Raw genomic sequence first — 57,671 nt, 5'->3', positions numbered from 1 at the left:
TACCTAAATATAATTTTATCCGATCTGCTTTTACCAATTTTGCACCGCATGCATGACCAAGCTCATGAATGAGCGTGCAAATTGGTGCAATAATCAAGACAAGGCATGCAAATAAATAAAGACTCATGAAAGCTGCCTAGAAAATAGTGTTCTAAACGTTATTCGCTTATTACTCGAACTTCTTTCATTACATCGCCATTTTGCATGGATTTGGCATGTTCGATTCCTGATGTTACTTGTCCAAAAACAGTATGTACCCCATTCAAATGTGGTTGTGGCTCATGAACAATAAAGAATTGGCTGCTTCCTGTATCTTTGCCTGCATGTGCCATCGATAGTGAACCTTCTACATGTGTATGTGGGTTTCCTTCTGTTTCACATTTAATTGTGTACCCAGCTGATCCAGTACCATTCCCTATTGGACATCCGCCTTGACTTACAAAGCCTGGAATGACACGGTGAAATGTTAAGCCATCATAGAAATTCTCATTTGCAAGTTTCTCAAAGTTAGCAACCGTGTTTGGCGCTTCATTTGGATAAAGTTCAAATTCGATTTTATTACCATTTTCTAATAGAAAATATCCTTTTTTAGACATATAATTACATCTCCTCATTAATTTAGTAAAATCCAAAACTATTTTATCATTAATTAGTTGGATTGGAAAGAATAGCTACCTGCCTATTCATAGGACAAGTCATTTTTGACAACATCTTGATATGTTTCCCGTTTTACGACTAATTTATCGATCCCTTCTTCAACAAACACAACTGCAGCATTCGGGAATCGATTGTAATGACTTGCCATTGAATAACTATAAGCACCTGTAGAAAAAACGGCTAGAATATCACCAGGTTCTACATCTGGAACTGGTAAATCCCAAATTAACATATCACCTGATTCACAGGCTTTACCAGCGATGGAAACTTCCTTAGTAGTTCTTTCCATTGGTTTATTAGCAATAATAGCTTCATATTTTGCTTGATATAATGCAGGTCTGATATTATCTGTCATTCCTCCATCTACGGAGACATATTCCCGTACTCCTGGAATATCTTTCATCGCTCCGATGCTATATAAAGTAATTCCAGCATTGCCAACAATGGATCTACCAGGTTCAATCCAAATTTCCGGCATTGGTATTTCTAGCTCTTCCGAATGTTTCTGTACAGCTTGTACTGTCGCTTTTACATATTCCTGATGTCCTAACGGCTGATCTGCTTTCGTGTAACGAATCCCAAAGCCTCCTCCTAGATTTAGAACCTCTGGTACATAGCCATATTCTGCTTTCCATTTAGCAAGTTCATTAAATAAGATATCTACAGCCACTTGGAATCCTTCTGTTTCAAAAATCTGTGAACCAATATGACAGTGTAGTCCTTTAAGTCGAATGGTTTTATGCTTATACAGTTGTTTAAAAGCCTGATCCGCATGACCATTCTGTAGGTTAAATCCAAATTTGGAATCCTCATTCCCCGTCATAATGTACTCATGAGTTTTCAGCTCTATCCCTGGTGTTACACGCATAAGTACGTCCATTGTCTTATTTTGTGCGCTGAGCTGTTCATCTAATAGCTTAATATCATGAAAGTTATCAATAACAATGCAGCCGATGTTGTGTTCAATTGCCATTGCAATTTCTTCAGCGCTTTTATTGTTCCCATGCATATGTATTCGTTCTGTTGGGAATCCCGCTTGTAACGCTGTATATAATTCTCCCTCAGAGATGACATCCAGACATAAATCTTCTTGCTTTGCTATTTGCAGCATTGCAATTGAGGAAAAGGCTTTACTAGCATACGCAACTTTTGCCTGTACATTTAATTCCTTAAATGTATTGACAAAGCTTCTTGCATTTTCACGAATCATGGAAACATCGTAAACATAAAGTGGTGTACCATATTTTTCAGCAAGTGTTATCGTATCTACTCCACCAATCTCAAGATGTCCGTTTTCGTTCGTTTGAAACGGATGATGATTAATTATCATAATATGTAGTCCCCCGCTTTTAATGTATGAAATAATAGGAATACTTTATCATATTGAAACATAAATGCGCAAGTAACAAAAAGAACTAAACTAATCGTTAGTTCTTTTTGCCACGTCTGTAATTATTCTTCGGATGAACAATACTTGGTCGCGTAAACATATCTGGAACAGGCTTTCTTAAAAGTATGTGAGACATTGCCTTTGCATTAAACGGCAATAATGGCCATAAATATGGTGTTCGGAGTGACTTGATATTTGCTAAAAATAGTATATTTGCTACAAGCCCTATCACAAATCCTGGCAGTGCGAAACAGCCAACAAGAAGAACGAGAAATAAATTCATTATTTTATTGGCAACACTTAGCTCATAGCTTGGCGTAACATAAGCACCAATTGCACTAACGGACACATAAAGAATCACTTCTGGAGTAAATAAACCAACATCAATTGCGATCTGACCGATTAATACAGCAGCAATTAACCCCATCGCAGTTGATAATGGTGTTGGTGTATGAATTGCCGCCATTCGGAGAAATTCGATCCCGATGTATGCGAGAATAATCTGTATCATTATTGGTATGTTTCCTTCCTCATTCGGACCAATAAATGATAATTCCTTTGGTAGTAGGCTCGGGTCAGTCACAAATAATAACCAAACCGGTAATAGGAACATAGAAGCAAACACAGCTAAGAAACGAATGAAACGTATGAATGTACCAATTGCAGGAGCTTGCCTATACTCTTCCGCATGTTGTAAATGATGGAAAAAAGTAGTAGGAAGGATAATCGCACTTGGAGACGTATCTACAAAAATTAGAATGTGTCCTTCGAGTAAATGACTCGCAGCTACATCAGGTCTTTCCGTGTATCGAACAAGTGGGAATACGTTCCAATTTTGACCAATAATAAACTCTTCAACTGTTTTTTCTGCCATCGTTATACCATCAATATCAATTGCGTCGATTTTCTCTTTTACTAAATCAATCAAATCATCATCCGCAATATCTTGTAAGTAAGTAATACATACATCTGTTTTAGAGCGCTCGCCAACTTTTAGCATTTCATTCCGAATTCTTTCATCACGCAATCTTCTTCGAGTAAGGGCAGTATTTTCAATAATATTCTCGGTAAATCCATCTCTCGAGCCTCGAATAACTTTCTCTGTATCAGGCTCCTCTGGACTTCTACCCGGATAGTTTCTAACATCAACAACAAACGCGAATTGTTCTCCATCGATAAAAACAGTAATTAAACCTGATAAGACTTGATCTGCAGCTTCATCCATTGTTTTTACAGGATCAACTTGCTGATGTACGATACGATTTCCAATAATTTCTGGTAATTTTTTGTAATTTGTTTCAACATCATTGATTTCGACGAGTTTTTTCAACATCTCTTGTATAACAGACGTATCACATAATCCAGTCACATAATAAATATGGATTTTACGCTTTAGGATAATTAATTCTCTAAATCCTACATCAAAAGAGCGCCCCATTCCTAGTCTATCTTCCATATAGGCTTTATTTTCTTCAATTTTTGGTGATATTTTTTTCATAGAAGTTTTATTTCCCAAATTACTCCACCTCTTATTTAACAAAATAGGTCCACTGGAATAAGGATCCAAAAATCTTTCCAAATACAATAGCCATCAATAGAAATAATAAATAATGGTCCAAACGAATTCTACGGGATAATATCGGAAAAACATTCAATACCTCCGTTAGTGCTGCTGCAAGCATCCCATTGAAAATACCATGAAGAAGTCCCCAGAATAAAAGCACCAAAACAGGCTGATGCAAATTAATATCTGCAAACGAAAAATAGGTTCCCATCATAAGCCCCAAGATGACACTTGCACTGTATACCTTTATTAGTTTTTCTGTTTTACTTAATTGAATAAGTCTTGGGATGATCCCAAGCACTGTTATAAATGCGACAAAGCCAGCCCCAACAGCAAGACCCCCACTAAAACCAATGAGTATTTGCAGGAAATTAACGAAAAGGTTCTGTATCATTTAGCTTGTTTTCATGATGATTTAAGTAATGATTAAGGTCCTGTTGATAATTATATATCTCTACTTCAAGCGGGCTAGGCTCTTCATTAAACCTCCGATTAAACCAATGATTAAAAAATAATAATGTTCCAATTCCTAAACCAAAGGAGTACGGAATTTGTATCCATAATGGAAATTCATTTTCTTCACCCGTCAGAAGGAAGTGAAGATGTTGTTGAACTTCCTGCATACTGACATCATAGTGGAAGTTCATAATAGTCATCGCTGTACCAATGAAAAGTAGGAGCCATACAAATGATGCGACCCATATGTTTAAGCGTTTTTTTTCTGTGTTAATACGTACAATTGTTTGTTCCGGTCCAGAGGTTTGAATTTCTAATCCTTCGTATTCATTTATTAAATGATCAATGATTAAGAAGCTATCGATAATAACAATGTTCTTATCTTTTTTTGTAACTCTATAAATAGGAGTATTTTCCAACTTATACTTATGGATATTCGCAGCAGATATAAAAGCGATATCCTTAAGTAGAAGCTGTCTAAGTGTAGTTAAATCAACTGTTTTTTTCATTCGAAGATAAATAACTTCTGCCAATGGAATAACTTCCTTTCCATTTAAGCTGTTTCACTTAGTATTGGTCAGTTGTAAGAAATTTATCATATAAATGTGCGAAAACCTTTTATCAATTTGATTTTGATTTGAATGTCTTGATTTAAATTCACCTTAATATCTAAGTTCGATTTTGAAAGAAACTGCGAACTACTGCAATTATGGATTAAGCGTGCGTATACCCCGCTACGGAAAGCATCCGCCCGAAGCGATCCCGGACGGCAATAGTTGCTCATACTAAGCAATTAGGTTAGTGCGAAGTTTATATAAAAATCGCACAAAAAAACACCACAAATTGTGATGTTTTAAAAAAAGATTCCTTAGGACGAATCCATATTTTTCTTCATATCCTCTAGAATCTTCTTCTCAAGCCTAGATACTTGAACTTGAGAAATTCCTAGCCTTTCCGCTACTTCTGTTTGTGTTTGGTCTTTATAATAGCGCAAGTAAACAATTAATCGTTCTCGTTCACTTAAATTCTGAATGGCTTCTTGTAATGTGAGTTTATCGAACCATTTGGTATCCTGGTCTGCAATTTGATCCAAAAGTGTAATCGGGTCACCATCATTTTCAAAAACGGTTTCATATATGGAATGTGGTGATTTCGCAGCTTCCTGTGCGTGTACAACTTCTTCTGATGAAATTTCCAGTGCGTCGGCAATTTCTTTCACTGTTGGTGATCTGCCTAATTGTTTCGTTAGTTCGTCCCGTTTTCGACGAATTTTATTACCTGTCTCCTTCAGTGAGCGACTTACCTTGACGCTCCCATCATCTCTAATGAACCGCTGTATTTCTCCAATTATCATTGGAACTGCATACGTAGAAAATCGGACATCATAGGATAAATCAAATTTATCGATTGCTTTAATCAGCCCAATGCTGCCAATCTGGAACAAATCATCTGGATCATAGCCTCTATTAATAAACCGTTGGACAACCGACCACACAAGACGAATATTTCTTTCTACAAGTAGATCTCGTGCCTCTTTATCGCCTTGTTGGCTCTTTAAGATATATTCTTTCACTTTTTCATCTGACAGCTGTTCCTTTTGGCGGGTGTTTTTAACATTTACATTCATGGCATCACCCTCAGTTATACACTGTTTTGGTCTTTGATAGCTGCTTTGTCATATATACTGCAGTTCCCTTTTCCGGGGTTGAAATGACCTCAACAGAATCCATAAAATTTTCCATGATTGTAAAACCCATTCCCGATCTTTCCATTTCTGGTTTAGATGTATATAGCGGCTCTAAGGCTTCCGTTACATTTGTAATTCCAATTCCGTGATCCTTAATCGTTAATTCAATTTCTTCGTCATTCAATGTACATGTAATATAAACTTTATGATGTGCTTCTCCATTATAGCCATGGATAATCGCATTCGTTACAGCTTCAGAAACGACAGTCTTAATTTCTGTCAATTCTTCCATTGTCGGGTCAAGCTGCGCTATAAAGGACGCTACGGTTACTCGAGCAAAAGATTCATTCTCACTGACACTTGAGAATTCCAAATTCATTACGTTTTTCATGAAGCCACCCCCAGTGTTGCTAATGCAAATTCTTCGTTCTCCTCAAGTCTGACAATTTTAAACAGCCCTGACATTTCAAATAATCGCTTCACCGGTGGAGATATGGAACATACAACCATTTCTCCACCTAATTGAATAACCTCTTTATATCGTCCAAGTACGACACCAAGCCCAGAACTATCCATAAACGTCACTTCTTCCAGGTTGAGTATGATATGCTTAACTGGATTTTCATATAACATATCTTTCCACTTATCACGTAACAATTCTGCTTCATGATGATCCAATTCACCGGATAGTCTCACAATTAAGACGTCACCCTTTACATCAAATATTGAATGAAGCCCCATATTTATTCCTCCTTATAAGAACTGTATAAGGTTGTTCAAAAAGTCCGGTAAAAATGACACATCGAATTTCTTCGTTGGCTTGCTTTTCTGTTCCTCGCGTATTAATTGCATACGTTCCGGTACTCAAAGCTTCACCGCCTCGAACTTCTCGGTCCTTTTTATCCTCCTTTTTTGAACATACACTGTATTAACCTATTTCTTTATTGGGAGGTCTAATTCCTGCTACCTGACAAAAGAAGTGTTTATACACTTAAATTAGTGTGATTTCACCATTTCTTGCACCGTTCGTTTCCATAATGAAAAATATGTTGTTTTTTCAATATCTTCCTCAACTGTTAAAGGTATTTCGTATAAAACTTGCTCTCCATCCTTCACGTATAATTTGCCTACCTCATCTCCCCTTTTTATTGGCAGGTTCCATGCTTCCTGAAGCTCCACCTCTGTACGGATATTCTTTTCAGCATCGCCTTTCTTATGAAGGGTACTGATGGATTGTTTTGTTACGATATCAACGTTCTTTTGCTTTGATTTCAATAAACGGACATCGGTAATTTTTTCGTCTTTATCGAATAGCTTATTCGTCTCAAATTGATTGAATGCATAGTCCAGGAGACCTGACACCATTGCATTCCTTTCCTTTGGAGATTCTGCACCCATTACAACAGCAATAACGCGCATATCGTCTCTCTTAGCAGTAGCAGTTAAACAGTATTTCGCTTCACCTGTATACCCTGTTTTTAATCCATCCACATCCGGATAGAAACGGACAAGCTTATTTGTGTTTACGAGCCAGAACTCATTGTCTTGCCCTTTTCTTAAATAGTCTTCATAGATAGACGTGTAATCCGTTATCGATTCATACTTTAATAGTTCATTCGCAATAATCGCCATATCATAGGATGTACTGTAGTGATCATCTGCAGGTAAGCCTGTGGTATTTTGAAAATTCGTGTTTTCAAGCTTTAATTCCTTTGCTCTTTCATTCATTTTTTTCACAAATGCTTCTTCGCTGCCAGCAATACGCTCTGCTAAAGCAACACTAGCATCATTACCTGACGCAATTGCTACCCCTTTTAGGAGATCGTCAACAGACATTTCCTCCCCTGCTTCAAGGAATATTTGTGATCCACCCATAGAAGCAGCTCGTTCACTTACACGTATCATTTCATCTTTTTGTAAATTTCCTTCATTCAACGCTTCCATAATTAGGAGTAACGTCATTATTTTGGTCATACTTGCTGGCGGTAACTTTTCATGAGCATTTTTATCGAAAAGTATTTCGCCGGTATCCTGTTCCAGTAAAATAGCTGATTTTGCATCTGGAGCAAGGTTTAATAGATTATTTTCTTCCTCCGAATTACTTTCTTCTGCAAGAGCAGAAACAGGTACTACTAACGCTATTACCATCATAATTGTAATAAGTCTCAAAACCTTTTTCATCGTCTTTTACCTCCAGCAATCAATATAAAAGCGTGTTCAAAAAAGAAGAACTAGATTGGCTAAAGTCTAGTTTTTCCTATCTGCCCATTGGAAAGAACGATACCTCATTTTCCCCAGAATTTTTGAACATCCTCTATAATGTAAGGATTGACGAATATTGGCATTTTCATACGCAAAAAAATAAAAAAGAAAAAGCACACAACCGTGCGCTTTTCCATGTTTTTATTCCGTTATTGTCTGATAAATTAATGTGGGAGCCTCCATATGATCGGTCGTTATCGTAATATTTTCATACAACTTTTCAATGACTTGGTCAACATTTTCCTGATTGGAGTGAATTGTCAATAAGGATTCACCTTCTGCAACAGCGTCACCTATCTTCTTATGGAGCACGATACCAACACTTAAGTCAATTTCAGATTCTTTCGTAGCTCTGCCAGCACCGAGCATCATTGCAGCAGTACCTAATTCATCAGCAACGATTGTTGCTACCCTACCAGCGGTTTTAGCAGGTAAGTCGATTTTAAATTTCGCTTGTGGTAGTAATTCTGGATTGTCTACCACATCTTTATTACCACCTTGCGATTCTATAAACTGCTTGAATTTCTCAAATGCTTTTCCATTTGTAATGGATTCCTGTAATAACTGTCGTGCCTCATCAATATCTTTTGCTTTGTCAGCAAGCACGACCATTTGACTTCCTAAGGCGAGGCAAAGCTCTGTCAGATCCTCAGGGCCTTTTCCTTGAAGCGTTTCAATTGCTTCTTTAACTTCAAGCGCATTCCCAATCGCATATCCTAGTGGTTGACTCATATCCGAAATAACAGCCATTGTATTCCTTGAAACTTTATTACCAATGGAAACCATCGCATGCGCTAGTTCTTCTGCATCTTCTAAATCTTTCATAAAAGCTCCGGCACCAGTCTTGACGTCTAGAACAATCCCGTCAGCTCCGGAAGCGATTTTTTTACTCATAATCGAACTAGCTATTAGTGGAATCGAATTTACAGTTGCTGTAACGTCCCTTAAACTATATAGTTTCTTATCAGCTGGTGTTAAATTACCTGATTGACCAATAACCGCCACTTTATTTTTATTAACGAGATCGATGAACGCATCATTTGATATTTCTACATGAAATCCTGGAATGGCTTCTAATTTATCAATTGTACCACCAGTATGACCTAGTCCTCTTCCGCTCATTTTTGCTAAAGGTACATCAAGCGAGGCAACTAATGGGGCAAGAATTAACGTTGTCGTGTCACCTACTCCACCAGTAGAATGTTTATCTACTTTAATTCCCTTAATCGCCGATAAATCGATCTGATCCCCTGATTCAACCATAGCCATCGTTAAGCTGGCACGTTCCTCTTCTGTCATATCCTGAAAATAAATTGCCATTAATAAAGCGCTAATTTGATAATCTGGAATTTCATCGTTTGTATAGCCATCAATAAAAAATGTAATTTCTTCCTTGGTTAATTCCCTGCCGTTTCGTTTTTTCTCAATGATGTCATACATTCTCATTTTTAATCACCTTTTTTATATATTTTAGTTTTGTAGAGGCCGTTCAAAAGGTCTGGAAAAAATAGCTATCGAACTTCTCGACTCTTTTTTTCCTCCTTTTGAACACACTTATACATACTTAAGCTGGTAATGTACTTACAATCTTTTTAACGAATTGTAGGAAGTTTGTTTTCACTTTTTCTGTTGTTTCAATTACTTCATCGTGCGTTAGTGGCTGATCTAATATACCTGCAGCCATATTTGAAATACAAGAAATTCCAAGAACTCGAATGCCAGCATGTCTGCTTACCATTACTTCTGGTACAGTAGACATTCCTACAGCATCCCCACCAAGTGTTCTCAGCAATCTAACCTCTGCAGGCGTTTCGTAAGCTGGTCCAGTGTTACCAACATACACACCTTTTTGAACGGAAATACCAAGTGAAGCTGCACAGCTTTCTGCATGCTTTATGAATTCTCGATCATAGCTCTGGGACATGTCAGGAAAACGAACACCTAAGTCTTCATCGTTTTTCCCGATTAATGGGCTATTCCCCATATTATTAATGTGGTCGGTAATGAGCATGAGGTCACCAGGAGTGAATTCCTCATTAATTCCTCCAGCGGCATTCGTTACGATAATGGACTCGATTCCTAAATCCTTCATAACACGAACCGGAAATGTTACTTGGGTCATGGAATAGCCTTCATAGTAGTGAAAACGTCCCTGCATCGCGATAACCTGCTTACCTTCTAACGTTCCGATTACAAGTTGTCCCTTATGTCCAGATACTGTTGATTCTGGAAAGTGTGGGATGTCCTTATAGGCAATGGTTAGCGGATTTTCAATCTCTTCACCAAGAACTCCTAAACCAGAACCAAGAATTAAGCCAATTTCTGGTGTCTCTTTTAGTTTGCTTTTCACATAATTGCTCGCTTCTTTAATTGCTGCATGATTCATTTTGCTGATTCCCCTCTATTTAATTTCATTTAAAAAGCTTTTTCCATGATTAGGCATAGGTATGTTAAAGTTATCAGCAATTGTAGCACCGATATCTGCAAATGTTTCTTTAATTGGTAATGCTCTTCCTTCTGAAATGGCTTTATGATGCACTAGCAATGGTACATATTCTCTCGTGTGGTCTGTACCATGATGCGTCGGATCATTCCCATGGTCTGCAGTAATAATTAACAGGTCATCCTCTTGTAATTTATCTAAAACCTCAGGCAATCTTGCATCAAATGCTTCCAATGCTTTTCCATAACCCTCCGGATCTCTTCGGTGACCATATTTTGCATCAAAATCAACTAAATTCAAAAAGCTAATACCTGTAAAGTCCTGATCCATTGATGCCACCAACTTTGTCATGCCATCATCATTATCAGTTGTTCGAACTGCTTGGGTTACTCCTTCGCCATCATAGATGTCGGAAATTTTCCCTAATGCAATCACATCCAGTTTATTATCTTTCAATTCATTCATTACCGTCCTGCCAAATGGCTTCAATGCATAATCATGTCGGTTTGATGTTCGCTCAAATGCACCAGGTTTACCAATAAACGGACGTGCAATAATCCGGCCAACCATATATTTTTCATCTAATGTTAGAGCACGCGCGATTTCACAAATGCGATACTGTTCTTCAATTGGAACGATTTCCTCATGTGCTGCGATTTGCAGTACTGAATCTGCCGACGTATAAACAATCAGAGCACCGGTTTTCATATGTTCTTCTCCAAGCTCATCCAATATTTCAGTACCTGATGCCGGTTTATTCCCAATAATTTTTCTTCCAGATTTTTCTTCCAGTTCATTTAATAACTCATCTGGAAATCCGTCAGGGAACGTTCGAAATGGCTTGCTTATGTGAAGACCCATAATTTCCCAATGTCCGGTCATCGTATCTTTCCCGTTGGAAGCTTCCTGCATTTTTGTATAATGTGCTTTTGGATGAACAGCCTTTTCAATTCCTTTTATTTCTTTAATATTACTTAATCCCAATTGGCCCGTATGTGGCATATTCAAACCATTCATATGTTCTGCAATATGTCCTAACGTATCAGCACCTACGTCGTTAAATTGCGCAGCATCTGGTGCCTCACCAATCCCTACAGAATCCAAAACAACTAAAAATACACGTTTAAATTGATTCATTTCTATCAAACCTCCTGTTACTATATTCCCGCATCACTAAGGATATATGTTTCAATTTTATGATGTAGGATGTCAGACCACTGTTTCGAAACCAACTTCATGCTCTAGGATGGTATGCCTTATACATATCTTTTAATCGTGCTTTTGTGACATGTGTATAAATCTGAGTTGTTGAAATATCAGCATGTCCGAGCATTTCCTGAACAGCACGTAGGTCTGCACCATTTTCTAGTAAATGCGTTGCAAAGGAATGTCTTAGCGTATGTGGGGTTAATGTTTTATTAATCCCTGCATCTCTAGCTATCCCTTTAAGAATTTTCCAAAAGCCTTGGCGTGATAAGGCTCTACCATGCTGATTAACAAACAATGCCGATTCAGTTTTATTCTTTACGAGCTTCCCTCTTGCAAGGTCTAAATATTGCTCCAATGCGTTTCTTGCTGCATCACCTAATGGAACAATCCTTTCTTTTGATCCTTTTCCAAAGCATTGAACGAACCCCATTGTTAGGTGCAAATCACTAATCTTCAATGAAATTAGCTCGGATACTCGAAGCCCTGTTGCGTATAGTAATTCAAGCATTGCTTTATTACGAATGGCAAGCGAAGAATTCGTTTGAATATCGAGTAATTTTTCTACATCTGCTTGAGACAGAATGTCAGGAAGCTTTCTTTCTTTTTTTGGTGTTTCAATATGTAAACTAGGGTCATGGGGCACAATCTGTTCGCGAATTAGAAATTGATGAAAGCTGCGAATTGATGAGACATGTCTTGTAATGGTTGCTGTCGACTTACCACTATCTTTTAGCACATATAAGAAGCTTATAATATCATTTCTAGTTACTTGATCCCATGATTGTTTCTTTGCTTCCTTTTCAATATGTTCGATATAATGTTTAAGGTCACGTCTATAGGAACCAAGTGTGTTATCGGACAGACCACGCTCGATTTGCAGAAAATGAATAAAATCCTCCAATGCGTATTTCAACATACATACTACTCCCCTGCCTTGAAAAATAATTGAAATCGTTCCAATAGCTTTGTTTGTGAATAAAACACTTTAACAGCTGGGCCTTCGGGAGGATCATAACGATGAATTTCTTCATACTCCCGATGCATAATTTGTAAGCCTACATAAAATAAAACGGTACACATTGTAAAAATCACAAACACTTTTATCGTATCTCGTATCATTCTGTTCACCTAGCACTACTCCCCAAAATAGTTGTTTATTTAAAGATATGCTAGGTTAGAATCACAATATACTATTCAAATGTAACCTTTTTCAAGCAATTTGTAAATTATAACAAAATAAAGTCCAGCTCAACATTTAAGCAAAAATCAGAAATAGGTAATAGCTAAATGGAGGAAGTGGAGATACTTTATACCAATGGCCTAGGATAACTTTCTTAGCGTTCAAGAGAAACGGCGGACTAATGTTATTTGCTAAGTCTGATCAAGAATCGTCGTCCGGGATCGTCCGGGCCGATGCTTTCCGCAGGCACGGCCTCAGCCCTTCTCGAGAAAACCACTCTGCAGGGTTTTCGGACACGTGCTGTTCCCGAAAGAGTCACCGCCGGACTGGTTAGAGCGACGATTTTGTTTTTGATAAACGTTGTTGTAATGGCCAATAAACCAGTACGAGCGAAGTGTATTTCCGAAGCGGCGCAAAAGCTCTATACCCCATTGCACATTAGTTCACAGTTTATTTCTTTTATGTCGATAAAAGACAACCTTCTTACTCAAACCTAAGTTTAATACGCAACAGCAAAAAATAAAAACCTTTCTCCATTTGGAAAAAGGTCTCTACTTATGTTGCTTTCACTGCTGCTTCTTGGCATTGCTTGCATATTCCATGAAAGGTTAACCGATGATCTTTTACTTGGAATCCCCAATCATTTAAAACAATTTTTTCAACATCTTCTAATAAATCATTTTCAATTTCTTCAACGGATCCACATTCAATACATACAAGATGGTGATGGGAGTGCTTGGCGCCCTCTTTTCGTAGGTCGTAACGTGACACACCATCGCCAAAATTAATTTTATCAACAATTTTCAATTCAGAGAGTAGCTCCAATGTCCGATACACTGTTGCCAGACCAATTTCAGGAGACTTTTCCTTTACTAACAGATATACATCCTCTGCACTAAGATGGTCTTCTTCTCGCTCCAATAAGACACGAACCGTTGCCTCTCTTTGTGGAGTCAGCTTGTAGCTCTGTGCATGCAGCTGCTTTTTTATTTGTTCTATTCGATGTTCCACGGCAGTTCGCCTCCTCATTTCCCACCTTTATTATATGCACCTTTTATTTCTATGTCAAAGTATATTCTCACCTTTTAATAATAATAATTATAATATAACATTGGTTATAGGTAAAGTGATTTAATTAACTCTTGCATTGCTTGATTGGATAAATACGCCTCAATTAGTGCTGCGGCAAACGATACAACTAGCAGGGTTACAAAAATAATACTATACCTTGCTAGCGGCTGCAGTAATAATTGATGATTTTTACGGGAAAATAATTTATTTAACAATGTTAATGAGAAAATCATCGAAATAGAGCCAGCAGTAATATAAATTGGAATAATTAAAATGTTTTGTGGTGCGATTGATAATGAAGCTAATAATAGACCTTGTAATCCAAGTTGATTCACAATAAACCCAACTGAAAAGCCCACGACCAGTCCTTTAACGAAAATAAGTACCCATACGATTGGTAGTCCTATTACTGATAATCCTAGTATACATAAAAGCAAAAGGTATTTGGCATGGTATGTAAAACTTTGCCAGAGAATATCACTTTTACTAATTGAAACACCTTCTGTTATTTGTCCAAAAAAACGTTCCAGATAAAAAAACAGATCCTGCTTTTGTATGAAACCCATACTGTTGACAATTACTGCTCCAAAAATAATTCCTGTTAAAAATAAAATAATCATAAATAGATAGATAGTGGCATGATTTTTTATATGTTCCCATACAAGAAAGCTGTTTTTATACATCGTAATCCTCCTACTACAAATAGTCTTTAAATAGATGTTCAAAAAGGAGGATGAAAATGAACGAGAAATTCGATACGTCATTTTCACCGGATTTTTGAACAACTTCTATAGTTAAAAACTATGAGGATTACGAGATAAAAATACCAACTATCCTAGTTATGACATAAATTAGGAAGAGCCAATACTACCATACTTCCCACCACCGCCTGCTTTTATCGGTAATTTCCCTTCACGCATTTGCATAATAGAATTCGTTAGCTTTTCTGGTACAACATCTATTAAATTTTTATATGGCGCGTAATGAATAACTTCCATCTCCGTTCCAAAGGCTGTTAATAGTTTCTGAAACGTCTTTGGCCCTAATGATGGCAAGTATTCAAGCGGGACTTGATATAAATAATCAGGTCGTTCTGATGCTTGCTTTTCCGTATCCTTTAACGCTTGAATACGATCGGAAACACCTTTAATAATTTTCGTCGAACCACATTTCGGGCAAGTCCTGATTTCGGGTGACACCTGTACAAAACAGTTGCTGCAGACTGTTGTATGGTATTTTCCCAACAATGGGTTCATTCCAAAGTTACGTTTGATTCGTCTACCTTCAACCCGGTGTAATGCCCAGTTAAATTCCTTAAAAGTCGGTTCTTGCATTACTATCTCCTGGTATTCTCTAGCTATTTTCGGAAGGGAGTGGGCATCTGAATTCGTCACAAAGGTGTATTGGTGAAGCTCAGATAATTGATCTGCCATTTGCGTATCGGAGCTTAGCCCCAATTCAATTCCATCAATTAAATCTGGATCTAATACTTCTTTTAAGGAATGACGAACACCCTTCCCATACAAACTTTTAAACGGCGTAAATACATGGGCTGGAATAAACAATCCACCCAATTCTTTTACTTTGTATTGAAGCTCCCTGGCTGTTCCATAATACCGCTGTGAGCTTAAGGTTATATTTTTCATTCGAGTTGACAGCCACTGGGAAAATTCCTCCATGCTGGAGAGTGTCGGTAAAAACACAAGCACATGAATGGGACCGAGGCAATTTTCATCATAAACTTCAATTTCTGAACCAAGTATGAGCGTTACTTGTTCAAAGCGAATACCACCTTCCGGTAATTCGCTAGCCTCTCCCTTTTCAATTAATGCTTTAATTTCCTCCTGTACAGCTGGAGCGTGACAATCAATTACCCCGATCATATCAATTCCTTTGTTCCTACTTGACTCCATTAAAATATTCGTTAAAGTTAGACTTTTTGCGCCTGTTATTTTCACTGGCTTTCCGTATTTATCACGGCCAATATGAATATGCATATCAGCAAAGTAAACGTTCAATCCTAGAGCCTCCCTAAGGCGTGTAAATAGAGTATCGCATAATTTGTTTTTGCATCATGGATTCGTTCTTCAACTACATACTCCTTTGCTTCATCTAGTGTTAATTCAAGTACTTCAACAAACTCATCATCATCACCTTGTGGCGGATTCTCCATTTTTACTAATTGATCCGTAACATAGATATGAACTAACTCGTCAGCAAATCCAGGCGATGTATAGAAAGAAGTTACAAATGAAAGATCATTTGTAGTATACCCAGTCTCTTCCTCTAATTCACGTACCGCTGCAGCAAGCGGATTTTCATTTGAGTCCAGTTTACCAGCAGGAATCTCAATCAGTGATTTTTCCAAAGGCTTTCGATATTGTTCAACAAAAATAATTTTATTATCCTTCGTTATTGGAATGACGGCTACAGCACCTGGATGTTTAACAAGTTCCCTTTTAGCTGTCTTACCGTTCGGTAATGTTACGTCATCCACTTGCAGATTAATTATTTTCCCATTAAATACTTGTTCACTCTTAATTGTTTTCTCTTCAAATTTCTTCATCGCTTATCACCCTTATCAAAAGTTCTATCTCTATTGTAGCATACGATTTTTCAGGTAGCTGGTATAAAAAGTTTGTTTTCTATCGTAGCTCTCCTTACAATTAAAGACAAGCATTTACTAGAAACGGAGTGAAAATAATGAGAAGAAACAGATTAGGCAAATCCAATATTATGATTTCTGAACTAACATTAGGCTGTATGTCACTTGGAACGGACATAAATCAAGCAAAGGAAATCATCGATGCTGCAATTGATTATGGAATTAATCATCTAGATACTGCGGACTTATATGGTTTTGGTAAGAACGAAGAAATTATTGGTGAAGCGATTAAAGGTAAAAGGGATCAAATTATCCTGACGACAAAAGTCGGAAACCATTTTGATAAAGAAGAAAAAACATGGTTTTGGGATCCATCGAAAAAATATATTGAGCAAGCTGTTAAGGCTAGTTTAAAACGACTGCAGACGGATTACATTGATTTCTATATGCTGCACGGTGGGACAATCGATGATCCAATCCATGAAACGATTGACGCATTCGAAGGATTAAAAAGGGCAGGTTTAATTCGTGCCTATGGTATTTCTTCCATACGTCCAAATGTTATACGTGAATATATCGACCACTCTTCTATTGATGGTGTGATGACACAATATAGCCTACTTGACCGCCGTCCAGAGGAAACGACTTTAGATCTACTTCATTCCCATGAAATTAGTGTACTAGCACGCGGCCCGCTTGCAAAAGGAATGTTAAGTAATGATGCTGAAAAAGTTATGGAAAGAAAAGGTAAGGAAGGGTATCTTGATTATTCCTATAAAGAGTTACTGGGTGTACAGCAAGGTATTTCCGAATTAATGCAGCATAAGTCATCTCAAAATACACTTGCATTACAGTATGTACAAAAACACCCAGCAATAGCTACGGCTGTATTTGGAGCAAGCCGGGTAGAACAGGTAAAAGAGAATGTCGAACACGAGGAATCACAACAATTATCGAATGAAGAATATAACCAGTTAAAACAAATGACAAAAGCCAATGTCTATACGGATCATCGATAATAAATAAGTTTATGAAAAAAAGCGAAACACAACCATGCGTGGATGTTTTCGCTTTTTCATCGTCTTCGTCTTTAAATCTTATTATGATGCAAGACTTGTTGGGTAGAGATAAACGGATTTAGAATACCCTCGGGGCTTGAAAGGCGAAAGACACCATTTCTAACATCTAGTTTCATATCATTCGCAAAGAAAACAGCTTGTCTGCTATCAATAAATGCTGGGATCGTTGTATTACCCGCAAGAGCTTGATGATAATCTTGTTTTTCGGTAACCAATTGGATTGTAGGCAACCCATTCACACCACATCCACAGCCATCTGTGTCATACCATAAAACCAGGCTATTATTATTTATTTTTAATTCATTCAGTTTCTGTTCAGCTTCAGGTGTAATCGTTAATTGCATCATTAAACTCTCCTTTTCATATCATGCCATTTATTTTTTGTTAAAAGAACTGCGAAAAAGCTTCTCCATCAGACTTGGAAATAATCGATAAAAAATACTTCCAGCTTCCATCCAGAACGGCATATTAATTTCTCTTTTTTTAGTAAACAAATGACGAATAATTACATGAGCTACCCGATTAGGATCAAGCATATAGCGATCCACACTCTGTTGATAGGTTCCGCTCGGATCTGCAGCTTTGAAAAAATTTGTGCGAACTGGACCGAGATTAACAGCAGTTACAAAAATACCTTTTCCATCCATTTCTTGGCGCAATGTATTCGTAAATCCAAGAACTGCATGTTTGGATGCACCATAGGCTGCTGATTTGGGTGTAGCAATTTTCCCGGCTTGTGAAGCGACGTTCATAATATGACCTTGCCCATAATGATTAAAATGAGGAATTATTAATTGCGTGATACGCATTAATGAAAATACATTTAACTGGAATGTCTGTTGCAGTTCTGGCCATTTTATGTCTTCAACAGCATCAAAAACACCGATACCAGCATTATTAATCAGGCCATGTATTTGCTCATGCTCCACTAAAATTCGGTTGATGGTTAAATCAATATCGTCTTTATTTTGTAAATCAACTTTATATACAAAGCTTTTGGCATTTAGTTGCGAATTCAAACTCACTTGAATTGCAGTTAATTTATTATCAGAGCGAGCTAGCATGATTGGGATTCCGCCATTTTCTGCAATCTTTCTGCATAACTGTTCGCCAATACCGCTTGAAGCTCCTGTGACAATAATTTTTTTATCATGAAGTCGAGTTTTAATCATACCTAATCGTTCCATTCTATAAGATGAGATTGTATACAATACTAGCTAAATAGAGTTTACACTCCTTCCCAACACATCCCCCATTCTACCGTCCATCTCTACATACTTCAATCTTGACGCTTATCGATAACGTATAGTTAGACTGTGTGTAAATTGACTTTTAACTTAAAATCTAACACAATTATAAAGAGGTGAAATGTATGACGATGATCATCGCGCACCGCGGTGCTAGTAAACTTGCTCCGGAGAATACGATGCCTGCATTCGAACTAGCACTTCGTATGAAAGCTGAAGCAATCGAAACGGACGTACAGTTGACAAAAGATAACATTCCGGTTCTGATTCATGATGAGCATGTAAAACGAACAACAAATAGTCTTGGCTACATAAAGGATTACTACCTTGCAGAATTAAAACAACTCGATGCCGGTTCTTGGTTTTCGAATGAATTTTCGGGGACAAAAATCTTAACACTTGAGGAGTTTCTGAGATGGATGATCGATACACCTCTACACTTACATCTTGAGCTAAAAAATAATAAAATAGACTATATGTATTTGGAGCCAATTGTGTACGAGTTACTCAAACAGTATAACGTTGTAGATCGTACGACTATTTCAACTTTCAACTCGAATAGTGTACAACGTTTTAGCCAATTATGTTCAAGTATCGAAATTGCACTACTCACATCTCGTAAAATCAAAAATTTACCAAGTTATGCAAAAGAGCTTGGGGCAAAGGCGATTCATATTAAATATCGCTTATTAAACAAAACACTCATTCAAAAATGCCAGCAGGAAAACATGCGGGTTCGTGTCTATACTGTAAATCATTTTTCACCAATGATGCGCTGTTTCCAGCTCGGCTGTGATGGGATATTTACAGACGTACCAAATAAAGCACTGCTATATCGAGATAAACTTTAAACGAACACCAAATTTTTAGAAACGGAATGATAAATGGAGGTTTACTATGGAATTAATATTTCTTGGTACAGGCGCAGGTGTTCCATCTAAAGAGCGCAATGTATCAGCAATAGCGTTAACGCTATTACAGGAGTTGAATAGTATTTGGCTGTTTGACTGCGGTGAAGGTACACAGCATCAAATTTTACATACTAGTATCAAACCTAGAAAAATCGATAAAATATTTATTACGCACTTACATGGAGACCATATTTATGGTCTTCCTGGTCTTTTAAGCAGCCGATCATTTCAGGCTGGAGAAGGCTTATTAACGGTATATGGTCCAAAAGGAATTGCAGAATATATTCATACAAGTTTAGATATAAGTGGAACACACCTCAACTACCCATTAAAAATTGTGGAAATGAATGAGGGGATTATTCTAGAGGACGATAAATTCACAGTACATGCTAAACTGCTAGACCATGGTATCCCTAGCTTTGGATTTCGAATAACAGAGAAAGACAAAACCGGAGAACTACTAATTGATAAACTAATAAACATTGGAATTAAACCTGGCCCAATTTACAGTCAAATTAAAAGCAATAAAATGGTACAATTAGAAGACGGTCAAAAACTATACCAAAAAGACTTTATTGGTCCAAATAAAAAAGGTCGAGTTATTTGTATACTTGGCGATACACGGAGTCAAAAGGATTATAGTGAGTTTGTTAAAGGGGCTGACTTGTTGATACATGAAGCAACTTTTACAAGCGATAAAGTTGAGCTAGCTCAAAACTACTTTCACTCCACAAATACAGAGGCAGCCTCACTAGCTGCTAAAAGTAGTATAAAACAGTTGCTATTAACACACATTTCTTCGCGTTATCAAACAGAAGACGATCAACGAATTCTAGCGGAAGCTCGAGAAATTTTTCCCGAGACTTATCTCGCCAAAGATTTTTTCCAGTTTCACATAGCAACAAAAAACTAGAGGAGCGTTTTTAATGGAATACATTGAAACAATTGTAAACAATCAACGAGCTTTTTTTCAAAACGGCAATACAGTAGATTATACATTTCGTAAAGATAGATTAGAGAAGTTAAGAGAAATGCTAAAAAAGCATGAAAGCAAAATCTATATGGCATTGAAAAAGGATTTAAATAAATCGAAACATGAAACACTAACAACAGAGCTTGCTTTTCTTTATTCTGAAATCGATGTAGCTATCAAAAATCTCAGGTTCTGGATGGCTGCCGAGAAGGTCCCATCTCCTATTACACATAAGGGTTCAAGAAGCTATATTATGAAGGAACCTTATGGGGTAGTGTTAGTAATCTCCCCTTGGAATTACCCGTTGCAGCTAGCTTTAGCTCCTGTTATTGGCGCAATCGCTGCCGGAAACTGCGTTATCATCAAACCATCTGAACATGCAAAAGCAACTTCTATGCTTTTAGCTGATATCGTGGAAGGTGCATTTGATAGTTCTTACCTAACAGTTGTTGAAGGTGGACAGGAAGTAAGTACGGAGTTATTGAAACAGCATTTTGACTCCATTTTCTTTACTGGAAGTTCAGAAGTTGGAAAAATAGTAATGCGAGCAGCTAGTGAACACTTAACCCCTGTTACACTTGAACTTGGTGGGAAAAGTCCAGCTATTGTTGATGAGGATGCAAATATTAATCTCGCTGCAAAACGAATTGTTTGGGGAAAATTTACAAACGCCGGGCAAACCTGTGTTGCACCAGATTATGTCTATGTACATGAGTCCGTTAAATTTAAGCTGCTCAAAGCGATGAAAAAGCATGTTAAATCATTTTACGGGAAAGACCCGCTCAAGAACGGAGACTACACTAAAATCATCAATGAAAAGCACTTTAATCGCCTGGAAGCATTTTTAACAGAGGGAACGGTTTTACATGGTGGGAATTCGGATCGAGAATCACTAATGATTGAACCAACGATATTGGATAAAATCACGTGGGAAAACTCAGTTATGAAAGAGGAAATCTTTGGCCCTATTCTGCCAGTGCTCTCTTTCACGAATATTGAAGATACACTTTATAAAATTAGAAAAATGGAAAAGCCACTTGCTCTCTACTATTTTGGTGATAACGAAAAGATGCAGCAGCAAGTAATGGAATACGTTTCATTCGGTGGCGGTTCCATTAATGATACGTTATATCATTTAGCTAATCCCCATCTTCCATTTGGAGGGGTTGGTAGCAGCGGTATGGGAGCATACCATGGCAAACACACCTTTGATACTTTCTCCCATAAAAAAGGTATCTTAAAACAAACGACGAAATTTGATTTACCTTTCCGTTACCCTGGTAGCAAACTAGCGGAAACAGTAGTTAAGAATATGATAAAATAAACAAAAGTGCAGACGATGCTAGACGTGAAAAAATCCCGCTCCTTATTTATATAGGTGCGGGATTTATTTTTTGTAATCATCGAGAAAATCTTTTTGAAAACTTGTTCTTGGTTGAGCATTATCTTTTTTATCGTTTTCTTCCCATTGCTTAAAGAGGTTTTTCCCATATTTTTCAGCTAAATCATCGATTACAGCGTAAAGCTTTTCCTTCTTTGCTTCTTTCTCATAAGTAAATAGGTCGAGCTGTTGGCCAAGTTGCTGTTTTTCTTCCACATCTTGGACTGTTATTCCTAACAGCCTTATCGGCTCCTGGTTCCAATGCTGTTCCAATAATTCATTTGCTATAAATAAAATATCTGACTTTTGATCAATGTAGGTTTGTAACTTTCTACTTCTTGTGATTGTTTTACGGTCGTGATAGCGAATCGTAATCTGAACACTTCTTCCAGCTGCGTTTTTTCGTTTCATTCTTCTTTCCACATTATCTGCTAACTGAAGCATTAAGCTGTTTATCTCATTCCAATCCGTCGTGTCGTCCGGTAAGGTTTGGGAGCTTCCGATACTTTTAAATTCATAAATTGCATCCGGATCAACAGGTCTTGAATCGATACCGTTTGCCCTGTTTTTCAATCGTTCTCCATTAATCCCAAGCAGTTGTTTCAACTCATAAACATCACTCTTCGCTAAATCACCGATTGTTTCAACATGAATTGTATTCAATTTCTCCGCCGTTTTCTCTCCGATACCGTACATTTGTCCGACTGGCAATGGCCATAATGTTTGGGCTAGCTCTCGCTTTCGCAAGACTGTTATCCCTAGTGGTTTTTTCATATCCGATGCCATTTTAGCTAAAAATTTATTTGGCCCGATTCCAATACTACAAGGTATATCTAATTCATTTAAAATTCGTTGCTGAAGGTTTTGAGCGATTTCTAATGGGTTCCCAAGGCCTTTCGTGTCTGTTACATCCATATACCCTTCATCAATTGAAACGGGTTGGACATAGGGGGTTATTTCAGCTAGCATTTTAAAAATTTCCTTCGACGCGAGCCTATACCGTTCAAAATTTGGCTTCATGATAATAAGTTCTGGGCAAAGCTTCCTCGCTTGCCAAATTGTCATCGTAGTTTTCACACCTTTTGCCCTTGCTTCGTAACTACTTGTTACGATAATCCCCTTTCGCTCTTCAGGGTTTCCAGCAATGGCTAATGGCTTCCCTTTCAAATTCGGGTTATAAGCCATTTCAACAGATGCATAAAAGCAATTCATATCAATATGAAAAATGACTCTTCCTTTTTTCTGTTCAGAAATTGCCATCGTTATTCCATCCTTTGTTTAATGCTACCTTTATTATATCATAAATAGAAAGACCTCCTATGTTTACTGACCATAGGAGGTTCGTTGGATTAACTGTTTGCTGCCTCTTTTATGATTGCGGTAACTAGTTCGGTTACTTTAACAAGATCGCGAACAGCAATGCGTTCATTCGTTGTATGAATCTGTTCATAACCAACAGCTAAGTTAACCGTTGGGATACCAAAGCCTGCAATTACATTTGCATCACTTCCGCCACCACTTTTTAACAACTTACTTTCTCTGCCAATGGATTTGGCGGCCTTCCGTGCTACTTCTACTACTTGATCCCCAGCTTTTTGACTGAAGCCTGGATACATTACCTTAATGGTTACATTTGCGGATCCACCATAGGACGCAGCTGTGTTTTCAAAGGCTTCCTTCATTTTTGCAACTTGTTTTTCCATTTTTTCTGGTACGAGCGACCTTGCCTCCGCTAGAATTTCAACGTGATCAACAACAATATTTGTTTGCTTTCCACCTTCAAACCGACCGATATTAGCAGTTGTTTCTTCATCGATTCTCCCTAGGGGCATGTTCGAAATTGCTTTTGCAGCAAGCGTAATCGCAGATATGCCTTTTTCTGGTTCCAGACCTGCATGTGCTGTTTTCCCTTTGATAACAGCAAGCACTTTTGCTTGAGTAGGTGCAGCAACGACAATATCACCAACTGTACCATCACTATCAAGCGCATAACCATATTTGGCGTGAATAAGGGAGCTATCTAATTCTTTTGCACCTACTAAACCAGATTCTTCCCCAACCGTTATCACAAATTGAATATCACCATGCTGGATATTATTTTCTTTAATGACACGAATCGATTCCAGGATCGCTGCAAGTCCCGCTTTATCATCCGCTCCTAAAATAGTCGTTCCATCTGAAGTAATATAGCCATCCTTAATCGATGGTTGTACCCCCTTCCCTGGAACAACGGTATCCATATGAGATGTGAAGTAGATGGTGTCTGCTCCTTCTACATTCCCTTTCAACGTGCAAATTAAATTCCCCGCACCATGGCCAGTCGTTTCTTTACTTTCATCTTCATATACTTCTACACCAAGTTTTGTAAATTTATCTTTCAATACTTCTGCAATTTTCGCTTCAAACTTGGTCTCGGAATCAACCTTTACAAGCTCGATAAATTCTTCTACTAATCTTTCTTGATTTACGATTATCATATATAATCCTCCTATCCTATATATAGGCTACTATAAGTTGATCCTTTTTTACAGTAGGATATTCCTATGCTTTTCTAATAGCTAGCCTGTCGTTTCTTTTTATGACTTGTCCATATTACGTTTTCACGTTAAAATACTTAGTAGAAATGTGTTTAGAAGGAGGTTCTCTAATGGCTGCAAATACAAATTACAATTCTGCTCCAAGAAAAAAATCAAAACGTGAACGAAGAAATAAAATTATTGTTTATATCATGATTATTTTAATGCTTGTGTCGACCTTTACTGCTGGATTGGCATTTATCATTTAATTACAACAAACAGGATGGATTTTTCTAGCCTTTATTTATGTTCGCATGGATTGTTTAAACTTTAAGCTCAAATCATTACAACCCCTAATTGTCATTAGCAAAATTATAATAAGAGCGTGTTTTGAAACATTCTTATCAAAGCACGCTCTTTACTTATACTAACATTTATCGGTCACCCACATAAATTATTCCGTTTCGCTCTTCTTAAACGGAAATAACTGAAGCTCCTTTGCTTGTTCAAAATGATCCGTTATGATTTCATCTAAGAGCTGCTCCGCATCTTTACCCTCAACATCCATGTCTAGCTGTTCAGCTGAACGGATAACTTTTGCCTCGTAAATCTCATTTTTAATGTCTGCTGCTTCTTTTCCTTCTGTCATAATACCTAATTCTGCTGCTTTCTTTGTTAATGCAGCATTCATAACTTCGGTTTTTAATGCTTTAAAATCTTTCCCTTCTACAGAAACTCCCAGCTCTATAGCCTTTTGTTTAATAAGAAACTCATGTACTTCCTTTGCTAAAACTTCTGGGGGTTTTTCCTTCGTTTCAATATCAAGCTCTTTTGCCTTTTCCACGACTCTAGCATGATGAATTTCTTCTGTTAATTCATCAATGGATTTTCCTTCTTGCTCAATATCTAACTCCTTAGCCGCTTGAAAAATCATTTTTTCATATATCTCGTGAGCGAGTGTTTGATTGTCCTTCCCTTTCATATCAATACCCAATTCTTTCGCATGTAACTTCAACAAAGCTTTACTTTCGAAAAAGCTACCATTCGTTTCCTGCTCTCCGTTGTGATCACTAACTGACTTCCAAACGATATCATCATGGATGGAAGCTAAAATGCTCGGTGCGGACCATATCATACCTACTGTAATTGCTACTGTTAACAAGAAACTTTTCATCATTTTTTAAACATCCTTTCAAAAAAATAAAATGGTTTTCTGCCATTCCATAGCATACCCAGTAGAAGGTGAAAAATGAATGCGTTTGCGAAGAACCAGAAAGTATTGTCGGATGGATAAGAAAAAAAGCTTTATCGCTAGGAGATTAATCCTAAAACGATAAAGCAAAACAGATAGGTTATCAACCAGCATCTTTAGTCAAAGTTGATATATTAACTAATATCCCTGCAGAAATCATTGTAAACAATAAGGAGGATCCACCATAGCTTACGAGCGGTAAGGTAATGCCAGTGATTGGAAGCATTCCAGATACTGCACCTAGATTAAATATGGCTTGAATCATAATTTGAAATGTAATACCTATTGCCAACAGCTTCGGGAACATATCGGTACACTCCTTAGCGATACGTATCCCTCGAAGCATAATAAACAAATAGGAACCTAATACAATAACGAGACCAAATACCCCGATCTCCTCCAATATGATAGACATGATGAAATCAGTATGTGCTTCTGGTAGATAACCTAATTTCTGGACACTATTACCTAGTCCAGACCCCCATATCCCACCTGTTCCAATTGCGATATAGGAGTTTACTAGTTGATAGCCTGAACCTAAATGATTATCGAATGGATTCAAAAAGGAAGTTATGCGCTCAAAACGATAGGCTGATGTAAAGGCAAAATAAATAATCCCAATTAACCCAATACTACCTAACATAAACAAGTGAATTTTTCTTACACCGGAGCAAACAACAATAATTCCACACGCTAATAGTATTAAAGCTGCCGACCCTAAATCAGGTTGTTTCAATATTAATAAAAACACAACTCCCAAAATTAAAAGCGGTGGTAAAACACCTTTTTTAAACTGATCTATATATACTTGCTTTTTTGAATAAAAATAAGCAAAGTAAATGATCATAAATAATTTAATTGGCTCAGTAGGTTGAAAAACAAACCCTCCGAGCTGAATCCACCTTTGTGAATTATTGCGCTCCACACCAATTCCAGGCAATAATATAATGATTAATAATAAGATGGAAACAAATATGAAAACCGGGCTTAACTTTCCATAGAGCCGGAAAGGTATAACTGCTGCAATAACAAAAAAGAATAACCCAAGCAGCAACCATTGTACTTGTCTTGTAAAAAAGTAATTGGCATCTCCATAATGAATATACGATATCGGATAACTAGCGCTATACACCATAATCACGCCAAACCCAGCCAATAATAAAATGCTAATAAGCAATGAATAATCTATTTTTTTAAATTTATCCCTAATAAAAGTTGTCATGACTACCACCATATCTTTCAGACGGATTAAGCACCATCACTAAACATATATTTTTTAGAACGCATATGAACACTACAAACGAAGCCTAACGCAATCATATTCGTTATTAGAGCACTTCCCCCATAACTAACCAATGGTAATGCAAGTCCTGTTATTGGCATTAGACCGACTGTCATAGCTATATTTTGAAATACTTGAAAGGCAATTAATCCAATAGCTCCTACACAAATATAAACACCTAGCAACGTATTCGATTGATGAGCGATTTTTAAAATCCGATAAAACAATAAGAAATATGTAAGAATGAGTAAACACGCACCCAAAAAACCAAATTCTTCACCTATTACAGCAAATATAAAGTCGGTATGTGCTTCAGGGATTTTCCCTGTCTGTACCTGTATTCCTTGATTAAACCCTACACCAGTTAACTGACCTGAACCGATACCTAGCATCGATTGTTTTAATTGATATCCATAGCCTGAAGAAAATTCACCCGGGTTCAGCCAGCCATAAATCCTTCCCAGCTGATGCGGTTTGAAAATTTGTGTAAACATATCATTTTTGTACGTGTAAAGATACACAAGAGTTCCGATAACACTTGTCATAATCGCGACACATAGCGCAATCATTTTTCGTGAGATACTGGAAATAAAAAATAAGGTTAAAGCGATGGCAATCAATATTAGAGAAGAACCTAAATCAGGTTGTGTGTAAATGAATAAGATAGGAACAATTGTTAGCATGCCTATTTTTATTACTACCGGAATACTCTTTTTAAAAGAGATTCTATCCTTACCTATTTTTTTCAATAAAACAGCTAAATACACGAGTAAAAATATTTTCATAAATTCCGATGGCTGCAATTCAATAAAACCTAAACTAATCCACCGCTGGGATCCGTTCTTCTCTATTCCGAAGAAATGAACTAACATTAATAGAAAAATTCCAATTAAATAAAACGGGAGTGCTAATCTCTCCAATAACTCATAATCAAATGCCGCGACACCGAACATAATAGCTATTCCGATGCAATACCAGATAAATTGGCGCAACACATAATACCCTGGTTCTCCATATTGTCCAGATCCACTATAAACAGCAAAACTACTAAAAATAAAAAGAACTAAAATAATACATAATAATTGATAGTCGACTCGACTATTTTTTTGTTGCATATTCTACCCTTTTACCCTTTCAAAAATTTAAATTAAATAACCTACTTTAACATTTCAATAGAAGCATCGTATATTTAACAATAAGTACATCATCAAGGAAACCAATAGCGAACATATAATCAGGAATCATATCAATTGTCAAAATGAAATAAATTAAGGCTCCCCCCAAAAGTGCAACCTCTGTTTTACTCCCCTTTTGTGAACGGAACCGATGATACATCTCTTCCAATTGTTGAATAAACGAATTTGCAGATCCAGATTTTTTAAGCTTTTCTTTGAAACTAGTAAAAATCATTTTTCTACCTTCTTCGGTTTGACTATATTCTTGATGAACTTTTAATTCTTGTTCGATATTTTCCATTGTTAGTCTTTCCTGTTCTATCTCATATGCTTCAAGTAGCTTCTTGGTATACTTAAGCTCCATATCAATGCCAGTACGTTTTTCTTCCTTGGTTGTTTCTGCACGATAACCAGCTGCTTCAATCAAATCAACTACTGGAACTTCAAGGCTTTTTGCAAAACTTTCCAAATGATTTAAATTTGCTTTTCTTTTCCCATTAATAATGCGCGATATTGTCGCTGTGTCAATTTCTGTCTGCTTACTTAAGCTACGCATTGATATGGATTTTTCCTTTAATAAATTCCTTAATTGTACACCTAGTTCATTATCAACTTTATTGTGGCGCATGTTCTAATCCCCTCTATCAATAAGTGATCTTGTTTAACATCTCTACTCAAGGATACTCACTATGTTGTACTATATCTTCCTGTTGACAAAATGTCAACATTGATTCAACGGATTTGAAACATAAAAAGAGACCCTTGAATAATTTCAAGAGTCGGTTTGTACATTATTTTATTAACTTTAGATAGTTAAGCTTCACCGAAAAGATTCATGCTTAAATAACGCTCACCTGTATCTGGTGCAATACAAACTACGCTTTTGTCTTCTCCTAACTTTTTCGCAACTTCAATCGCTGCATAAACAGCAGCCGCGCCAGATGGGCCTAAGAAAATACCTTCCTCCTGCGCCAATCTTCTTAATAACCCAATTGCTTCCTCGTCACGAATTTGAATAATTTCGTCGTAAACATTCGTGTTTAATATTTCTGGAATAAAACCAGGACTTGTACCAACCAATTTATGCTGGCCGGGTTCACCTCCAGATAGTACCGGAGACCCTTTGGGCTCAACAACCGCAATATGGATTCCTGGAATCTTCTCCTTTAATGTTTCACCAGTTCCAGTAACCGTTCCGCCAGTTCCTGCTGTACAGACAAACGCATCTAATTTCCCCTCTGTCTGTTCCATAATTTCCAGTGCTGTTGTTGTTCGATGAATATCCGAGTTTGCTGTGTTTTCAAATTGCTGCGGTATAAAACTGCCAGGAATTTCAGCTTGAATTTCCAGTGCCTTTTTGATTGAACCAGGCATCTTATCTTCACTAGGTGTTAACACAACTTGTGCGCCATAAGCTTTTAAAATATTTCTTCGTTCAATCGTACTATTATCAGGCATCACCAATATTGCTTTATACCCTTTGGCAGCAGCAGTCATCGCAAGTCCAATGCCTGTATTTCCACTCGTCGGTTCTATAATGGTGTCTCCAGGCTTGATAAGCCCCTTGTCCTCGGCAACTTTAATCATATTGTATGCCGCGCGATCTTTCACACTCTTACTCGGATTAAACATTTCTAGTTTAATATAAATATCTGCTGCACCATCTGGGACAAGCTTATTCAGCTTCACTAATGGGGTATTACCGATTAATTCTGTAACATCGTGTACTACTCTCATAATCAACCTCTACTTTCCATTATGCATTATTATTTAAGTAAACGTGTATCAAGTGAAATATCTGGATTGATTTCTGTAATGGCCTTTATAAATTGATCTTGATCTACTGGAGAAATCGAAAAGATATCATACTTTCCACATCTAATTTGGATACGATCCATGGATAGTGCCGGTGCCGTTAAAGGTGCTTTCGATTTAATGATGACTTCAATCTCATTAATTTTTATCGTTTGTCGAATAGGTCCATAGTAGATTTTAATTTTTTCTCCTTCTATTTTATACCCCGTCTTAAACCAAAACCATAATAAAAACAGCCCCAAAAACAACATTATCAAAGCTGCCATCAGCTGTGCCTTGATTAACGGCGTTAAAAAGCCAAGTAAGGCAATCCCCCAGATGACAATTGTTAACCATTTATCCTTTTTAGATGGGAAATACATTTCTTTTCCTCCTGTACTACACTTTATGTACCTGATTATATTTTTTTATAACTTTCATTATAGACATTTCTTTCTGTCATTACCATTATTTATATCTAGCAGCAACACGCAAAACACCATTGACAGACCGTTCTTTATAACAAACAACAACTCACACTGAGTCGTTTCTTTATAAAGAACACCTTAAACCAAATCAGTTCCTTACTCCTGCAAAGCCGCTTTGTTACGCATATTTCTTTATGTTGCACACGCAAACAAATACCCCCAACACCAATCCGTTATACCCCCCCTACCCGGTATATGAGAAGATGTAAAAAAATAAAAATCCTCTGTATTTGGTATACAAAGGATCGAATAAAAATAAAGCTTTATATTAAGTTTGCTAGATTTTTAAATTCCAATTCCTCAAATTTCATGGAAACCTTTGCTTTATCATATTTCCATAAAGCTTGGTCTAATGAACAACTTATCGGAACATCGCATTTTATTCGAGCCAATGATCTTGATAAGTGAAGCATGTCCAAATTATTGTTAATCTTAGTTTGAACCCCTTTAGGTAAACTATCTATATTTTCTAGCAGATTATCAATCGTTTCATATTCCTGCAAGAGCTTTAATGCCGTTTTTTCACCAATCCCTTTAACACCTGGGTAATTATCAGCAGAATCCCCCATTAATCCTTTAAGATCAATGACTTGTTCTGGATAGATGCCTTTCTTTTCATAGAAATTGTGATGATCAAATACTTCATAATTTCCTTGCCCTTTTCTCATAATTGCAACACGAATTCCTTCATCAATGAGTTGTAGGATGTCTTGATCACCAGTAAGAATCGTTACCTCATTCGTTTTGCTGTAAACACGGGCAAGCGTTCCAATACAATCATCTGCCTCAAAGTTTTCTAAGCCAATATTCGGCATATCAAATGCTTCCACTACCTCTTTAATTAAATCGAACTGTGGTACCAATTCAGCTGGTGGAGCATCGCGATTTGCTTTGTAACTTTCATATAAATCTGTTCGAAAGGTTTTGCTTCCCATATCCCAACAGCATATTACATGGGATGGTTTAAATGTATCGACTGCATCTAAAAAGTATCGCATAAATTGGTAAATTCCGTTTGTAGGAACTCCTTTGCTTGTAAGCATAAAATTTCCTCGGAAGGATGTTGCAAAAAAGCCTCGGAACAAAAGGGCCATCCCATCAACCAGTAATACATTGTTTTTCTCCATATTCTAACACTTCCTCTAATCACTATGTTTCATAATTGTTTTTAATTGTTTCTGCTTTTGTAGCAGAACATGCATATCAACTGTAGATTGGAGCATGTTTAAATAGTTTTCTACTTGTAGGCGGGTATTTTGTTCTGCTTGCTCACAAATCATCTGAACAAGGCTATCCCACTGCTTTTGATAAGCGCTTTGCATGAATGTATTATTTGCATCCATATATTGCTTTGCACAAGGCTCTATTATAGCATACATCTGTTCCTTCATAAATTCTTTTTCATTTTTTTCAAAGAAAGCCTTCGTTCCTTTGTACTTAGAAAATACAGGATTAAATTGATTGGAATCCATGTTTGTTAGCCCTTTTTCAAAGATTGGCGTTTCAATTTCCAATTTTTTCATGTCTGGCAGTTCAAATAATGGATCTGCTTGCACACTTTTATCTGTCAATGCTTGATGTACTTCGTGTAATCGTCCCTTCATATAGAACTCTATCCGAAGCGACACCGCTTGTAGTTCCTGTTGAAGCTCAAATGCGACATATTCGAGCAGGCTATCCAAGCTCGCCCTCAGCTGACTTTGCCCTTTACTCCCTGATTCGGTAATCGTTGTCGGGTTATACATTTCTTTAAACATATCATGAAATCGGATTGATAATCGTTCTAAAACATAAAACAATTGCTTATTAATTTTTTGTGCAATTTGATCTTTATAAACAGAAGAATTGTATGTGTTAATCTCTGATACAAGTCTTTTTTCTTTAATTTTTATATCATTTTTTCTGTTTTCTTTCTCTTGTTGATCCATATTTAATGATTGAATATAATTGTCAAGGGCATGGCCCGTTCGCTCCATATCACGAATTGCAGATTCAATCGTGAGAGTTGCTAAGTCATGATTAATAAATCGATAAAAATCTGATTCCAGCTGCTGCATTTGTTTATTTAGCGATTTTTTGGCTATTTTTTCTTCCAATGAAGATTTGCTTGAAACTGGATAAAGTCTTGGAAGCCGGATGCCTAATTGTAATAACTGTTCTTGAACATAAGCTGTTACAAGTTTTAATTCTGCTTCGTCTGCAGCTAAATCTGCCGCATTTACGATAAAGAACATTTTATCTAATTGAAATGTTTCTTTCACCCGTCCCAATTGCATTAGGAAATCTTTATCTGCACGAGATAAAGCATGGTTATAATAAGTAACATAAAGAATCGCATCGGCATGCTTAATATACTCGAAAGCAACGTTTGTGTGACGGGCATTAATGGAATCTGCTCCTGGTGTATCAACAAGGGTAATTCCTTGTCTTGTAAGCGCACAATCATAATATAGGTTAATTGATTCGATATAACATGCTTTCGTCTCGTCTGTTACATAACTTGCAAACTGTTCATGGTTGATTGAAATCGTTTTTCCGATGAAGTCACGATGATTTTCGTAACCTTTTAACATGGCATGCAAATAAGCTTGATACATCTTGTTTAATTGGTCGTTCTTCTCAAGTTCATTTGCTTTTACCCATTCAATTAATTCATGGAAACCTGTCGCTCTCGGTGATAACTTCTTCGTAATCATTTGTAAGTCATTCGCTAACATTTCTTGATCTTTTAAAGTTACAACAACAGTACCATGAGGGTGTTTTTCATTAACAGGGCAAATTCGGTTAACTGTTGCAGTTGTTGGGTTTGGAGACACTGGTAATACTTTCTCTCCCATTAGGGCATTAGCAAATGATGATTTACCAGCACTAAATGCGCCGAATAGAGCAATCGTATATGAACGATTTTTGAGACGAAATGCTTTCTCCATTAATTCTGCTTGCAATGATTCAAAACCAGGTAACTCATGAATCACTTTCATCGTTGCTTCTATACTCGTAACTACATGGTCGATCGTCATTTCGTTCGTCGAAGCGTTACGCTCGACACCCGCTTCAATTGGCTTATTTTTTACCTTAGTAGAGACCATACGTTGGTGATCCTCTACTCTAATTGGCTTCGGCTTCTTCTCTAATGCTTGCTTGACTAATTCCCAAGCTGACTCATCCATATTTGGTTCACTATATTGCTTCTCTAATAGAGCATATGCGCGTTGTAATTCCCCTTCTAACCGCTTTATTGCCTCATTCACATTCTGTTGCTTCTGGAGATTGGAAAGATTACGTTCGTAGTTTTCCTTTTCAGCTTTATTCTTTTCAACAATTAAAGACTGAATAACATATAATTGCTTTCTTGCAAGCTGTTTAAATATATGTTTAATATTAGCTGATACATCATTTGTATAATTTAATACATAGTCACCATTAACTTTCGCACCAGGCTTCATTAATTGTAGTAGCTGGTCAAGCTCGTATGTAACCCCCATCTCATTAACCTCATTTTGAAGGGATGTATCATTTATATCGTATTTTTTCATTAGTAATAGAAGTTTATCACGTAGCTTCCATTGTATCGATTTGTTCATATTCTCTTGTAAAATAGAAAGAAATTGTTCAGCACGGGTACTTCTTTCTTCATTCGTTTTCTTTTTCGATGCAAATAGGCCGACTTTAAAATCGGATTGCTGCGATTCTAAAAATAACTGCGCTTTATCTCTAAGACTCGCTGGCATCAAATAAGCATTATTTAAGGTTTGTTGCAGCTCTTCCGTGAATTCCTGCTCAAATTTCATCGGCTCATTCTCTAGATAAAGTAACTTTTCTTCTAATGTTTCAAGGTCATCTATATACGAATGCTCGGAGTGTAATGCTTCACCGGCTGTTCGATCATGAATCAATGTTTCATATTTTGTTGCAAGAAATGATCGGTGGTCATTCATCACTTGCTCTACGGATTGGTTAATATTAAGATATTTGGTACGATTTGGTCCCATCATTACAAATAATTTTTCTTTAACTTGCTCAAAGGCATTATGGGCTACTTTAGGCTCCTTCAGTGAGGTGTAAAAGATTTCCTTTGGCATTAAGTTCCATTGATCAAACGTTTGTTTAATACTTTTGTCGAATGAAACAAACGATAGTTCCCGTTCATCATGTTTGTCAATTTGGTTAATAACAACAAAATAAGGCAATTTTTTCGCTTGAATCGACTTCAAGAACTGTAAATTAACCTCTGATTGTACATGATTATAATCCATCACATAAAATAAGACGTCCGCTAAGTGTAAAGATGCCTCGGTCATAATTCGATCTGCATCATCTGCAGCATCAATACCAGGTGTATCAATAAGTGCAGAACCTATTGGTACAATTTGTTTCCCTGTACTTATTTCAATTTTTTTTATTGCCTCTTTATCTTTCGAATAGTCCTTAATCATCTCGATATCATATGGTTCTTTATATTCAACCGGCTGCTCTGTCGTAAAAAATACTCTTGCGACTGCATCACCTGAGTTAACTTTAACCACATTTGCACTTGTAGGTATTGGACTCTTCGGTAAAATTTCTTCCCCTAATAATGCATTGATCATCGAGGATTTCCCGGCCGAAAAGTGGCCAGCGAAGCTAATAATAAGCTCCTCGTTTTGAAATTTTTCATAAATGTCAAGGATTTTCGTAGCATTTAAATTATCCCCATTTCGCTTCATCAGGGCATACAAGGCAACTAACTTTTCTGCATTTAACGACTCTTTTCTATCTTTTACGATCACGGTATTCATGTCCCCTTCTTCCACATCCCAATTTAAAGTCTATTATACGAAATTAGTCATGGGATTGCCACCAATTATAAAAGCGATTTCACTATAAAGTTGATTATTCTTTTACAGGATGATTTCTTTTCATTAGTTTACATAATAATATTATAGTAATCTAAGTAAAATAAGTTACTCCATCGTGAAAAACCTAGAAACATAGTTAGTCATGTTTCTAGGTTTTTCACGTTAACGCTGATTTATATAATCGTCTGTTTATACAGGATATACACCATGCTTTCTTTCGGTGAACGAAACATTTTTAGCTGCATAAATGGAAAAACGGTTCACTAGCTCCTGCCTTAATGTATTCGGGTCGATCACGGCATCGATTACCATTTCAGATGCAAGACGATACACATCAATATTTTCTTTATATTCATCTTGCTTTTGTTTAATAAATGCAGCGCGATCCTCTTCTGGTAATTGGGCAATTTTATTAGCTTCCACCGCATTTACTGCTGCTTCTGGCCCCATTACTGCAATTTGTGCATTTGGAAAAGCTAAACAGCAATCTGGATCAAATGCTGGACCTGACATCGCATAAAGACCTGCACCATATGCTTTCCGAACAATGACTGATATTTTTGGTACCGTTACTTCGCTCATCGCTGAAAGCATTTTAGCACCATGTCGAATAATCCCCTGTCTTTCCACCTTCGTTCCTATCATAAATCCCGGTACATCCGTTAAGAATAATAGAGGAATATTAAAGGCATCACATAGCTGGATAAACTTTGCTGCTTTATCAGCAGAATCCGTAAATAAAACGCCGCCTTTCACGCGTGGCTGGTTTGCGATAATACCAACAGAACTGCCGTCAATCCGTGCAAGCCCGGTAATTAGTTCGGCTGCAAACTTCTTTTTAATTTCGCAGAAACTGCCTTCATCGATAATTCGGTCAATTAAATCATACATATTAAATGGAGCATTTTGGTTTTCTGGTACGATATCGGTGATCGATTTTTCAAATGCTGGTACAGGTTTCGCCTCAACTTTATTCGGCTTTGTCCTGAAATTCGCAGGAAAATAACTTAAATAGTTTTGTGCATAGTGTATTGCCTCTTCCTCCGTCTTCACTAACACATCACCAACACCAGAAACAGAACAATGCATGGCTGCACCACCCATTTCCTCCAATGATACCTTTTCTCCGATTACTTTCTCTGCCATTCTCGGAGAACCTAAATACATGGAAGCATTCCCATCAACCATGATTACAATATCACAAAACGCTGGTATATATGCTCCTCCAGCCGCAGATGGCCCAAATAGCAAACATACTTGCGGTACTCTTCCCGATAATTTAATTTGATTATGGAAAATTCGTCCTGCACCACGTCTGCCTGGAAACATTTCGATTTGGTCGGTAATTCTGGCACCTGCAGAGTCTACCAAATAAATCATTGGCAACTCAAGCTTCATTGCTGTTTCCTGAATCCGAAGTATCTTCTCAACCGTTCGCTTCCCCCACGATCCTGCCTTTACTGTCGAATCATTAGCCATCACACAAACATCTTGATTGTTGACTTTTCCGATTCCTGTGACAACCCCATCAGATGGCAAATCACCATCCATGCAATTCGCAAAAAATGCATCTTCTATATTCATCCCAGCATCAAATAAAAGTTCTAACCGTTTTCGAACAAAAAGCTTCCCTTTTTCTTCATTACTTTTATGGTACTTGTCTTTTCCACCCTTTTCTATTTTTTGAATTCTTCCCTGCAGCTCTTCTAAATATGACATATTACGTCCTCCTCGCTTAAATACCTTCGTATACCGGTTTTCTTTTCTCCTTAAATGCATGAAGACCCTCTAGCCTATCTTTTGTCGGAATTGTTTCCAGATAACATGCACGTTCAATGTCTACCCCTTGTTTGATATCTGTTTGCATTCCATTATTAATAGCTATTTTCGCCTGCTTTAAAGCAATTGGCCCGTTGCAAGCAATTGTTTTCGCCATATCCAATGCTTCCGCCAATAGGTCTGGTTGGTCAGCTGTTTCTTCTATTAAGCCAATGGATAAAGCTTCTGACACTCCAATAGGTTTCGCAGTAAAGATTAAACGCTTTGCATGTCCTAATCCGACCAGACGTGGTAACCGCTGTGTGCCACCTGCGCCTGGAATTATGGCTAGAGATGTTTCCGTCAAGCCTAATTTAACATCTTGTGCAGCAATCCGGATATCACAAGCGAGAGCTAATTCTAACCCACCACCATAGGCAGCACCATTAATTGCCGCAATTACAGGCATATTCATCTCTTCAATTGCGGTTACGGTTTCTCCTATGTAACGAACCGCCTTCATTACTTCTTCTTCTGACATTCCTTTTCGCTCTTTTAAATCTGCACCAGCACAAAAAGCTTTCTTTCCTGCACCGGTAATAACCGTACAATAAATCGATTTATTTTGGTTAATTTCAATTACTGCTTCGTTTAGCTCATCCAGTAATGCCTTCGATAGCGCATTCGCAGCTTCTGGTCGGTTCAGCGTTAGGACAGCTACATGATCTTCATGTATGTTGATTGTAATTAAATCTGACATCGTATCCTCCTTTAGAACGCCTATTTTTCATCGTTATTCTAATTGCAGTCAACTACAGTCATTCGACAACCTATTCGGGCCACTTTTATGAAGCAGCCCATTTATTTTCTAATCTCTATTCAATGACAGCGAGAACATCCTCATCATTTACAAAATCTCCCTCGGCAACTTTTAATTCTTTTACAGTTCCTGATGCTTCCGCCGCAATTGGAATTTCCATTTTCATGGATTCAAGTATTACAATATCTTGACCTTCTTCTACTTGCTCCCCTACACTCACAACAATTTTCCATACATTCCCTGCCATACTTGCTTTTACTTCTTGCATATTTTTTCCTCCTCTAATTTCTCTATTTTTGATAGAAATTTTCAACAAATGCTGTCGTTGTATTTCCTTTTCTAAATTGCTCGTGTTTCACAACCTCTTGCAGCATCGGTATATTTGTCTTAATTCCTTCGATTTTATAGTTTGATAATGCTTCCTCTAGTAAGGTGATTGCTTCTTCTCGATTACTTCCTTTTACGATTAGTTTTCCAATCATTGGATCATAGAACGGTGTTACATCATAATCTGCGGTCACCGCGACCTCATTGCGAACATTCACCCCTTCAGGTAATTCAAAATTGGAAATGTGGCCTGGTGAAGGGAAGAACGTAACTGGATCCTCTGCATAAATTCTCGCTTCAATCGCGTGACCATCTATCCGTAAATCCATTTGCTCAATCGCTAATTCCTTACCCGCTGCAATGTGAAGTTGCTGTTCAACAATATCAATCCCAGTAATTTCTTCAGTAATTGGATGTTCCACTTGAATTCTCGTGTTCATTTCGAGAAAATAATAATTTTCCGATTCATCAACTAGAAATTCTATCGTTCCAGCATTGGTATACTTAAGTGCTTTAACAGCTTTTACTGCTGCTTCCCCCATGCGTTGCCTCGTTGATTCTGAAATAAACCGTGATGGAGCCTCTTCAATGACCTTCTGATTTCTGCGCTGTATCGAGCATTCACGTTCATATAGATGAATCGCATTTCCGTGATGATCCGCTAAAATTTGGATTTCGATATGACGAGCATTTTCAATCTTCTTTTCCATGAACATGGATCCATCACCGAAAAACGTTTGTGCGCGCTTTGAATTGCCTTCAAACGCTTTCAAAAGCTCTTCGTCAGAGTTGACAACTTGCATACCAATTCCGCCGCCACCAGCCGATGCCTTCAGCATTATTGGGTAACCAATTTGCTTTGCTATCTTTAAACCCTCGTCTATTGTCGCAATCGCGTCATCTGTTCCAGGTACAACGGGAATACCGATTTTCTTCATTGCATTTCTTGCCGCAATTTTACTTCCCATTTGCTTCATGACGCTTCCTGTCGGTCCAATGAATGTCAATCCTTCTTCTACACAGCGATTAGCAAATGCTTCACTCTCACTAAGAAAACCATACCCAGGATGAATTGCGCAGGCGTTCGTTTCTTTAGCAACAGCAATAATTCGCTCAACGTTTAAATAGCTCTCATTTACACGTGGTGGTCCAACCAAAAAGTTCTGATCTGCCATTGTTACATACGGTGCCTTATGATCTGCTTCTGAATAAATAGCTACTGTTTGGATTCCTAGTTTTTTACATGTTCGAATAATTCGTGCTGCGATTTCTCCTCGATTTGCAATAAGAACTTTATTGATCATCTGCTTCCCCCTATTCTTGAAGTTGCTGCATCGCAATCTCTTTTAATTTAAACTTCTGGATCTTCCCGCTTGCTGTCATCGGATATGCATTTACAAATTCAACATACTTGGGAATCTTGTGTCTCGATATCTTTCCATGACAATAATCCTTTATTTCTTCACTTGTTGTCTGTTTATTTTCCTTTAAAATAATCCAGGCCATGACCTGTTCCCCGTATTTTTCATCAGGTACTCCGATCACCTGTACATCTAAAATATCAGGATGCTGATATAAAAACTCCTCAATTTCCCTCGGGTAAATATTTTCTCCACCGCGTATAATCATGTCTTTCATTCTTCCCGTTATTTCAATATAACCATTTTCGTGTAGCACTGCTAAATCATCGGTATGAAGCCATCCTTCTTCATCTATTGCTTCGTTTGTCGCCTCTGGGTTGTTGTAATAACCCTTCATTACAAGATACCCACGAGTAAGCAGCTCCCCAGGTAATCCGATTTCTTGTTCTGTATTCGTTCCAGGTATGACAATTTTCACTTCCACATTCGGGTGTGGCTTACCAACCGTATTTACTTTCAGTTCGATCGGGTCTTCTGTTCTTGTTTGCGTTATTACAGGAGACGATTCTGTTTGACCATACGCAATGGTAATTTCCTTTGCCCCCATTTTATTCATCACATTTGTCATTACTTCTACTGGACAAGTTGATCCTGCCATGATGCCTGTTCGTAAATGTGATAGATCAAATTCATGAAAACGAGGATGATTTAATTCTGCGATGAACATCGTAGGAACGCCATGGAGTCCTGTACATTTTTCATCAGAAACAGCTTGTAATACCTTTTCCGCATCAAATTGTTCCAGAATAATCATCGTAGTACCTTTAGATACCGCGGCAAGTATTCCTAATACGCAACCAAAGCAATGGAAAAATGGTACTGGTATGCATAATCGATCGTTAGGAGTTAGCTTCATACAGTCCGCAATCTGATTTCCGTTATTGACAATGTTTCGATGTGTTAGCATAACCCCTTTTGGAAACCCAGTAGTTCCTGATGTATATTGCATGTTAATAACATCATCTTCGTGCAGCGATTGTTTCCGTTGCTCTAAATGAGAATTGCTGATATCACTTCCTTTTGCAATTACTTCCCTCCACGTATATGCATAATGATATTCTGTATCACTAATTACGATGATATTTTTTAAGTTTGGTAATGTTGATAGCTTTAAGTCTCCTTTTTCTTGACCTTTTAGTTCTGGGCACAGCTGTTTTAAAATATCCACATAGGATGTTCCTTTATAGCTTTCAGCCATAATTAATGTTGTTGCCTCAGACTGCTTCAATAAATACGCTAGTTCATTCGCTTGATAGTTTGTGTTTACCGTTACAAGTACAGCGCCCATCTTGCCGGTTGCAAATTGTGACGTTATCCATTCCGGTTTGTTATCAGCCCATATCGCTACATTTTCACCTTTTTGAACTCCTAAAGCGATCAATCCTTTTGCAGCTTGATTAACCATTTCATTAAATTCTTTGTATGTCTTTCGCAGATTTAATTCTGGATAGACGATTGCTTCGTTATCTGGATATAAATTCACCTGTTTTTCGAGTAACTCACCAACAGTCAATGTTAATAGTGACATGAATTCTCCCCTTCCCGATATTCCCTAGCAACCTAGTTCTCTAGCAATAACTAATCGTTGAACCTCAGATGTACCTTCTCCAATTTCTAATAGTTTTGCATCTCGTAAATAACGTTCTACCTCATATTCACGCATATAGCCATAGCCCCCATGAATTTGGATTGCTTGATTTGCTGAGCGAAATGCTGTTTCACTGGCAAATAGCTTGGCATATGCGGCTTCTTTTCCGAAAGCTTTTCCTTGATCCTTTAGCCATGCAGCCTTATGCACCATATTTCTTGCTAGTTCAACCTCCATTGCCATATCAGCAAGCTTGAATTGGATCGCTTGGAATTTAGAAATTGATTTACCGAACTGCTTTCGTTCTTTTGCATATGCTAGAGCTTTATCAAGTGATGCTTGTGCGATACCGAGTCCAAGTGCTGCGATTGAAATTCTTCCACCATCTAATGTATAGAGAAATTGGTTGAAACCTTTATGTTCATCTCCCAATACATTTGTTCTCGGCACACGAACATTTTCAAGTACAATTTCAGCTGTATCCGATCCGCGAACCCCCATCTTATCGTAATTGCTCGTTATCGTGACGCCTTTCGTATCCGTAGGCACAATAATAGAAGAAATCATGCTTTTGCCTTGTTTATCCTTACTAGTGACAGCGGTTACAATTATGATTTTCGCAAAGCTTGCATTTGTAATAAAGCATTTCTCTCCATTAATGATATAATCTTCTCCATCAATTATCGCGGTCGTTTTCGTTCCTCCTGCATCTGATCCAGCATTTGGTTCGGTTAAACCAAATGATCCTAGCGCTTTCCCTGAAGCAAGGGGCTTTAAATAGGTTTCCTTTTGCTCGTCAGTTCCAAAATAATAGAGTGGGCTTGCTCCAAGAGAAACTGCTGCAGCATAACTTAATCCAGTACTTCCACATACACGCCCAATCTCTTCCACTGCTAACGCATAAGAAACTGTATCTCCACCAGATCCACCATACTCATCTGGAAACGGAATCCCTAGTAAGCCAAGCTCCCCCATTTGATCAAAAATATCGCTTGGAAATTCTGCTTTCGTGTCAATTTCAACTGCTCTTGGTCGGATGACTTCTTCAGCAAAGTCTCGAACCATCTTCTTAATCATCGCTTGTTCTTTCGTTAATTCGAAATTCATGCTATTCCCCCTCGTAAGTTAAGACCGACTAGTTGGTCTGTTTTAGTCATTTCGATTCCCTTTTGCAAAGAATGGCAAGTCTAACAGTATTTCTTTATAATTATCTTTAGAAATCGTTTCTGTTTGGAGAACTGCATGCAAAATTAAATCAACAAAGATATCTCCAATTTCTTCCATCGTGTTTGCACCTGATTGCCGATACCACTTATAAATCCAGTTCACCATTCCTAAGATTGCCATTGTTGTAATTTCAACGGACAGTTCTTCTCGAAACTCACCAGACTTCTTTCCCTCTTCAATTGTCCGCATGACAATTTGTTTGAATTGATCCCTTTTGTCTTTCACTGACTTTTGATATTGTTGCTTTAAATATGTGCTCTCTTGGTAAAAGACAGAGATATGGGCTTTATAAAGTCCGAAAACGTTTACAAATTCTTTCACAATTGCTTGTAATTTTCGGGTTGGTGAATGATGCGTTTCATATGCATAAATCCCTTTTTCTAATACATGCGTTATAAATGTATCGTGAATTTCAAATAGTAATTCATCTTTAGAGGTGAAATGATGATAAAATCCACCTTTAGAAGTACCTACATCTTCAACAATCTGATTCACACTAACTCCATGAAACCCGTATTGTTCAAATAAAATTAAAGACGACTGGATGATTTTATTTCGTAATTCCGTTTATAAGCCCTCCTTTAATAAATTTACTCTTACTTTACCATATTAATCTGAATTTAGAAAGTGTTTTCACAGTTAAAACGAAGTTGGTGTTTCGACTTGGATTTGAAAGAAACTGTGGAGTAATTGCTGTATTATGAGCAAGCGCGGCCGTCCGGGATCGCTACGGGCGGATGCTTTCCGCGGGCACGGCCTCAGCCTCCTCGAGAAAACCACTCTGCGGGGTCTTAGGACACGTGCTGTTCCCGCAGGAGTCACCGCCCTTCGCTCACCCGAGCTAGTGACAAGGACAGCACTGTTTAGCAGATTCAACTAATATTAGATTCCGAGCCAATACTAGCGTAGTGTGTTTCTGAAGCGAGTAAACGCACAACCCCTCAATGATAGTTAGTTCGCAGTTTATTTCTTTCAGTATTAGAAACAATCACGTTAAATAAAAATAGGGGTAGCTTAAAGCTACCCCCTCCACATTTATTCTATTTCATTAAAAGGTTTTTGGTAAACTGCTTCTTTCCACACTTCAGTTACTACACCATCATTATCCGTATCAATAACAAAGGATCCATTACTATAACGATCGCTTGCAGAGAGTTCAAGTGGGAAAATACTATGCACATTACCATTGCTTGTTTCAAAGCATAGTGTGTCATTCTCATTTATTACGAAAAAGCCTTTAATTCGATGCGGTTTACTTTTTAGTTCTCTTAACATGATTAACCCACGCTTAGCACGAGTTGATTTTTCAAATTCCTTCAGTCGCATTCGTTTACAAGCCCCGCGCTGTGTAATGATAACAATCGAAGGTTCGGTTAAATCATTGAATACCTGTCCATTAACAATAAACTCATCATCTTTCAGCATCATTGCTTTTACTCCAGCTGCTCTTTGTCCAACAACCGATATTTCTGATTCATGATACCATAATCCGTATCCTTTATTCGAAGCTAAGAAAACATCCATATTTCCATCTGTTTGACAAACATTAACGACCTCATCATCATTTTTCAGATTTAATGCGATGAGTGCTTTTGATCTTCGTTGTGCATCATAAAGTTTAAATTCGCTTCGCTTTACCATACCGTTTTTTGTAAAGAACAGTAGGTAATTCATCGAATCTTTAAAATCACGAACCGGAATACATTGGATGAGTCGTTCATCCTTATCGAGCTGGACAATGTTTGATACGTGTTGTCCAGTATCTTTCCAACGAATATCTGGAAGCTCATGAACAGGAGTGACAAGATATTTTCCTTTATTCGTAAATAAGAGCACTTTGTCAGTTGTATTTACTTCCAGTAAACTAATCGGATAATCATGCTCCTTCAAGGCCATATCTTCACCATTCGAAGCACTGTACGACCGTAAGCTTGTCCGTTTAATATAACCATCCTTTGTTACTGAAACGAGTACATCCTCACTTGCAACTGTTACTTCAATATTGATTTTAAGCTCTTCTATTTCTGCTTCAATCAACGTACGTCGATTCTCTGAAAAGGTCTTTTTTATTTGTTTTAAGTCCTTTTTGATTGTTTGAAGCAACTTCTTTTCGCTTCGAAGAATAGATTCTAATTGTTCAATCTTTGTTCGTAATTCATCAGCTTCACTCTGTAGCTGGGTAATGTCCGTGTTTGTCAGCCTGTATAATTGTAGCGTTACAATTGCCTCTGCTTGCGCTTCTGTAAAACCATATGCTTCCATAATTCGTTTTTTCGCATCTGATTTATCCTTTGATGCACGGATCGTCGCAATCAATTCATCTAACATAGAAATTGCCTTTATCAGACCTTCCACAATATGTGCGCGATCTTTTGCTTTTTTCAAATCAAATTTTGTCTGCCTTGTAACTACATCTTTTTGATGGTTAATATATGCATCAAGCATTAATGGTAATGACAATAGTTTCGGAGTTTTGTCCTGAATCGCAACCATATTAAAATGATAGGTCACTTGTAAATCTGTATTTTTATAAAAATAATTCAAGATTCCTTCGCTGTCTGCATCCCTTTTTAATTCAATAACGACACGCAAACCAGTTCGATCCGTTTCATCTCTAACTTCAGCAATACCTTCTACTTTACGGTCGATTCGCAGCTCATCCATCTTCTTAACCATACTCGCTTTATTGACCTCAAATGGTATGTCTGTAATAACGATTTGTTCTCGGTTTCCACGTACAGATTCAATTTCTGCTCTTCCACGAATGATGATTTTACCGCGACCCGTTTCATATGCTTTTCGGATGCCATCGACACCTTGGATAATTCCTCCCGTTGGGAAATCTGGCCCTTTGATTACTTGCATCAATTCCGGAACAGTAATATCCGGTTTATCCATTTTCATAATTACAGCATCAATGACCTCTGCTAAATTATGTGGTGGGATATCCGTTGCATACCCTGCGGAAATTCCTGTTGATCCATTTACAAGTAAATTGGGAAATTTAGCCGGTAAAACAACTGGTTCAGAACTAGTTTCATCAAAGTTCGGGATGAATTCAACGGTTTCTTTATCGATATCTCGCAGAAGCTCTGAAGAAATGCTAGATAATCTTGCCTCTGTATAACGCATCGCTGCTGGCGGATCCCCATCAATACTTCCGTTGTTTCCATGCATTTCAATCAGCACATTTCTTACTTTCCAGTCCTGACTTAATCGAACCATTGCCTCGTAAACGGAAGAATCACCATGTGGATGATAGTTACCAATAACGGTACCTACCGTTTTGGCAGACTTCCGGAAATGCTTATCATGTGTATTCTTCTCTTCGTGCATTGCATAGAGTATTCTTCGTTGTACAGGCTTTAGACCGTCCCTTGCATCTGGTAGGGCTCTGTCCTGAATTATATATTTACTGTATCTTCCAAATCTGTCACCAATAACTTCCTCTAATGGAAGATCTAAAAATTTTTCTGGTTGTGACAAATCAATCCCCCCTTAATTGTTTCCATCTCTATCCTTGTTTTGGGATCGTTTATACATCATAAATCAAACATAGATCCGATATAGATTAATGATCGGTGTGTATTTTATCATTTTCTAATATATTGGTGTCTTCTTCTAAGCCAAATTTAACATTTCCTTCTATCCATTTCCTTCGTGGCTCTACTTTATCCCCCATTAAGGTTGTTACACGTCGTTCTGCTCTTGCAATATCTTCAATCGTCACCCGAATCAATGTTCGAGTTTCTGGGTTCATCGTCGTTTCCCAAAGCTGGTCAGCATTCATTTCACCAAGACCTTTATACCGTTGAATCGTGTATCCATTTTTAAACGCTTTTAAGGCCTCTTTCATTTCAGCTTCATCCCAAGCATAGACAATTTTTTCATTTTTGCCTTTTCCCTTAGAGATTTTAAATAGAGGCGGCAGTGCGATAAATACTTTTCCCGCTTCTACAAGTAAACGCATATAGCGATAGAAGAATGTTAATAACAGTACCTGAATATGGGCACCATCTGTATCGGCATCCGTCATAATAATGATTTTATCGTATTGTACATCATCTAAATCGAAGTCACCGCCAACTCCTGCTCCAATTGTATGAATGATTGTGGAGATTTCTTCATTCTTAAACACGTCTTGTAGCTTAGCCTTCTCTGTATTAATTACTTTCCCGCGCAAAGGTAAAACCGCTTGGAACTTTCTATCTCTCCCTTGTTTAGCAGAACCACCGGCTGAATCTCCCTCAACAAGATAAAGCTCATTTTTTTTCGGATTTTTCGATTGTGCCGGTGTAAGCTTTCCACTTAGTAACGTATCTTTTCTTCTCCGCTTTTTACCTGATCTTGCGTCTTCACGAGCTTTTCGTGCCGCTTCACGAGCTTCTTTCGCTTTAATTGCTTTCTTAACGAGCATGCCAGATACATCTGGATTTTCTTCTAGAAAATAATTTAGATTTTCAGATACGACTGCATCAACTGCAGATCGGGCTTCAATTGTGCCTAGCTTACCTTTCGTTTGTCCTTCAAATTGAAGCTTATCCTCAGGCACTCGAACAGAGATAATAGCAGTGAGTCCCTCTCGGATATCTGTACCTTCTAGATTCTTATCCTTCTCTTTCAATAAACCGATTCTTCTTGCATATTCATTAAACGTCCTCGTTATTGCACTTCGCGCTCCAGATTCATGTGTTCCACCATCTCTCGTACGTACATGGTTAACGAAGGACAGCATACTTTCTGCATAGCCATCATTAAATTGAAAAGCAAACTCAACCTCTAATGCTTGTTGCTCCCCTTCAAAAGAAACAACTGGATGCAGTATATCTTTCTCTTCATTTACATAGTCAACGAAGGAAACTAGACCGTCCGGAAACTCATACAATTCTTTTTCATCATTTCGCTCGTCAATAAGTTCTATTTTTAATCCTTTTAATAAAAATGCAGACTCACGTAGCCGTTCAGAAATGGTTTCAAAATCATAATCCGTTGTAGAAAAAATCGTTGGGTCTGGCTTAAAATGAATGGTAGTTCCTTTCTTCCTGGTAGCACCTCTTTTTTCAAGGGAGCTTACTGGCTTTCCACCATCTTCAAAACGTTGAAAATATGTAAATCCGTCACGGAATATCGTTACGTCCAACCACTCAGATAATGCATTCACTACAGAAGAACCTACCCCATGTAGCCCACCGCTCGTTTTATAACCACCTTGTCCAAACTTTCCACCTGCATGGAGCACCGTAAAAATTACCTCGGTTGTCGGCTTACCAGTACTATGCATCCCTGTTGGTATACCACGCCCACTATCTTGGACAGAAATACTATTATCTTTATGTATCGTTACTTTTATTTCATTCCCATAGCCTGCTAAAGCTTCATCAACCGCATTATCCACAATCTCAAAAACAAGATGGTGTAGTCCACGGCTATCTGTACTTCCTATATACATTCCAGGTCTTTTTCTAACAGCGTCAAGACCTTCGAGAACTTGGATGGAATCATCCGAATATTGGAATTCATTATTCAATCAATCCACTACTCCTTTCAAAAACAAAAACAATTCGACTTTCTTTATATTAGAACAATTGTTCGCGAATGTAAATTACTCATTTTTTTATATAACAGCTTCTGTTCAATTATCATACCGCAGAATATGCTAATAAGTATACTACAATTGCTGTTTTAATGCATAAACAGCTAAAAAACGTTCTATACGCACACTGCATTCTGCCCCTAGATTAGCTTCGTGTGAAATTGTAAACATGCATAAACCGACTGCTCTTTACTTGTTTTTTATTACCATCTCAGTTGAAAGAAACTGCGAACTAATGATTATTTGCTTAACCTGAGCAACTATCGCCGTCCGGGATCGCTTCGGGCGGATGCTTTCCGCGGGCACGCCCTCCGCTCACCCGGACTGGTTAGAGCAACGTTTTTATTTTTGATAAACGATGTTGTAATAGCCAATAAACCAGTACTAGCGTAGTGTATTTCCGAAGCGAGTTTACGCATAATCCATCATTTCACATTTGTTAGCAGTTTATATTTTTCCAGTAAACAACTCATTTTACTTTGCTATTTCTTTGACTTTATTTTCGGTACGAAAACAAAGTTTAATTGCCATTAAAAAGGATGACATAAGTTCGTCATCCTTTTCAAGCATTTTTTTAAATTGTTTACCATTATTTTTTGACAAGCACGGCATGTACAACCTTAATGCAGAGATCCATAATTACGGTAAAATCTCTTTCTTTTAAGTAATGATAGGCATCTTCATTAACAATTCCTTGCTGTGCCCAGAAGATACGGCAGTCAGTTTCTGCTGCTTCTTTTGCAATTTCCGGTAAATACTCTGGCCTTCTAAAAATGTTTATAATATCAATTTTGTCCGGAATAGCCATTAGTGAAGGATAGGCCTTCTCACCAAGCACTTCATCCACTGACGGATTAACAGGAATGATTCGATAGCCTACTTCCTGCATAATTTTTGCAATTTGATAAGCAGTTTTATCTTGATTATTGGATAGACCAACTACTGCAATTGTTTTTGCCGATTCCAAGATCTCTTTTAATTCATCATTTGTAGGATTTTCCCAAGCCATTTGAACACCCTCCTCAATTCGTTATCAAACCTTCACGTATTAAATATTCCCTTGCAACTATTTCTGCCGACTCGTCTTCATAATCCACTTGATAGTTCATTTCACGCATTTCATCATCCGTTATTTTTCCACTGAGCTGATTTAAAATATCCCGTAGTACTGGATATTCCTCTAATGTATCCTCACGCAATAGAGGCGCACCTTGATATGGTGGAAATAGATTCTCTGGATCGGATAAGGTTACCAAGTCCAATTCTACCATATAACTGTCTGTAGCATAAGCATCAATGATATCAACCTCACCATTTGATAGAGCAGATTCCCTAATACCTGGTTCCATCGTTTTAACGTCTGCAATTTGCAGGTTATACACTTCCTGCATGCCTACGTAACCATCATAGCGATCATTAAACTCTAACGTAAACCCGGCAGTTATTTCATTCTCGATTTGTTTTAAATCACCAATCTCTTCAAGATCGTACCTCTCCGCCAATTCTTCTGTCGTTGCTACGGTATAGGTATTATTAAATTCCATCGGCATAAGCAGTTCCATGCCAAATTCCTCTTTCATCCCTTGTTTTGCCTGCTCATACACTTCCTTAGCATCGTTGCTATTTGCTTGGTCTTCTAAGTGTGTTACGATAGCAGTTCCGGTAAACTCAGGGAAAATATCGATACTACCCTGTTGTAACGCGCTAAAAACAAATGCGGTTTTGCCAAGATTCGGCTCTAAACCAACCTCAAGATCTGTTTGATCTTCAATTAATAATTTGTACATATTAATTAGTATATCCGGTTCAGACCCCATTTTTCCACCGATAACAAGATCAGCCTGTTTAGTTCCATTCAAAATTAGTGGTGCTGCGACGATAAGAACTACAAGTACAAGCATAGCAATAAATGATTTTAAACCTGCCTTTTTAGAAAAACGTTCAAAAATTCGTAATATCATATCCAGTGCAATTGCAAGCAATGCTGCCGGAATTGCTCCAAGTAAGATTAAATGAATATCTGCCCCACGATCTAGACCAAGTAATATAATTTCACCTAATCCTCCGGCGCCAATTAAAGCAGCAATCGTTGTTGTACCAACGATTAAGACCATCGATGTTCGAATTCCTGCCATAATTACCGGCATAGCAATTGGCAGTTCAATTTTGGTCAAACGCCTGAAAGAATTCATTCCCATTCCTGTAGCAGCTTCTTTTAAAGCTGGATCTACTTCCCTAATCCCCGTATATGTATTCCTTAGAATAGGTAACAAACCATAAAGAATTAAAGCAATAATTGCCGGTGTCGTACCGATACCGAAAAACGGAATAAGAAATGCGAGAACAGCAAGGCTTGGGATTGTTTGTAATACTGCTGATACGCCAATTACGGGCTCTGCAGCTTTTGGATACCTAGTCAATAACAAGCCAAGTGGAACAGCAATAACGATCGCTATCATTAAGGAAATTAAAGAAATCTGCAAATGTTCCATGATCGTTCGCAAAAGCATTTCCTGTCGTTGCTCAAAAACAGCAATAAAATTACTCATTGATGGGTCACCCCATTTTCGATAGCTGTTTTACTCTTTAAGTATGCAACAATTTGTGGATAGGTTAAAATGCCAACAACCTGTTGTTTATCCAAAACCGGGAACAGCAACTGATCACTTTCCTGCAGCAGTTCGACAGCTTGAGACAATGTCATATCGTGACGAACTGTCTTTCCATGGAACACACTGCCATTTCGAACCATATCTACATAATCGCTATGTTCATCAACAACGATATAAGTTCCCTGACTTGGGAAGGTCTGTGATTCATAAATGGACTTTGTTATAATTGCATCCATCTGTTGATCAACAATACTACCGACGGTCGTCTCCCATGGTGATTTTTTATTTCCGAGAAAATCTTTAACAAAATCATTAGCTGGGTTCATAATTAATTGTTCCGCTTGATCGACCTGGACCATACTGCCGTCCTTCATCAAGCAAATTCGGTCTCCTAACTTCAAAGCTTCATCCATGTCATGGGTTACAAATACAATTGTTTTCTTAATTTCCTTCTGTAACTGCTGAATATCGTTTTGTAACTGCTCTCTACTGATCGGGTCAAGAGCGCTGAATGGTTCGTCCATTAATATAATATCCGGATCGGCAGCGAGTGCACGAATAACGCCAATCCGTTGCTGTTGTCCTCCGGAAAGCTCTCCCGGCATTCGATTCCCGAATGTAGATGGATCCAACCCAACCATATCCAAGAGGTCGTGACTTCTACTTACAATTTCTTGCTTTTTCCATTTCTTCATTTCGGGAACAACCGCGATATTTTCAGCAATTGACATATGCGGAAATAATGCGATTTGCTGAAGTACATACCCAATATTCCATCTTAATTCGTGTATGTTATAATCTGTAATAGCTTTTCCATTTATGTAGATTGAGCCTGATGTGGGATCAATGAGACGATTAATCATTTTCATTGTTGTTGTCTTTCCACATCCACTTGGCCCAATTAGTGTCATCAATTCCCCCTCTTTAATTTCTAATGAAAAATCTTTAATTGCTTCCGTTCCATCTGGGTATACTTTATTCACGTTTTTAAATTCGATCATGGCTTTGCTCCTCATAATTCAAAGTCTACTTTTACGGTGATACCCTCTTTTCGTTTTTATAAACATTTTTAATTCATGAACCGATATCGTATAATAGTTCATATTCTAGGTTCTTTATCTCAGCTGTTCATGCTAAAATAAAAGCTAGTACTTTACATCAGCAATGAATTAACGTATTTAATTTAAAACAATGAAAGTAGGAAAATTTATGGAATATATCGTATTTGCTATTATTGCATATTTGTTAGGCTCCATACCATCAGCACTGCTCGTTGGTAAAATTGGTTATAAACTGGATATACGAGAGCATGGAAGTGGCAATCTCGGTGCTACCAATACATTTCGCGTACTCGGTATAAAAGCAGGTATAATTGTAACCTTAGCAGATATTTTAAAAGGCACAGCGGCAACGTTAATACCACTACTCTTTGATGTGGAAATTTATCGGCTTGCTATTGGAGTTTTCGCCGTTATCGGGCATATGTACCCTGTTTTTGCACGATTTAAAGGTGGAAAAGCTGTTGCAACATCTAGTGGCATTATTTTAGGAATATATCCACTGCTATTTCTTATAATGATTGCAACTTTTATATCATCTTTATATCTTTCTAAATACGTATCATTATCATCCATGATTACTGGAGTGATTAGTGTTTTTGTATCCATCTTCTTTAAAGATATCGGCTTGATTATTGTTGTAGCCCTACTAACAGCATTTGTTTTTTATAGGCATTTAGAAAATATCAAACGAATTCGAAATGGAACTGAACCAAAAATAAAATGGATGTAATTCCATCTATCATCATTTCAATCCAATAAATTGAATAATAAGTATCCATTCAGTATACTTATCATTACCTAAGAACTTGAAAGGGGACTATCGCTTTGCAAGAAACAAAAATATTCCCGCTAAAGCAATTACCAACGAAAGAACAACGACATAAATTATTTGGTTCTGTCCAACCAGCAAAAAAAACAAAACCTGTTGAAAAGAGTAAAATGGCAGACCTACAAAATACAAAGAAAGATTTTCTATTTGATTTGAATGTAGTTGGAATTTCCAATGTTAAATATCCAATTACCATTGAAAGTAATATGAACCCTGGATTTCAAACAAGTATAGGTACATTCAAATTTTCATCCAGTTTAGCTAATACAAGTAAAGGCACGAATATGAGCCGATTTATGGAACAACTAAATCAGTACCATGAGCAAGGCTTTAGCCTCACATTAGCTAATTTAAAAACATTTGCTATCGAATTGTCAGAGCGTCTTGAACAAAAGGATGCAACTGTGGAAGTAGCATTTCCATGGTTTTATGAACGAAAAGGTCCCCATTCCAATCTAGCTGGACTAAATCATGCAAATGCTTCAATTCGAGTAACCTATAATCAAGCAAAAGGTACATCGGTGGAAGTATCTTTATCTGCGCTGATTACAACGCTATGTCCTTGCTCAAAAGAAATTAGTGAGTATAGCGCACATAATCAGCGCGGTGAAGTGGCAATGGACATCACCCTCTCCGATGATTTTGATGAAAACAAAATAGATTGGAAGGAAGTACTCTTACATGCAGCAGAAAGTAATGCAAGTGCTAGAATTCATCCCGTACTTAAACGACCGGATGAGAAAGTGGTAACGGAACAAGCATATGAAAATCCTCGATTTGTAGAGGATATGGTGCGTTTAGTTGCAGCTGATTTATATGAAATGCCTTTTGTTACAAAATTTAATGTATCTTGTAGAAATGAGGAGTCCATTCATCTACATGATGCTATTGCATCCATAACCTTTGATAAGCAAAACGTTGAATCTGAGCAGTAAACAATGAAATATCTATTTATTGGGCTCATTAAATTTTACCGAGCTGCGATTAGTCCCTATACCCCATCAACATGCAGATTCTATCCTACATGCTCTGAATACGGACTTGAAGCATTTAGACGTTTTGGTGCCATAAAAGGAACCTATTTGACGATAAAAAGAATTAGTAAATGTCACCCATTCCATCCTGGTGGCGTTGACTATGTACCAGAGAAAAAGGACAAACAAAACAAATAGTATTTACAAAGGGAGTTGTCTTGATTGAATCTAAAAGTCAGCACGGAAGCCGCAAAATGGTATAAAGAAGAACTGGATATTAAAGACACAACTCAATTACGTTTTTTCGTTCGATATGGAGGAGTCGGTGGTAAGATTCCAGGATTTTCCCTTGGATTAAAACTAGATAAACCCCAATCTACTCATGCATCTACAGAAGTGGAGAATATTACGTTTTATATCGAAGAAGCTGATGCATGGTATTTTGAAGAAAGTAATTTAGAAGTACATTTAGATGAGCAACGGAATGAACCGATTATGGAGTATGTTTAACGAATACTTAAAAGGCGCTGATCAACGATCAGCGCCTTTATTCTTCCATGTATGCACTCATAATAAAGTTAAATGCTTATAATTTAAAACGCTCTATTTGCTCCCACTGATTTTCCTTTCGCAGTATTTTGCTTTGACGCTCACCAAACAAGTCAAAATGTGGGTAGGTATCATCTTGATGAATCCATTCTTCTTGTAGACCATAACATTCCCCCCAAGCTATCAACTTATCTAGGTCACTGCAACCCACTTTTGTCACCGTATTACAACCTGGAAATCGTTCATCTATCCAATAATGAGTCAAAAAATCGATTTCGCCATTTGTCACTTTTTCCTTCCAAGCGATTAACTCACTTCTTTTGATTCCAAATGCCATTTCTATTCTCCCTTTATTTGTTCGGAATAAGCATGATGCCATTCTGGAAAAGATCTTCTTAATGACATCGGGCGGAACGAATCCTTCTTAACGACCGCATGCTTTGTAAATCCACTTACAGCGATATTATCTGTAGAATCTAGAATATGATAGCCATATACCGTCCGAAGTCCATCATACTCTTCTAGCCATGTTTCAACATAGGCTTCCTCCCCATATCGAATTGGCTTCTTGAACGTAAGTTGTGCATCGAGAACTGGAGCTACTGCATTATCCTTCTCCATCGCAGCGTAGCTAAGTCCAAGGGCTTCAATGTATTTGGTTCTCCCTATTTCAAACCACACTAAATAATTCGCGTGGTAAACAACGCCCATTTGATCTGTCTCCTGATACCTTACTTCTAGCGGTGTTCGTACTTTCTTCAATTTATTTCACTTCCCCTTAATTTTGTCACTTTCTTAATCGTATCACATTATGCAGTAAAAGTGATTGGAGACGATTAAAAAGTGAAACAGTCTCAAACTCCTATGGTTTGAGACTGTTTTCTTTGTATTATTGATCATGCTGCCCGTGAGACTCATCCTTTATTTCTTCACGAAAGCCCTCAATTGCTTCTTCTCTTCGCTTATTCTTTGCAATAATTTGTTCTTTTTCTTCACCGGAACTGAATTGCATTGTTTCATGTGCTTCTTCTAAATTTTCAATTGTATCGTGTACCATGTTTTGTATTTTTTCTACATTATCACTACGATCATCTGGATTTGGCTGTTGATTATATTTATCTGTCATGCTGATTCTCCTTTCTGAAATTACATAGGCTTATTCTTTCAATAAAACGAAATTCTATACGAAAAAATGCTACTTCCTTTCAATTTTAGGAAGTAGCATTTTTCTTAGTTTTCGCTTACTTTCTTTACAGTCTGATGCATCCTCATGTCCAAATTATCTTCAATTTGCTCCATGAGTTTTCTGTCTTCTAAAATCTGTTTTCGATTTTCTGCAACGAGGTCATCGAAACGTAGCTTCTTTTTAAGAGAAATGGTAATCCACCCCTTTTTATACAAACATTCTAATAAGTAGTATTACCATTTCTACAAATTTTATAATTAATTAAATTAATTTAAACCATCTACCATTTCAGTCATATAGTCATACTCTAAAGGTCCAGCTACCCGAGGTTGTTGTACTACACCATCCGTACCGATAAAATAAGTAGTAGGTACCACAATGACGCCATACTCTTTCGCGATATCTCCATCACGATCCAACGGTATCGGATACGTAAATCCGAACTCATCAATAAAATTATGAACTGCTTGTTCACTCGTATCTTTGTCTGTCAGGTTAACAGCGACTACAACAACTTCATCTTGGTTCTCTTCATAATATTGCTGCATTCCAGGCATTTCTTCTCGACATGGCGGGCACCATGTGGCCCAAAAATTCAATATTACTTTTTTTCCACGAAGCTCTGATAACTTCAAACGATCACCACTTAGTGTTTCAAGTTCAAAATCTGGTGCAAGGTCACCTTGCTTAATGCCCACACTTTCAGCTGGGGCAATAGCTCCCCCCTTAACATTCGTATCACCAGTTACATCATATAGATACGTATCTGAATCCTCAGTTTCATTAATTTTGCTTTCATTTCTATGATCGATAAAATTTCCAATGACGATACCAATTAATACGAGCAGCATCGTTAATCCAAAAATTTTCTTAAACAAGACGCCAATCCTCCTCTACCACTCACATCGTTAAGCAAGCTTCTCTCCTTAATCGTATGTATTTATGAATGTTTTGTAAAGGTAATTAGGTTATTGTTCTTAAAATATTCATGAATGATTGATATTTGAAAGAAACTATGGACTAATGATTACTTGCTGAGTCTGATTAACTATCGCTGTCTGGGATCGCTCCGGGCGGATATTCGCACGATCCATCATTGTCTGTAGTTCGCATTCTATATTTTATTTGCAATAAAAAATGCTCTGCCATAGGGTAGCAGAGCATTTTTCTAGCAAGTTTACGATTACGTATAACTTATGCTTTTAATTTATTTCGTAACACCATTTGTAGAATTCCACCATGACGATAGTAGTCAATCTCAACATCACTATCAAAGCGTGCAACAGCATTAAATTCTGTTACCTTACCAGATTCATCTGTTGCAGTAACCTTCACTAAATCAAGTGGACGAACACTTTCATCAACTTCTACGTTAAATGTTTCTTTACCAGTTAAACCAAGCTTCTTGGCACTTTGACCTTTTTCAAACTGTAATGGAAGTACACCCATCATTACCAGGTTTGAACGGTGAATACGTTCAAAACTTTCAGCGATAACTGTCTTAATTCCTAGCAAGTTCGTACCTTTTGCTGCCCAGTCACGAGAAGATCCCATTCCATAATCCTTACCGCCCATAACAACAAGTCCAGTTCCATCCTGCTGATACTTCATAGCAGCATCATAGATTGGCATTACTTCACCTGTTGGCCAGTAAGTTGTATAACCACCTTCTGTACCAGGAGCCAGCAGGTTACGAATACGGATGTTAGCAAACGTACCACGCATCATAATTTCATGATTTCCACGGCGTGACCCATAGGAGTTAAAGTTTCTTGGTGAGACACCTTTTTCTTGTAAGTGTTTCCCTGCAGGCATATCTTTAGCAATCGCACCTGCTGGTGAAATATGGTCAGTTGTTACAGAATCACCGATTAATCCAATTGCACGTAAACCGTTTAGTGCTTCAACAGTTCCAGCATCTTTCGCTAATCCTTCAAAGAATGGTGGGTTTTGAATATACGTTGATTCACTATCCCATTCAAACAAAGGCTCATCTGTTGTTTGAATTTCATTCCATTTTTCGTTTGAAGAAAATACATCTTCATACTCTTTACGGAAGATTTCAGGCGTAACAACGCTTTGTACTTCATCTTTTATTTCCTGCATTGTTGGCCAAATATCAGTCATGTAAATAGGGTTTCCATCTTTATCTTTACCTAGTGCCTCTTTTGATAAGTCAATGTCTACTGTTCCAGCTAATGCATAAGCAACAACTAATGGTGGTGAAGCCAAGTAGTTTGCTTTTACTAATGGATGGATACGCCCT

General features: G+C 37.5%; 58 protein-coding genes (2 of these 58 cut by a window edge). 9 read left to right on the top strand and 49 right to left on the bottom strand.

Going from position 1 to position 57,671, the window contains the following annotated elements; genetic code table 11:
- The 19 genes from F1560_RS20325 to F1560_RS20235 all read right to left on the bottom strand — a co-directional run.
- Nucleotides 1-127, bottom strand: partial view of a site-2 protease family protein gene (locus F1560_RS20325; protein WP_149476444.1) — the 5' end (the start) only. 323 nt of this gene lie to the left of the window's left edge; 127 of the gene's 450 nt are visible here — the first part of the coding sequence; the start codon lies at nt 125-127; the stop codon falls past the left edge of the window.
- 31 nt (nt 128-158) lie between these two features.
- Entirely contained in the window at nt 159-596 is a 438-nt protein-coding gene (locus F1560_RS20320; protein WP_095308902.1) for a peptidylprolyl isomerase, read from the bottom strand.
- An 83-nt stretch (nt 597-679) separates the two neighbouring features.
- Nucleotides 680-1,987, bottom strand: coding sequence for a diaminopimelate decarboxylase (gene lysA / locus F1560_RS20315; RefSeq protein WP_149476443.1), 1,308 nt, complete (start codon nt 1,985-1,987; stop codon nt 680-682).
- A gap of 97 nt (nt 1,988-2,084) precedes the next feature.
- Complete coding sequence (locus F1560_RS20310; protein WP_149476515.1) at nt 2,085-3,545, bottom strand: spore germination protein; 1,461 nt, start codon at nt 3,543-3,545, stop codon at nt 2,085-2,087.
- Nucleotides 3,546-3,576: 31 nt separating this feature from the next.
- Nucleotides 3,577-4,005: a stage V sporulation protein AB gene (locus F1560_RS20305; RefSeq protein WP_149476442.1), complete on the bottom strand. Its 429-nt coding sequence runs from the start codon at nt 4,003-4,005 to the stop codon at nt 3,577-3,579.
- On the bottom strand, nt 3,983-4,600 hold the full coding sequence (locus F1560_RS20300) for a stage V sporulation protein AA (RefSeq protein ID WP_149476441.1): 618 nt from the start codon (nt 4,598-4,600) through the stop codon (nt 3,983-3,985). Before F1560_RS20300 ends, F1560_RS20305 begins: the two co-directional genes overlap by 23 nt.
- Nucleotides 4,601-4,935: 335 nt before the next feature.
- On the bottom strand, nt 4,936-5,694 hold the full coding sequence (sigF, locus tag F1560_RS20295) for an RNA polymerase sporulation sigma factor SigF (protein WP_149476440.1): 759 nt from the start codon (nt 5,692-5,694) through the stop codon (nt 4,936-4,938).
- Between the two features lie 10 nt (nt 5,695-5,704).
- Nucleotides 5,705-6,145, bottom strand: coding sequence for an anti-sigma F factor (gene spoIIAB / locus F1560_RS20290; protein WP_149476439.1), 441 nt, complete (start codon nt 6,143-6,145; stop codon nt 5,705-5,707).
- A complete protein-coding gene (spoIIAA, locus tag F1560_RS20285) occupies nt 6,142-6,495 on the bottom strand; it encodes an anti-sigma F factor antagonist (RefSeq protein WP_149476438.1) in 354 nt (117 codons plus the stop codon). Before spoIIAA ends, spoIIAB begins: the two co-directional genes overlap by 4 nt.
- Before the next feature lie 255 nt (nt 6,496-6,750).
- Entirely contained in the window at nt 6,751-7,935 is a 1,185-nt protein-coding gene (locus F1560_RS20280) for a D-alanyl-D-alanine carboxypeptidase family protein (RefSeq protein WP_187773786.1), read from the bottom strand.
- 222 nt (nt 7,936-8,157) lie between these two features.
- Complete coding sequence (locus tag F1560_RS20275; protein ID WP_149476437.1) at nt 8,158-9,462, bottom strand: pyrimidine-nucleoside phosphorylase; 1,305 nt, start codon at nt 9,460-9,462, stop codon at nt 8,158-8,160.
- A 118-nt stretch (nt 9,463-9,580) separates the two neighbouring features.
- Nucleotides 9,581-10,402 (bottom strand): purine-nucleoside phosphorylase, encoded by an 822-nt coding sequence (locus F1560_RS20270; RefSeq protein ID WP_149476436.1) that lies wholly within the window; start codon nt 10,400-10,402, stop codon nt 9,581-9,583.
- 15 nt (nt 10,403-10,417) lie between these two features.
- On the bottom strand, nt 10,418-11,596 hold the full coding sequence (gene deoB / locus F1560_RS20265; protein ID WP_149476435.1) for a phosphopentomutase: 1,179 nt from the start codon (nt 11,594-11,596) through the stop codon (nt 10,418-10,420).
- 97 nt (nt 11,597-11,693) lie between these two features.
- The gene (gene xerD / locus F1560_RS20260; RefSeq protein WP_149476434.1) at nt 11,694-12,584 is read right to left on the bottom strand and encodes a site-specific tyrosine recombinase XerD; all 891 of its coding nucleotides are present in this window, start codon (nt 12,582-12,584) and stop codon (nt 11,694-11,696) included.
- A gap of 5 nt (nt 12,585-12,589) precedes the next feature.
- Complete coding sequence (locus F1560_RS20255; protein ID WP_149476513.1) at nt 12,590-12,787, bottom strand: DUF4227 family protein; 198 nt, start codon at nt 12,785-12,787, stop codon at nt 12,590-12,592.
- A gap of 616 nt (nt 12,788-13,403) precedes the next feature.
- Nucleotides 13,404-13,859: a ferric iron uptake transcriptional regulator gene (gene fur / locus F1560_RS20250; RefSeq protein WP_095308886.1), complete on the bottom strand. Its 456-nt coding sequence runs from the start codon at nt 13,857-13,859 to the stop codon at nt 13,404-13,406.
- A gap of 104 nt (nt 13,860-13,963) precedes the next feature.
- Nucleotides 13,964-14,602 carry a stage II sporulation protein M gene (gene spoIIM / locus F1560_RS20245; RefSeq protein WP_149476433.1) on the bottom strand — a complete coding sequence of 213 codons (639 nt, stop codon included), beginning with the start codon at nt 14,600-14,602 and terminating at the stop codon, nt 13,964-13,966.
- Nucleotides 14,603-14,770: 168 nt separating this feature from the next.
- Complete coding sequence (locus F1560_RS20240) at nt 14,771-15,937, bottom strand: endonuclease Q family protein (RefSeq protein WP_245347711.1); 1,167 nt, start codon at nt 15,935-15,937, stop codon at nt 14,771-14,773.
- Nucleotides 15,938-15,939: 2 nt separating this feature from the next.
- Nucleotides 15,940-16,485 carry an NUDIX hydrolase gene (locus F1560_RS20235; protein WP_149476432.1) on the bottom strand — a complete coding sequence of 182 codons (546 nt, stop codon included), beginning with the start codon at nt 16,483-16,485 and terminating at the stop codon, nt 15,940-15,942.
- Between the two features lie 137 nt (nt 16,486-16,622).
- Here F1560_RS20235 and F1560_RS20230 point away from each other — a divergent pair, with 137 nt between their 5' ends.
- On the top strand, nt 16,623-17,543 hold the full coding sequence (locus F1560_RS20230; protein WP_149476431.1) for an aldo/keto reductase: 921 nt from the start codon (nt 16,623-16,625) through the stop codon (nt 17,541-17,543).
- A gap of 71 nt (nt 17,544-17,614) precedes the next feature.
- Here F1560_RS20230 and F1560_RS20225 read toward each other — a convergent pair whose 3' ends face one another.
- Both F1560_RS20225 and F1560_RS20220 read right to left on the bottom strand, forming a co-directional pair.
- A complete protein-coding gene (locus F1560_RS20225; protein ID WP_149476430.1) occupies nt 17,615-17,947 on the bottom strand; it encodes an iron-sulfur cluster biosynthesis family protein in 333 nt (110 codons plus the stop codon).
- 30 nt (nt 17,948-17,977) lie between these two features.
- On the bottom strand, nt 17,978-18,775 hold the full coding sequence (locus tag F1560_RS20220) for an SDR family NAD(P)-dependent oxidoreductase (RefSeq protein WP_149476429.1): 798 nt from the start codon (nt 18,773-18,775) through the stop codon (nt 17,978-17,980).
- A gap of 200 nt (nt 18,776-18,975) precedes the next feature.
- Between F1560_RS20220 and F1560_RS20215 the strand changes: the two genes are divergently transcribed.
- Genes F1560_RS20215 through F1560_RS20205 form a run of 3 tightly spaced genes read left to right on the top strand, consistent with a single transcriptional unit; the run spans nt 18,976 to nt 22,058 of the window.
- Nucleotides 18,976-19,701: a glycerophosphodiester phosphodiesterase gene (locus tag F1560_RS20215; RefSeq protein ID WP_149476428.1), complete on the top strand. Its 726-nt coding sequence runs from the start codon at nt 18,976-18,978 to the stop codon at nt 19,699-19,701.
- Nucleotides 19,702-19,747: 46 nt separating this feature from the next.
- Nucleotides 19,748-20,674, top strand: coding sequence for a ribonuclease Z (rnz, locus tag F1560_RS20210; protein ID WP_149476427.1), 927 nt, complete (start codon nt 19,748-19,750; stop codon nt 20,672-20,674).
- Between the two features lie 13 nt (nt 20,675-20,687).
- A complete protein-coding gene (locus F1560_RS20205) occupies nt 20,688-22,058 on the top strand; it encodes an aldehyde dehydrogenase (protein WP_149476426.1) in 1,371 nt (456 codons plus the stop codon).
- 63 nt (nt 22,059-22,121) lie between these two features.
- Here F1560_RS20205 and F1560_RS20200 read toward each other — a convergent pair whose 3' ends face one another.
- Together F1560_RS20200 and F1560_RS20195 are read right to left on the bottom strand one after the other, a co-directional pair.
- Nucleotides 22,122-23,375 (bottom strand): DNA polymerase IV, encoded by a 1,254-nt coding sequence (locus F1560_RS20200; protein WP_149476425.1) that lies wholly within the window; start codon nt 23,373-23,375, stop codon nt 22,122-22,124.
- Between the two features lie 89 nt (nt 23,376-23,464).
- Nucleotides 23,465-24,592 (bottom strand): M20/M25/M40 family metallo-hydrolase, encoded by a 1,128-nt coding sequence (locus F1560_RS20195; protein WP_187773784.1) that lies wholly within the window; start codon nt 24,590-24,592, stop codon nt 23,465-23,467.
- A 170-nt stretch (nt 24,593-24,762) separates the two neighbouring features.
- Here F1560_RS20195 and prli42 point away from each other — a divergent pair, with 170 nt between their 5' ends.
- Entirely contained in the window at nt 24,763-24,900 is a 138-nt protein-coding gene (gene prli42 / locus F1560_RS20190) for a stressosome-associated protein Prli42 (protein WP_149476424.1), read from the top strand.
- A gap of 185 nt (nt 24,901-25,085) precedes the next feature.
- On the opposite strand, the gene F1560_RS20185 is transcribed toward prli42, so the two are convergent.
- The 20 genes from F1560_RS20185 to F1560_RS20090 form a co-directional block, all read right to left on the bottom strand.
- Nucleotides 25,086-25,808, bottom strand: coding sequence for a hypothetical protein (locus F1560_RS20185; protein WP_149476423.1), 723 nt, complete (start codon nt 25,806-25,808; stop codon nt 25,086-25,088).
- A 178-nt stretch (nt 25,809-25,986) separates the two neighbouring features.
- On the bottom strand, nt 25,987-27,105 hold the full coding sequence (gene ftsW, locus F1560_RS20180) for a putative lipid II flippase FtsW (RefSeq protein WP_149476422.1): 1,119 nt from the start codon (nt 27,103-27,105) through the stop codon (nt 25,987-25,989).
- 26 nt (nt 27,106-27,131) lie between these two features.
- A complete protein-coding gene (gene rodA, locus F1560_RS20175) occupies nt 27,132-28,280 on the bottom strand; it encodes a rod shape-determining protein RodA (RefSeq protein WP_149476421.1) in 1,149 nt (382 codons plus the stop codon).
- A 46-nt stretch (nt 28,281-28,326) separates the two neighbouring features.
- Entirely contained in the window at nt 28,327-28,968 is a 642-nt protein-coding gene (locus F1560_RS20170; protein WP_149476420.1) for a helix-turn-helix domain-containing protein, read from the bottom strand.
- 185 nt (nt 28,969-29,153) lie between these two features.
- Nucleotides 29,154-30,077: a cysteine synthase A gene (gene cysK / locus F1560_RS20165; protein WP_149476419.1), complete on the bottom strand. Its 924-nt coding sequence runs from the start codon at nt 30,075-30,077 to the stop codon at nt 29,154-29,156.
- A gap of 29 nt (nt 30,078-30,106) precedes the next feature.
- Entirely contained in the window at nt 30,107-30,517 is a 411-nt protein-coding gene (locus F1560_RS20160; protein WP_149476418.1) for a PH domain-containing protein, read from the bottom strand.
- 368 nt (nt 30,518-30,885) lie between these two features.
- Nucleotides 30,886-31,749, bottom strand: coding sequence for a 5'-3' exonuclease (locus F1560_RS20155; RefSeq protein ID WP_149476417.1), 864 nt, complete (start codon nt 31,747-31,749; stop codon nt 30,886-30,888).
- Nucleotides 31,750-31,764: 15 nt separating this feature from the next.
- Entirely contained in the window at nt 31,765-35,400 is a 3,636-nt protein-coding gene (locus F1560_RS20150; RefSeq protein ID WP_149476416.1) for a dynamin family protein, read from the bottom strand.
- Nucleotides 35,401-35,649: 249 nt separating this feature from the next.
- Nucleotides 35,650-37,179 (bottom strand): acyl-CoA carboxylase subunit beta, encoded by a 1,530-nt coding sequence (locus F1560_RS20145; protein WP_149476415.1) that lies wholly within the window; start codon nt 37,177-37,179, stop codon nt 35,650-35,652.
- 16 nt (nt 37,180-37,195) lie between these two features.
- A complete protein-coding gene (locus F1560_RS20140) occupies nt 37,196-37,978 on the bottom strand; it encodes an enoyl-CoA hydratase (protein ID WP_149476414.1) in 783 nt (260 codons plus the stop codon).
- 115 nt (nt 37,979-38,093) lie between these two features.
- On the bottom strand, nt 38,094-38,306 hold the full coding sequence (locus tag F1560_RS20135; RefSeq protein ID WP_149476413.1) for an acetyl-CoA carboxylase biotin carboxyl carrier protein subunit: 213 nt from the start codon (nt 38,304-38,306) through the stop codon (nt 38,094-38,096).
- Between the two features lie 22 nt (nt 38,307-38,328).
- On the bottom strand, nt 38,329-39,669 hold the full coding sequence (locus tag F1560_RS20130) for an acetyl-CoA carboxylase biotin carboxylase subunit (protein ID WP_149476412.1): 1,341 nt from the start codon (nt 39,667-39,669) through the stop codon (nt 38,329-38,331).
- Nucleotides 39,670-39,679: 10 nt separating this feature from the next.
- Entirely contained in the window at nt 39,680-41,314 is a 1,635-nt protein-coding gene (locus F1560_RS20125) for an AMP-binding protein (protein ID WP_149476411.1), read from the bottom strand.
- A 24-nt stretch (nt 41,315-41,338) separates the two neighbouring features.
- On the bottom strand, nt 41,339-42,481 hold the full coding sequence (locus F1560_RS20120) for an acyl-CoA dehydrogenase family protein (RefSeq protein ID WP_149476410.1): 1,143 nt from the start codon (nt 42,479-42,481) through the stop codon (nt 41,339-41,341).
- Nucleotides 42,482-42,523: 42 nt separating this feature from the next.
- On the bottom strand, nt 42,524-43,150 hold the full coding sequence (locus F1560_RS20115) for a TetR/AcrR family transcriptional regulator (protein WP_149476409.1): 627 nt from the start codon (nt 43,148-43,150) through the stop codon (nt 42,524-42,526).
- A gap of 486 nt (nt 43,151-43,636) precedes the next feature.
- Nucleotides 43,637-46,087, bottom strand: a complete 2,451-nt coding sequence (gene parC / locus F1560_RS20110) for a DNA topoisomerase IV subunit A (protein ID WP_149476408.1) — start codon at nt 46,085-46,087, stop codon at nt 43,637-43,639.
- Between the two features lie 85 nt (nt 46,088-46,172).
- Nucleotides 46,173-48,128, bottom strand: coding sequence for a DNA topoisomerase IV subunit B (gene parE / locus F1560_RS20105; RefSeq protein WP_149476407.1), 1,956 nt, complete (start codon nt 48,126-48,128; stop codon nt 46,173-46,175).
- A 655-nt stretch (nt 48,129-48,783) separates the two neighbouring features.
- On the bottom strand, nt 48,784-49,203 hold the full coding sequence (locus F1560_RS20100; protein WP_149476406.1) for a CoA-binding protein: 420 nt from the start codon (nt 49,201-49,203) through the stop codon (nt 48,784-48,786).
- Nucleotides 49,204-49,216: 13 nt separating this feature from the next.
- The gene (locus tag F1560_RS20095) at nt 49,217-50,743 is read right to left on the bottom strand and encodes an ABC transporter permease/substrate-binding protein (RefSeq protein ID WP_149476405.1); all 1,527 of its coding nucleotides are present in this window, start codon (nt 50,741-50,743) and stop codon (nt 49,217-49,219) included.
- Entirely contained in the window at nt 50,740-51,807 is a 1,068-nt protein-coding gene (locus F1560_RS20090; protein ID WP_149476404.1) for an ABC transporter ATP-binding protein, read from the bottom strand. The genes F1560_RS20095 and F1560_RS20090 overlap by 4 nt, the downstream gene beginning before the upstream one ends.
- A 208-nt stretch (nt 51,808-52,015) precedes the next feature.
- On the opposite strand from F1560_RS20090, the gene plsY reads away from it, so the two are divergent.
- The 4 genes from plsY to F1560_RS20070 all read left to right on the top strand — a co-directional run bounded on the left by plsY (nt 52,016) and on the right by F1560_RS20070 (nt 54,180).
- Nucleotides 52,016-52,597, top strand: coding sequence for a glycerol-3-phosphate 1-O-acyltransferase PlsY (gene plsY, locus F1560_RS20085; RefSeq protein WP_149476403.1), 582 nt, complete (start codon nt 52,016-52,018; stop codon nt 52,595-52,597).
- A gap of 95 nt (nt 52,598-52,692) precedes the next feature.
- Nucleotides 52,693-53,631, top strand: coding sequence for a GTP cyclohydrolase FolE2 (folE2, locus tag F1560_RS20080; RefSeq protein ID WP_149476402.1), 939 nt, complete (start codon nt 52,693-52,695; stop codon nt 53,629-53,631).
- 3 nt (nt 53,632-53,634) lie between these two features.
- Complete coding sequence (gene yidD / locus F1560_RS20075; RefSeq protein WP_149476401.1) at nt 53,635-53,868, top strand: membrane protein insertion efficiency factor YidD; 234 nt, start codon at nt 53,635-53,637, stop codon at nt 53,866-53,868.
- Between the two features lie 24 nt (nt 53,869-53,892).
- On the top strand, nt 53,893-54,180 hold the full coding sequence (locus F1560_RS20070) for a HesB/YadR/YfhF family protein (protein WP_149476400.1): 288 nt from the start codon (nt 53,893-53,895) through the stop codon (nt 54,178-54,180).
- A 76-nt stretch (nt 54,181-54,256) separates the two neighbouring features.
- On the opposite strand, the gene F1560_RS20065 is transcribed toward F1560_RS20070, so the two are convergent.
- From F1560_RS20065 to acnA, 6 genes are all read right to left on the bottom strand, one after another.
- Nucleotides 54,257-54,556, bottom strand: a complete 300-nt coding sequence (locus F1560_RS20065; protein WP_149476399.1) for a hypothetical protein — start codon at nt 54,554-54,556, stop codon at nt 54,257-54,259.
- A 2-nt stretch (nt 54,557-54,558) separates the two neighbouring features.
- Entirely contained in the window at nt 54,559-54,981 is a 423-nt protein-coding gene (locus tag F1560_RS20060; protein WP_149476398.1) for an acyl-CoA thioesterase, read from the bottom strand.
- Between the two features lie 127 nt (nt 54,982-55,108).
- Complete coding sequence (tlp, locus tag F1560_RS20055) at nt 55,109-55,345, bottom strand: small acid-soluble spore protein Tlp (RefSeq protein WP_149476397.1); 237 nt, start codon at nt 55,343-55,345, stop codon at nt 55,109-55,111.
- Nucleotides 55,346-55,449: 104 nt separating this feature from the next.
- Nucleotides 55,450-55,620, bottom strand: coding sequence for an FbpB family small basic protein (locus tag F1560_RS20050; protein ID WP_245347709.1), 171 nt, complete (start codon nt 55,618-55,620; stop codon nt 55,450-55,452).
- Nucleotides 55,621-55,671: 51 nt separating this feature from the next.
- Nucleotides 55,672-56,283: a TlpA family protein disulfide reductase gene (locus F1560_RS20045; RefSeq protein WP_149476396.1), complete on the bottom strand. Its 612-nt coding sequence runs from the start codon at nt 56,281-56,283 to the stop codon at nt 55,672-55,674.
- A 316-nt stretch (nt 56,284-56,599) separates the two neighbouring features.
- Nucleotides 56,600-57,671 carry the 3' end of an aconitate hydratase AcnA gene (gene acnA / locus F1560_RS20040; RefSeq protein ID WP_149476395.1) on the bottom strand. The gene runs 1,640 nt beyond the window's last position, so 1,072 of the gene's 2,712 nt are visible here — the last part of the coding sequence; its start codon lies beyond the right edge, outside the window; its stop codon occupies nt 56,600-56,602.

Source organism: Oceanobacillus polygoni, assembly GCF_008304605.1.
GTDB classification, from domain to species: domain Bacteria; phylum Bacillota; class Bacilli; order Bacillales; family Amphibacillaceae; genus Oceanobacillus; species Oceanobacillus polygoni.
Note: the sequence above shows the minus strand (reverse complement) of the source record. Positions and strands in the feature narration are given on the sequence as shown.

Coding starts and splice junctions, on each gene's coding strand:
- prli42 (WP_149476424.1), top strand. CDS start 24,763: ATGGCTGCAAATACAAATTACAATTCTGCTCCAAGAAAAAAATCAAAA.
- F1560_RS20215 (WP_149476428.1), top strand. CDS start 18,976: ATGACGATGATCATCGCGCACCGCGGTGCTAGTAAACTTGCTCCGGAG.
- F1560_RS20145 (WP_149476415.1), bottom strand. CDS start 37,179: ATGTCATATTTAGAAGAGCTGCAGGGAAGAATTCAAAAAATAGAAAAG.
- F1560_RS20205 (WP_149476426.1), top strand. CDS start 20,688: ATGGAATACATTGAAACAATTGTAAACAATCAACGAGCTTTTTTTCAA.
- F1560_RS20150 (WP_149476416.1), bottom strand. CDS start 35,400: ATGAATACCGTGATCGTAAAAGATAGAAAAGAGTCGTTAAATGCAGAA.
- F1560_RS20200 (WP_149476425.1), bottom strand. CDS start 23,375: ATGGCAATTTCTGAACAGAAAAAAGGAAGAGTCATTTTTCATATTGAT.
- rnz (WP_149476427.1), top strand. CDS start 19,748: ATGGAATTAATATTTCTTGGTACAGGCGCAGGTGTTCCATCTAAAGAG.
- F1560_RS20195 (WP_187773784.1), bottom strand. CDS start 24,592: ATGATAATCGTAAATCAAGAAAGATTAGTAGAAGAATTTATCGAGCTT.
- F1560_RS20170 (WP_149476420.1), bottom strand. CDS start 28,968: ATGCGCCACAATAAAGTTGATAATGAACTAGGTGTACAATTAAGGAAT.
- spoIIM (WP_149476433.1), bottom strand. CDS start 14,602: ATGTATAAAAACAGCTTTCTTGTATGGGAACATATAAAAAATCATGCC.
- F1560_RS20225 (WP_149476430.1), bottom strand. CDS start 17,947: ATGCAATTAACGATTACACCTGAAGCTGAACAGAAACTGAATGAATTA.
- F1560_RS20275 (WP_149476437.1), bottom strand. CDS start 9,462: ATGAGAATGTATGACATCATTGAGAAAAAACGAAACGGCAGGGAATTA.
- F1560_RS20280 (WP_187773786.1), bottom strand. CDS start 7,935: ATGAAAAAGGTTTTGAGACTTATTACAATTATGATGGTAATAGCGTTA.
- rodA (WP_149476421.1), bottom strand. CDS start 28,280: ATGCAACAAAAAAATAGTCGAGTCGACTATCAATTATTATGTATTATT.
- spoIIAB (WP_149476439.1), bottom strand. CDS start 6,145: ATGAAAAACGTAATGAATTTGGAATTCTCAAGTGTCAGTGAGAATGAA.
- cysK (WP_149476419.1), bottom strand. CDS start 30,077: ATGAGAGTAGTACACGATGTTACAGAATTAATCGGTAATACCCCATTA.
- F1560_RS20235 (WP_149476432.1), bottom strand. CDS start 16,485: ATGAAGAAATTTGAAGAGAAAACAATTAAGAGTGAACAAGTATTTAAT.
- yidD (WP_149476401.1), top strand. CDS start 53,635: ATGAAATATCTATTTATTGGGCTCATTAAATTTTACCGAGCTGCGATT.
- F1560_RS20090 (WP_149476404.1), bottom strand. CDS start 51,807: ATGATCGAATTTAAAAACGTGAATAAAGTATACCCAGATGGAACGGAA.
- tlp (WP_149476397.1), bottom strand. CDS start 55,345: ATGACAGATAAATATAATCAACAGCCAAATCCAGATGATCGTAGTGAT.
- F1560_RS20120 (WP_149476410.1), bottom strand. CDS start 42,481: ATGAATTTCGAATTAACGAAAGAACAAGCGATGATTAAGAAGATGGTT.
- F1560_RS20140 (WP_149476414.1), bottom strand. CDS start 37,978: ATGTCAGATTTAATTACAATCAACATACATGAAGATCATGTAGCTGTC.
- spoIIAA (WP_149476438.1), bottom strand. CDS start 6,495: ATGGGGCTTCATTCAATATTTGATGTAAAGGGTGACGTCTTAATTGTG.
- F1560_RS20160 (WP_149476418.1), bottom strand. CDS start 30,517: ATGTATTTCCCATCTAAAAAGGATAAATGGTTAACAATTGTCATCTGG.
- deoB (WP_149476435.1), bottom strand. CDS start 11,596: ATGAATCAATTTAAACGTGTATTTTTAGTTGTTTTGGATTCTGTAGGG.
- F1560_RS20065 (WP_149476399.1), bottom strand. CDS start 54,556: ATGGCATTTGGAATCAAAAGAAGTGAGTTAATCGCTTGGAAGGAAAAA.
- sigF (WP_149476440.1), bottom strand. CDS start 5,694: ATGAATGTAAATGTTAAAAACACCCGCCAAAAGGAACAGCTGTCAGAT.
- F1560_RS20230 (WP_149476431.1), top strand. CDS start 16,623: ATGAGAAGAAACAGATTAGGCAAATCCAATATTATGATTTCTGAACTA.
- F1560_RS20270 (WP_149476436.1), bottom strand. CDS start 10,402: ATGAATCATGCAGCAATTAAAGAAGCGAGCAATTATGTGAAAAGCAAA.
- lysA (WP_149476443.1), bottom strand. CDS start 1,987: ATGATAATTAATCATCATCCGTTTCAAACGAACGAAAACGGACATCTT.
- F1560_RS20100 (WP_149476406.1), bottom strand. CDS start 49,203: ATGGCTTGGGAAAATCCTACAAATGATGAATTAAAAGAGATCTTGGAA.
- F1560_RS20255 (WP_149476513.1), bottom strand. CDS start 12,787: ATGATACGAGATACGATAAAAGTGTTTGTGATTTTTACAATGTGTACC.
- F1560_RS20220 (WP_149476429.1), bottom strand. CDS start 18,775: ATGATTAAAACTCGACTTCATGATAAAAAAATTATTGTCACAGGAGCT.
- F1560_RS20130 (WP_149476412.1), bottom strand. CDS start 39,669: ATGATCAATAAAGTTCTTATTGCAAATCGAGGAGAAATCGCAGCACGA.
- F1560_RS20095 (WP_149476405.1), bottom strand. CDS start 50,743: ATGAGTAATTTTATTGCTGTTTTTGAGCAACGACAGGAAATGCTTTTG.
- F1560_RS20320 (WP_095308902.1), bottom strand. CDS start 596: ATGTCTAAAAAAGGATATTTTCTATTAGAAAATGGTAATAAAATCGAA.
- F1560_RS20185 (WP_149476423.1), bottom strand. CDS start 25,808: ATGATGAAAAGTTTCTTGTTAACAGTAGCAATTACAGTAGGTATGATA.
- F1560_RS20125 (WP_149476411.1), bottom strand. CDS start 41,314: ATGTCACTATTAACATTGACTGTTGGTGAGTTACTCGAAAAACAGGTG.
- plsY (WP_149476403.1), top strand. CDS start 52,016: ATGGAATATATCGTATTTGCTATTATTGCATATTTGTTAGGCTCCATA.
- xerD (WP_149476434.1), bottom strand. CDS start 12,584: ATGTTGAAATACGCATTGGAGGATTTTATTCATTTTCTGCAAATCGAG.
- ftsW (WP_149476422.1), bottom strand. CDS start 27,105: ATGACAACTTTTATTAGGGATAAATTTAAAAAAATAGATTATTCATTG.
- F1560_RS20135 (WP_149476413.1), bottom strand. CDS start 38,306: ATGCAAGAAGTAAAAGCAAGTATGGCAGGGAATGTATGGAAAATTGTT.
- F1560_RS20305 (WP_149476442.1), bottom strand. CDS start 4,005: ATGATACAGAACCTTTTCGTTAATTTCCTGCAAATACTCATTGGTTTT.
- F1560_RS20155 (WP_149476417.1), bottom strand. CDS start 31,749: ATGGAGAAAAACAATGTATTACTGGTTGATGGGATGGCCCTTTTGTTC.
- F1560_RS20310 (WP_149476515.1), bottom strand. CDS start 3,545: ATGAAAAAAATATCACCAAAAATTGAAGAAAATAAAGCCTATATGGAA.